Genomic DNA, 54,923 nt, shown 5'->3' on the forward strand with positions numbered 1-54,923 from the left:
CTCGCTCTTTCGAGCGGTCGCTCACTCTCAGAAAACTGACTGACCAGATCCGAAGACCCAGTCACGTTTTGCTGTGCGAGCACTGTATAACTTGTGAAGCAACACTGTCCGAAGACAGCGGCGTCCGCTACCCAGCGCCCACACTTATCGGTTGTTTGTTTGTTAAAGAACTTCGCTTCCCGGCTTTGCCGTTCAGCGCGCTGCGTTGTCTGCAGCAGAGAAACGAGATTATGCAGAGCTTTCTTCGTTTCGTCAACCGTTGCAGCAATCTTTTTTTGCTGCGGCCAGCGCTGCCAACTTCGCTGCGCCAACCTTGCGGTCGACCCCGCAACCCTTGCTGCGTCTGCCTTGCAGCGCCGCGTTGTGTTGCGAGGGGGCGAATATTAGGCCGGTTCCACGGACCTTGCAACATCTTTGTCACAGCGCTCAGCTAGGGGTTCGCGTGATTATGTCGTAACCCTTTGAGCAATAAAGGAAAACCTCAAGATGGCCAGCGCGGCGGCCCTTGAATACCCCCGCGCTGCCGTCAGGTATTCCCCTATCAAGTTTTCAGCGATGCTGGAAATTAGGGGCGCGCTTCTCTACGAAAGCGGCCATGCCTTCCTTCTGGTCTTCACTGGCAAAGGTGGAATGGAACAGCCGGCGCTCGAAGTGCACGCCTTCATTGAGCGTGGTCTCGTAAGCGGCGTTGACCGACTCCTTGATCATCATGACCACCGGCAGCGAGAACCCGGCGATGGTTTCGGCGGCGGCCAGCACTTCGTCCAGCAGCTTGTCGGCCGGCACCACGCGCGACACCAGGCCCGAGCGCTCGGCTTCGGCGGCGTCCATCATGCGCGAGGTCAGGCACAGGTCCATCGCCTTGGCCTTGGACACCGCGCGCGGCAGGCGCTGCGTGCCGCCGGCGCCGGGCATGGTGCCGAGCTTGACTTCCGGCTGGCCGAACTTGGCCGAGTCCGCCGCGATGATGATGTCGCACATCATCGCCAGTTCGCAGCCACCGCCCAGCGCGTACCCCGCCACGCCAGCAATCACCGGCTTACGGATCTTGCGGATGGTTTCCCAGTTGCGGGTGATGTAGTCGCCCTTGTAGACATCCATGAAGGAGTACTTGGCCATCATGCCGATATCGGCGCCGGCGGCGAAGGCGCGGTCGCTGCCGGTAATGACGATGGCGCCGATGCCCTCATCCTGGTCGAACGCCGTCAGCGCGGCACCCAGTTCATCCATCAGCGCGTCGTTGAGCGCGTTCAGCGCCTTGGGGCGGTTCAGCGTAACCAGACCAACGCGGCCGCGCGTCTCGACCAAGATGTTTTCGTACGGCATGTCTTCTCCTATGTATTGGCAATCAAATGGCAGCGTCCGCCACCGGCTGCGGGCTATTCTGCCACCTGTTGCGGCCTGGCGGCGCTGTTCCCTGTTCAGAGCATGTGCGCCAGGAATTCCCGGGTGCGTGCATGGGCGGGAGAGCCGAACACCTCGGCAGGCGCGCCTTCCTCGAGGATCCTGCCCTCGTCCATGAACACGACGTGGTTGGCCACTTCGCGCGCAAACCCCATCTCATGCGTGACAACCAGCATGGTCATATGCTCGTCCGCCAGTTGCCGCATGGTGCGCAGTACTTCCCCGGTCAGTTCCGGATCGAGCGCGGAGGTCGGCTCGTCGAACAGCATGATGTCGGGCTCCATCGCCAGCGCGCGCGCAATCGCCACGCGCTGCTTCTGCCCGCCGGACAGGCGCGCCGGATAGTTGTCCCGCTTGGCCAGCAGCCCGACCTTGCGCAACAGTTCCTCGGCCTTGGGCACCGCCGCGTCGCGCGACAGCCCCTTGACGGTCATCGGTGCCTCGATGATGTTCTGCAGCACCGTCATGTGCGGGAACAGGTTGAACGACTGGAACACCATACCCATCTTGCGGCAGATGCGGCGGACTTCCGCCTCCGGCACATACCTGGAGGCACCGTCGGGGCCAGCGGCCGCCAGCGCTTCGCCTTCGATGTCGATGGTGCCGCGGTCGATCACCTCGAGATGGTTCAGGCAGCGCAGCAAGGTGCTCTTGCCCGAGCCCGACGGCCCGATCACCGCGGTGACATCGCCCTTGCGCAGCGTCAGCGAGACGCCGCGCAGGACCTGCAGCGATCCGAACGACTTGAAGATGTCCCGCGCCGCGATCATGATGCCGGGCGCTTGGTCAGAGGTGGCGCCGCCATTCGGGCTAGTCATCATGTTTGGCATAGCGTTTTTCGAGATTCTGGAAGAACCAGGTCAGAATCAGCGTCATCACCAGATAAAACAGCGCGGCGACCAGGAAAGGCGTGGTCGTGAAATCGCGCTGCACAATGCCGCGCGCGGTGCGCAGGATATCGTTGAGGGCCAGCACGTAGATCAGCGACGTGTCCTTGATCAGCGTGATGGTTTCATTGCTGACCGGCGGCAGGACGCGGCTGACCATCTGCGGCAGCACGACCCGGCGCATGGTCTGGAAGTACGTCATGCCCAGCGCCTTGCTGGCTTCATACTGGCCGCGGTCGACGGACTTGATCCCGGCGCGGAAGATTTCCGCGAAGTACGCGGCGTAGTTGAGCGCGAACGCCACCACCGCCGCGGGAAAATCGGGCAGCCTCACGCCGATGACCGGCACGAACGGCAGCGCGAAATAGATAAACAGCATCTGCAGCATCAGCGGCGTACCGCGCATCAGCCAGATGTAGCCATTGACCGCACCGCTCAGCAGCGGCCATGACGAGATGCGCGCGAGCGCCAGCGCCAGCCCCAGCGGCACCGACAGGGCGAGCGTGATGACGAACAGGGTGAGCGTGACTTTCGCACCCTGCGCCAATGGCCCCAGTAGAGATAAGACGTAATCCATGTTCGCGCGAACAGAAGGAGGAAGGATTCCAGGCAGCGGGCCGTCGCGCGGCCAGCGCCCGAGTCCGGAAGGAAGCCGGCACCCTGCCCGAACCGCGCAGGGCGCCGGCTGGCGCCTGGATTACTTGGTGATATCGGTGCCGAACCACTGGGTGGCGATGCGGGCGGCGGTGCCGTCCTGCTTCATCGATGCCAGGGTCTTGTCGAGCTTGCCGAGCAGATCGGCGTCATCCTTGCGGACGCCGACGCCGTACTCCTCGGTACCGAAGTTCTCTTCGAGCACGCGGTATTCGCCGGCACGCTTGCTGATCAGGTAGCGGCCCACCACTTCATCCACCACGATCGCGTCGAGGCGGCCGGCGGACAGGTCCATCAGTGCTGTCACGTTGTCGCCGAAAGTCTTGAGCTCCTTCAGGCTGGCGGAGACCTGGCCTTCCTTCTTGATGGCGTCCACCGCGCTGCTGCCGTCCTGCGCGCCGACGATGCGGCCGGCCAGGTCCGCCTTGGCCTTCACCGGCGAATTGGTGCCGACGATGACGATCTGGTGGTTGGTCATATAGGGCGCGGTGAAGCTGATGTTCTTCTTGCGCTCGTCGGTGATGGTCAGCCCGTTCCACAGCACGTCCACGCGCTTGCCGTTCAGTTCGGCTTCCTTGGCGCTCCAGTCGATCGGCTTGAATTCGACGGCCATGCCGAGACGGCGGCTGGCCTCTTTCGCCATATCGATATCGAAGCCGGCCAGCTCGTTATTGGTATCGCGGAAGCCCATGGGCGGGAAATTGTCATCCAGGCCGACGATGATCTTGCTGGCGGCGGCGCTGCCCGTGCCGGCGGCCGGTGCGGATTCGTTCTTGCCGCACGCGGCGAACAGCGCCACGGACGAGGCCAAAAGGAGTGCTGCGAACTTCTTCATAAGGAGATCCAGTGCGGAAATGGGGGAATCAGTGAAACAGTCTTGCGTGCCGGCGCGCAACGGGCACCAGCGATGCTGCAATTGTTGTTGGCAGCGCGATTATAGAGCGACACGGGGTGCCGGCATTGCGGTCGCCATCCCGATTGCGGAACGCGATCGCGGGTTAGTACTAATAAGGCACCTCGGTCCGGCGCCCTTACGCTGAGCGAATAGCTCACGCATGCAGTATTTAGTGCTACCATTTGCCGACCGACTGGTCGGTTTATTTTAGCGGCGCCAGCCCCGCGCCGACCGCAAAGAACACCAGGCAGGAGACAAACATGCCCCCGATGTCCACGCCCGCTGGCCAGCCGGTCAGCCTCGATGCCGGCCCCATCCTGCTCCAATGGCAGGGGTCCGTCGCGGTAATCACGCTGAACCGCCCCGACAAGCTCAACAGCTTCACCCGCGAGATGCACAAGGCGCTGCAGCAGGCGCTCGACCATGTCGAGGCCGGCGGCGCGCGGGCGCTGCTGCTGACCGGCGCCGGGCGCGGCTTCTGCGCTGGTCAGGACCTGGCCGACCTGGATTTCACGCCCGGCCGGATGACCGACCTCGGCGAACTGATCGACACCTGGTTCAACCCGCTGATCCGTCGGCTGCAGGCGCTGCCATTGCCGGTGGTAGCCGCAGTCAACGGCACCGCCGCCGGCGCCGGCGCCAACCTGGCGCTGGCCTGCGACATGGTGCTGGCCGCGCGCTCGGCCAACTTTATCCAGGCCTTCGTCAAGATCGGGCTGGTGCCGGATTCCGGCGGCACCTGGCTGCTGCCCAAGCGCATCGGCATGGCGCGCGCGCTCGGGCTGGCGATGACCGGCGAGCGCCTGTCCGCCGAGGAAGCCGAGAAATGGGGCCTGATCTGGGAAGCCATGGACGATCCGCTGCTGCCCGAGCAGGCGCTGGCGCTGGCCACGCACCTGGCCGCGCAGCCGACCCGGGCGCTGGCCTCGATCAAGCGCGCCATGTACGCCAGCGCGACCGCCACCCTCGACACCCAGCTCGACCTGGAACGCGACCTGCAGCGTGACCTCGGCCAGTCGGCGGACTATGCGGAAGGCGTCAATGCCTTCCTGGAAAAGCGCGCGGCCCGATTTACCGGCAAGTAAGCGCTTCAGGGCGCCTGCACGGCGCCACCCCGCCCCCCAAGGAGACCACGTTGCACAAGGACCCCCAGGCCCTCGCCGAAGCGGCCGCGGCCGCCATGTATGAAGCCGACACCTGCAGCCGCTGGCTCGGGATCACCGTTGAAGCGGTCCGCCCCGGCTATGCCCGGCTGACCATGCCGGTACGCAATGAATTCCTGAACGGCCACGGCATCTGCCACGGCGGCCTGATGTTCACGCTGGCCGATTCGACCTTCGCGTTCGCCTGCAACAGCCATAACATCAATACCGTGGCAGCCGGCTGCAGCATCGAGTTCCTCAAACCCGTGCACGGCGGCGACGTGCTGACCGCAGAGGGGATCGAGCAGACCCTGTCGGGCCGCCACGGCATCTACGACATCCGCGTGACCAACGCCGCCGGCGAGGTGGTGGCGTTGTTCCGCGGCAAGTCGGCGCATATCAAGGGCCATGTCGTGCCGCCGGATACCGTCGCCTGAACACCGCAGCCACCAAGATAACCGCCCCCGTGCAGGAGACGACATGAGCACGCGCCTGACCGATCTGCCCCTGGACCCGATCGAGACCGCCAGCCGCGCCGAGCTGCAGGCCCTGCAGCTGGAGCGGCTGAAATGGTCGCTCCACCACGCCTACGCCAATTCGCCGGTGTACCGCCGCAAGTTCGACGAGGCCGGCGTCCATCCCGACCAGCTGCAATCGCTGGCCGACCTGGCGCGCTTTCCGTTCACCAGCAAGCAGGACCTGCGCGACAATTACCCGTTCGGCATGTTCGCCGTGCCGCAGGACCGCGTGGCGCGCGTGCATGCTTCGTCCGGCACCACCGGCAAGCCCACGGTGGTCGGCTACACGCTCCAGGACATTGATAACTGGGCGACGGTGATGGCGCGCTCGATCCGGGCCTCCGGCGCGCGCCGGGGCGACAAGGTACATATCAGCTATGGCTACGGCCTCTTCACCGGCGGGCTGGGCGCGCACTACGGCGTCGAGAAAGCCGGCCTGACGGCAATCCCGTTCGGCGGCGGCCAGACCGAGCGCCAGGTCCAGCTGATCCTGGACTTCAAGCCCGAGATCATCATGGTCACGCCCAGCTACATGCTGGCGATCGCCGACGAGTTCGAGCGCCAGGGCGTCGACCCGGCCACCAGCTCGCTGCGCGTGGGCATCTTCGGCGCCGAGCCGTGGACGCCGGAAATGCGGCTGGCGATCGAGAAGCGCATGGGCATTTCCGCGGTCGATATCTACGGGCTGTCTGAGGTGATGGGCCCGGGCGTGGCCAACGAATGCGCCGAAACCAAGGACGGCCCGACCATCTGGGAAGACCACTTCTACCCGGAAATCATCGACCCGAATACCGGCGAAGTGCTGCCCGATGGCGAATTCGGCGAGCTGGTCTTTACCTCGCTGACCAAGGAAGCGATGCCGGTGGTGCGCTACCGGACCCGCGACCTGACCCGCTTGCTGCCGGGTACGGCGCGGCCGGCCTTCCGCCGCATGGAAAAGGTCACCGGCCGGACCGACGACATGATGATCGTGCGCGGCGTCAACGTGTTCCCGTCACAGATCGAGGAACTAATCCTGAAGCAGGCCGAACTGGCGCCGCACTACCAGTGCGTGCTGGGCAAGGACGGCCATATGGATACGTTGACGGTGCGTGTGGAATGCGCCCATGGCAGCGAGCTGGCGCGTGCGCAGTCTGCGCGCGAGCGGCTGGCGCACGAGATCAAGTCTTATATCGGGGTGACCGCCACCATCGAGGTGCTGCCGGAGGGAGGCATCGAGCGTTCGGTGGGGAAGGCGAAGCGGATCGTGGACCAGCGGCCGCGGTGATGGCCCAGGGCCATTAAGAATTCCGCCGCTTTGCTCCCCTCTCCCGCTTGCGGGAGAGCGGTTGGGGGAGAGGGGAGACAACATTCGCAGTATTAGCCTGATCGGCTGGCCTCAGCTACGCGGCATCAGCACCCACATCCGGCCGCCCTGCTTCATCCGCCCCGCCGTCTCGCCCGCCGCATCGCCGGCGCCCCAGAAGAAATCGGCGCGCACGCCGCCCTTGATGGCGCTGCCCGTATCCTGCGCAAACATCAGCCGCTGGATCGGTTCGGTCGACAGCGGGCGCGTGGTCGACAGGAACACCGGCACGCCCAGCGGAATGGTGGCGGGGTCCACCGCGATCGAGCGCTCGGCGGTCAGCGGCACGCCCAGCGCGCCCACCGGGCCGTCATTGTTCGGCGGCAGCTCGCGGAAGAACACGAAGCGAGGATTGACGTTCAGCATCTCGTCGACGCGCCCCGGGTTGGCCCGCGCCCACGCCTTGATGCCCTGCATGGTGGCCTGCGCCGGCGTGATCTCGCCGCGGTCCAGCAGCCATTTGCCGAACGAGCGGAACGGCTGGTCGTTGGTGCCGCCGAAGCCGACCCGCATCATGGTGCCGTCCGCCATGCGGATCCGGCCCGAGCCCTGGATCTGCAGGAAGGCGGCCTCGACCGCGTCATCCACCCACACCAGCTCGTTGCCGCGCATGGCCGGGTTCTGCAGCAGCTCGGCGCGGCCCGGCAGCGGGCGGTTGCCGAACTGCGCCGGCTTGCGGTAAAGCGGCACCTGGAAGCGCCCCTGCCGCGTGCGCGAGCCGTGCAGGATGGGTTCGTAGTAGCCGGTGATCAGCCCGCTGTCGGTGCCGTCGCCGTTGACCACGCGGAACGGCTGGAAGTTGGTCTCGAAATAGGCGCGCATGGCGTTGAGGTCACCGGCGTCGACCATCATGCCGGCGGCGCAGGCTCGGCTCCACTCGGCGCGCTTCTTCAGCGCCTGGCAGCTGGCCTGCAGCGCGGGCCAGGCCGCGCGCACGTCGTCCTGGGTCCAGCCGCCGATGTCGTTCCAGCTGGCGGCCTGCAGCTGGCCTTTCTGGGTCGACGAAGCGGGCGGCGTGCTGCCGGACGGGCCGGTCTCGATGCGCGGCGGCGGGCCGCTCATGCAGCCGGCCAGCAGCGCGCCGGCGCCGGCGAGCGCCAGCCAGGCGCGGGCACGGGCGCCAGCGCGCGCAGTGAAACCTGGGAGAGAAATCGAAAGCGAATCCGCGTATGCCATCTTGCTTGTTGTTCAGTGTCCCGCGCAGTGTCCCGCGACCGGTGCCGGCCCGGCAGGGATCGCACCGGGCAGTTGCCCTACAATCCCACCGTCATCTGTCATCTGTCATCGCCACCGCCGCATCCGCCATGAGCAAGTTCTTCGAAGCCCATCCCATGCTGCTGTTCGCCCTCGAGGCCGGCGTGGCGCTGTTCCTGCTGATCTTTATCGTGGTCTGGACCATGGGCACGGCCAAAAAGAACCCGCGCCCGACCCGCGCGCCCGACGACCACCCGTCGCGCCAGCCGCAGGAATCCACGCAGGGCCGGCAAACGCCGGCGCAGGAACAGGACAGCGCGAAGCGCCAGTAGGTTCCCGCTTCGAGGCTTCCCGGCTTCCGGCTGGGCGCGCGCTCAGTGCAGCATGCGCGGCAGCACCAGCGCGAATTCGGGGATCGGCACCTCGAAACGGTGGCCGTCCTCGGCCACGCAGAAGTATTCGCCCTTCATCGACCCGACCGGCGTCGAGATGGTGGCCCAGCTGGTGTATTCGAAATGCTCGCCCGGCTTCAGCAGCGGCTGGTGGCCCACCACGCCCAGGCCGGCGACTTCCTGCGTGCCGTTGTCGCTGTCGGTGATGATCCAGTGGCGCGAGATCAGCTGCGCCGCCACCTCGCCAGTGTTGTGGATGGTGATGGTGTAGGCGAAGGCATGGCGCCCGCGCTCGGGATCGGACTGGTCCGGCAGGTACTGGGTGCGCACCGACACGGAGAAGGCGTATTCGCTCATCTTGGGCAGGGCCGGCGGCAGCATCGGCCGGCAGGGGAATGGGGTAGCCGCATTGTGCGGGATGGCCGCGGGACGGGCAAGGGTGCCGGCCGGACGCGATCGCACCGGGCGGGCGTAGAATATCGGTCTTTCAACGCCTTGCCGCCGCCCGCCGAGCGCCCCGGCCGCCCCTGCTGCGGCGGCGCCTTCGGCCCGCCGCAGCGGCGATAACAGCATTCCCTGCATTCACCGCCCGCCAAAATGACCCAGCCCACCTTCCGCATCGCCCCCTCCATCCTGTCCGCCGATTTCGCCCGCCTGGGCGAGGAAGTCCGCCGCGTGACCGAGGCCGGCGCCGACTGGATCCACTTCGACGTGATGGACAACCATTACGTGCCCAACCTGACCGTGGGCCCGCTGGTGTGCGAGGCGATCCGTCCCCACGTGACCGCCCCCATCGACGTGCACCTGATGGTGCGCCCGGTAGACCGGATCATCCCGGACTTTGCCAAGGCCGGCGCCAATATCATCACCTTCCACCCGGAAGCCAGCGAGCACGTCGACCGCTCGCTCGCGCTGATCCGCGATAACGGCTGCCAGGCCGGCCTGGTGTTCAACCCCGCCACCCCGCTGCACCACCTGGACCACGTGATGGACCGCCTGGACGTGATCCTGCTGATGTCGGTCAACCCCGGCTTCGGCGGCCAGTCGTTCATCCCCGAGACGCTGAACAAGCTGCGCGCGGTGCGCCAGCGTATCGACGCATACACTGCCCGCACCGGCCGCACCATCCTGCTGGAAGTGGACGGCGGCGTGAAGGTCGACAATATCGCCGAGATCGCCGCGGCCGGCGCAGACACGTTCGTGGCGGGCTCGGCCGTGTTCGGCAAGCCCGACGGCGACGGCGGCTACCGCGGCATCATCTCGGCGCTGCGCGGCGAACTGGCGAAGGTTGGCCGATGACTGCGGGCGTGGCACTGCGCCGCACCGACTGGAGCGGCATCGAAGGGGTGATCGTCGACCTGGACGGCACCATGGTCGATACGGCGGGCGACTTCCACGCCTCGATCAACGCCATGCTGCTGGCGCTGGGCCGCCAGCACCCCAACCTGGGGCCGGTGGCGCCGATGTCCGAGCAGGAAATCGTCAGCTACGTCGGCAAGGGCTCGGAAAACCTGATCCGGCGCGTGCTCGACGCGCGCTTCTCGCCGCTGCACGCCAACAGCCTCTTTGCCGATGCCTACGCGCTGTACGACCGCGAGTACATCCGCATCAACGGCCAGTTCTCGCAGGTCTACCCGGGCGTTCGCGAAGGCCTGGCGGCAATGAAGACAGCCGGCCTGAGGCTGGCCTGCGTGACCAACAAGCCCTTCGGCTTCACCGAGCCGCTGCTGGCCAAGACCGGGCTGGCGGCATATTTCGAGCTGGTCTACGGCGGCGATGCGTTCCAGCTGCGCAAGCCCGACCCGTTCCCGCTGCTCAAGGTGGCGGAAGTGTTCCGGCTGGATCCGTCGGCGATGGCGGCCCTTGGTGACTCGGAAAACGACGCCCAGGCGGCCCGCGCGGCGGGCATGGGCGTGCTGCTGGTGCCCTATGGCTACAACCATGGCAATCCTGTACAAGCCGTCGAGGCCGATGGTATAGTCGACACCATTGCCCACGCCGCAGCGCTGTTTGCGGCACACCGGGCAGGTCATCGATAGGGTCGCTCTCAACAAGGTCGATCATCAGGTCGATCGCGACTGAAATCCCTGAACATTCAATGTTTCTCAACCGCAAACGCATCTCTTCTGGCAGTGATCGGCAGGCTTGGCCCTGGCGTCGCTGGCGCGCCTTCCAACAGGCGTAAAGTGCGTTCGCGAGTCTGCTGACGCGCCCTCTACCCGAGGGCGTCGTGACAACCGGCTGAGGGTCCAACCCCGTGCCGGGCATCCCACCCAAACCCGCCAAAAGCCAGCGCAGCGGAAATTCTCTGCTACGTTTAGCTCAAGAACGCGCCGCACGCCCTTCCCCGGCCGTGTGCAGTCTTGTCCGCAACTTGCCTGCACCACGGCCCGCCAAACGGGGCGGGTATCCATTCGCTCCAGCCTGATTGCCGAAATGCGGCGCCGCGCCCAACCTCATCGCGCAGCGACGCCGCACAAGAGGACCGCAAGAGGACCGACATGACCGAACTGGAATTCAAATCGCTGGCCGACCAGGGCTACAACCGCATCCCGCTGATCGCCGAGGCCTTTGCCGACCTGGAAACGCCGCTGTCGCTGTACCTGAAGCTGGCCCAGTCGCAGACGCGCGGGGTCAACACCTTCCTGCTGGAGTCGGTGGTCGGCGGCGAGCGCTTCGGGCGCTATTCCTTCATCGGCCTGCATGCGCGCACGCTGCTGCGCGCCTTCGGCAACCGCACCGAGGTGGTGACCGACGGCAAGGTGGTGGAAACGCACGAAGGCAATCCGCTCGACTTCATCGCCGAGTTTGAAGGCCGCTTCAAGGTCGCGCTGCGCCCGGGCCTGCCCCGCTTCTGCGGCGGCCTGGCCGGCTACTTCGGCTACGACGCGGTGCGCTATATCGAGAAGAAACTCGCCAGCACGCAGAAGCCCGACGACCTGAACCTGCCCGATATCCAGCTGCTGCTGTGCGAAGAGCTGGCCGTGATCGACAACCTGTCGGGCAAGCTCTACCTGATCGTCTACGCCGACCCGACCACGCCCGAAGCCTATCCCCGCGCCCGCCAGCGCCTGCGCGAGCTGCGCATGAAGCTGCGCCAGCCGGTGGACGTGCCGGTAACCAGCCCGTCGGTGCAGACCGAGGTCTACCGCGAATTCGCCAAGGCGGACTACCTGAACGCCGTGCACAAGGCCAAGGAATACATCATGGCCGGCGACATGATGCAGGTGCAGATCGGCCAGCGGCTGATGAAGCCCTACCGCGACTCGCCGCTGTCGCTGTACCGCGCTCTGCGTTCGCTGAACCCGTCGCCGTACATGTATTTCTACAACTTCGGCGACTTCCAGGTGGTGGGCGCGTCGCCGGAAATCCTGGTGCGCCAGGAGGAACGCAAGGTCGGCACCAATGGCGACAACGGCGGCGACACCCGCAGCGAACACATCGTCACCATCCGCCCGCTGGCCGGCACCCGTCCGCGCGGCAATACGCCGGAAAAGGACGCCCAGCTTGCCACCGAGCTGCTCAACGATCCCAAGGAAATCGCCGAGCACGTGATGCTGATCGACCTGGCGCGCAACGATATCGGCCGCATCGCCCAGACCGGCTCGGTCAAGGTCACCGACAAGATGGTGATCGAGAAGTACTCGCACGTGCAGCATATCGTCAGCTCGGTCGAAGGCACGCTGCGCGAAGGCATGAGCAACCTCGACGTGCTGCGCGCGACCTTTCCCGCCGGCACGCTGTCGGGCGCGCCCAAGGTGCATGCGATGGAAATCATCGACGAGCTGGAGCCGCGCAAGCGCGGCATCTACGGCGGCGCGGTGGGCTACCTCTCGTTCGGCGGCGAGATGGACCTGGCCATTGCCATCCGCACCGGCATCATCAAGGACGGCAATCTCTACGTGCAGGCCGCCGCCGGCATCGTTGCCGATTCGGACCCCGAGGCCGAATGGAGGGAAACCGAAGCCAAGGCGCGCGCCGTGATCCGCGCCGCCGAGCAGGTCCAGGATGGCCTGGACTCCGATATCTGAGAGAACAGGAGACAGACGCCATGCTGCTGATGATCGACAACTACGATTCGTTCACCTACAACCTGGTCCAATACTTTGGCGAACTGGGGGTGGAGGTGCACACCTACCGCAACGACGAGATCACCATCGAAGAGATCGAGGCGATGAAGCCCGACCATATCTGCGTCTCGCCCGGCCCGTGCAGCCCCAAGGAAGCCGGTATCTCGGTGGCGGCGCTGCAGCATTTTGCCGGCAAGGTGCCGATGCTGGGCGTGTGCCTGGGCCACCAGGCTATCGGCGAGGCGTTCGGCGGCAAGGTGATCCGCGCCAAGCAGGTGATGCACGGCAAGGTCAGCACCATCGAGACCACGCAGCAAGGCGTGTTCAGCGGCCTGCCCAAGCACTTCGACGTGACGCGCTATCATTCACTGGCAATCGAGCGCGAGACCCTGCCCGATTGCCTGGAGATCACCGCCTGGACCCCGGACGGCGAAATCATGGGCGTGCGCCACAAGGCGCTCGCCATCGAAGGCGTGCAGTTCCATCCCGAGTCGATCCTGTCCGAGCATGGCCATGCGATGCTGGCCAACTTCGTCAAGGCGCCGCGATGAGACTGCTCGACGCCGCGCCTTCCAGCACCCAACATGCCATCCAGACTGTCAACGAGAACGCCATGATCACGCCGCAAGAAGCCCTGACGCGCTGCATCGAGCACCGCGAAATCTTCCATGACGAGATGCTGCACCTGATGCGGCAGATCATGCAGGCGCAGATCTCGCCGGTGATGGCCGCCGCCATCCTGACCGGCCTGCGCGTGAAGAAGGAAACCATCGGCGAGATCTCCGCCGCCGCGCAGGTGATGCGCGAGTTCGCCAACAAGGTGCCGGTGAAAGACCGCGAGAATTTCGTCGATATCGTCGGCACCGGCGGCGATGGCTCGCATACGTTCAATATCTCGACTGCTTCGATGTTCGTCGCCGCCGCGGCGGGTGCGAAGATCGCCAAGCACGGCAACCGTGGCGTCAGCTCCAAGTCGGGCAGCGCCGACGTGCTGGAGGCGCTCGGCGTCAACATCATGCTCACGCCCGAGCAGGTCGGCCAGTGCATCGAGCAGACCGGCATCGGCTTCATGTTCGCCCCTACGCACCATCCGGCGATGAAGAACGTCGCGCCGATACGCAAGGAAATGGGCGTGCGCACCATCTTCAATATCCTGGGCCCGCTGACCAACCCGGCCGATGCGCCCAATATCCTGATGGGCGTGTTCCACCCCGACCTGGTCGGCATCCAGGTGCGCGTGATGCAGCGCCTGGGCGCAAAGCACGCGATTGTCGTCTACGGCAAGGATGGCATGGACGAGGTGTCGCTCGGTGCCGCCACGCTGGTCGGCGAGCTGAAGGACGGCGAGGTGCGCGAGTACGAGATCCACCCGGAAGACTTCGGCCTGTCGATGGTCTCCAACCGCGGCCTGAAGGTGGCCGATGCGGGGGAATCGAAGGAGATGTTGCTGGAAGCGCTGTCCGACGTGCCCGGCACGCCGCGCGAGATCGTGTCGCTGAACGCCGGCACCGCGCTGTACGCCGCCAATGTGGCCGACTCGATCGAGGACGGCATCCGCCGCGCGCGCGAGGCCATCGCCAGCGGCGCTGCGCGCGAGAAGCTCGACCAGTTCGTGCGCGCCACGCAGCAATTCAAATAAGAGGCGCTGATATGTCAGATATCCTGGACAAAATCCTGGCCGTGAAGGCCGATGAAGTGGCCGCCGCGCGCAAGAAGCGCGACCTGCCCAGCCTGCGCGCCGAGGCCGAGAGCCTGCGCACCGAGCCCGGCCTGGCACCGCGCGGTTTCGAGCGCGCGCTGCGCGAAAAGATCGCGGCTGGCCATGCCGGCGTGATCGCGGAGGTGAAGAAGGCCTCGCCGTCCAAGGGCGTGCTGCGCGAGAACTTCGTGCCCGAAGCCATCGCCGAGAGCTATGCCACCCACGGCGCGGCCTGCCTGTCGGTGCTGACCGACGTGAATTTCTTCCAGGGCCATGCCGATTACCTGAAGCGCGCGCGCGGCGCGTGCCCGCTGCCTGCGCTGCGCAAGGACTTCATGGTCGACCTGTACCAGGTCTACGAGGCCCGCACCTGGGGCGCCGACTGCATCCTGCTGATCGTCGCCGCGCTGGACCATGGCCTGATGGCCGAGCTGGAAGCCTGTGCGCTGGAACTCGGCATGGACGTGCTGGTGGAAGTGCACGGCGACGATGAGCTCGACGCCGCGCTGCGGCTGAAGACGCCGCTGCTGGGCGTGAATAACCGCAACCTGCGCACGTTCGAGGTGTCGCTGGACAATACGCTGGGCCTGCTGCCGCATATTTCGGCTGACAAGCTGGTGGTGACCGAATCGGGCATCCTCGGCCAGGCGGATGTGAAGCGCATGCGCGATGCCAATGTGCATGCGTTCCTGGTGGGCGAGGCGTTCATGCGGGCGCCGGATCCGGGGGTGGAGCTGGCGCGGTTGTTTGGCTGAGGGTAAAGACCTACCGCTTGTTTGCTCCCCTCTCCCGCAAGCGGGAGAGGGGACCGGCTGGTGGTGATTGGGAAGCCATCGCCATTGCCCACCGTTAAATCCTCGCCATGCCCCAGGAAATCGAACTCAAACTCGCCGTCCCCGACGCCGCCCTCGCCCCGCTGGCCGCCTGGCTCGACGCCAACGGCCAGCCGCAGGGCGAAGCGACCCTGCTCAACGTCTACCTCGACACGCCCGAACACGACCTGGCGCAGGCCCGCGCCGCGCTGCGCCTGCGCCGCAAGGGCGCGCAATGGCTGCAGACGCTGAAGACCGCCGGCAGCAGCCAGGCAGGCTTGGCCACGCGCCATGAATGGGAAACCGGAATCGCCGGGGAGGCCATCGAGCTGCAGACCTTCCCCGCTGAAGCGCAATCCGTGCTCGCGCCACTGGTCAGCAAGCTGGCACCGGTGTTCCGTACCGACTTCATCCGCCGCACCTGGATCGTCACGCAGGACGGCGCGCGTATCGAGGCTGCCCTCGACACCGGCACCATTACCGCGCCGGCCAGCGCCGCGCAGGAACGCATCCAGGAACTCGAACTGGAATGGCTCGACGGCGACGCCGCGCACGCGGCCGATGCCCTGCGCGCCTTCGCCGCACGGCTTGGCGCCGTGGCCACGCTGGCGCCTTCCGATCTCAGCAAAGCCGCGCGCGGCTACCGCCTCGCGGGAATCGCCGAAGGCAAGGCGTCATAATCGCGGTTTTTCCCGCCAGGCATTCCTTACGCATGCAAGCCGATCTCTTCGCCGCCGAAGCGCCCTGTGCCCCCGGCGAGCCCTCCCCCGCCGCCAGCCTGCAGGCCCAGGCCGATGCTCTCCCCGCCGCGTGGCGCGCGCTGCTGGCGCCCTGCATCACCGTGCCGGCATGGCAGGAGCTGGCCGCCTTTGTCGATGGTGAACGCGCCGCCGGCAAACCGGTGTTCCCGCACCACGTCTTCCACGCGCTGCACCTGACGCCGCCGGATGCGGTCAAGGTGGTGATCCTGGGCCAGGATCCATACCACGGCACCGGCACCGTCGGCGGCGTGGAGCTGCCGCAGGCGCACGGCCTGGCCTTCTCAGTGCAGGAAGGCATCAAGGTGCCGCCCAGCCTGCGCAACATCTTCAAGGAAATCGCCGCCGAGTTCGGCGTGGATAGCACCCCGCCGCGCACCTCGGGCAACCTGGAAGGCTGGGCACGCCAGGGCGTGCTGCTGCTCAACACCGTGCTGACGGTCGAGCAGGGCCAGGCCGCCAGCCACGCGCGCCGCGGCTGGGAAGCGGTCACGGACTGCCTGATCCACGCGCTGGCGGCAAGCCGCCCGAACCTGGTGTTCATGCTGTGGGGCAGCCACGCCCAGGCGAAGAAACCCTTGCTCGGCGACGGCCACCGCGTGCTCGAAGCGCCGCATCCTTCGCCGCTGTCGGCGCATCGCGGCTTTCTCGGCTGCGGCCACTTCCGCGAAGCCAACCGCTGGCTCGAAGCGCACGGCCGCACGCCGGTCGACTGGACCGCGGCCTGATCGACTAGATCGTCGGCCGGAACTCGAAGCCGGCGAACTCCCCTTCCCCGCGCCCGACCTCGACAAACGTCACTTGCGCCGCCGGCGGGCCCGTTTCCATCCACGCCTGCAGCGCTTCCAGCTGCTTGACGGTGCCGTGCGCCATCACCTCGACGGTGCCGTCGACCCGGTTGCGCACCCAGCCGCCCAGCCCGAGTTCATCCGCGGCGTCGGCGCAGGCGGCGCGATAGCCGACGCCCTGCACGCGCCCATGCGCGACCAGGCGCCAGGTTGCCTTCTTCATGGCCGTTTCCCCGTGAGCGCACGCGAGGCGTGCGCGTTCTGTGATCGACACCAAGTAAACTAGACCGCCATGCCGGGCGTTACAAAGGGATGCGCGCCGCCCGGGTGAAGCCGGCTGCATGCGCCAGTAAGTCCGATCATCCTGGCCGTGATCCTGATGATCGCGTTCGCTGCGCAGCAGATGAATGCCCCGTTCCACCCCGACCAGCAGCTGGCGGTGCACCTGGACGTGGCCTACCCTGCCCTACTACCTGATGCGCACCAGCATCCGCATGCTGGCGGCACTGGCGGCGTCGCTGCTGTTCTCGCTGGCGTTCGCGGCACTGGCGTCCAAGAGCCGCACCGCCGAGAAGGTGCTGGTGCCGGCGCTGGGGGGCGGTATGGGGAGATCTTTGAGTACAGCTATAACAGCGGGATGCTGACGTTGCCTGAGGATGAGATGCCGGAGGGGCACGGCCTTTAACGCCGCGACAGATTTTCTCCCCTCCCGCAAGCGGGAGAGGGGAGAAAACCCATCGGGACTCGAGCGCGTGATTAAGAACGCGCCCGCATCGCCCGCCCGATCGCCCCGGTACGCAGCGCGATCTTGGCCGCGTCCTCGCGCAGCGCGCGCAGCCGGCGCTCCAGCACTGCGTTGGCGGGACGGCCAGTGGAGCTGGACGTCGGCCCGGCCTGCTCGCTAGACTCGCCCAGAGCGGCAGCCTGTACCAGCGTATCGGTGCGGCGCTTGTCCGCCGAGTCCGCCAGCCGCGCGCGGCGCTCGGCCGCCGCATCCTCCTCGGCTTCAGCGACATCGGCCACGACCGGCCCTGCCGCTACCGCCAGCGGCGCCTGCGCGTCGGCCAACACAGGCGCGCGTTCGCGGCGGATAAAGCCCGCGCCGCGCCCGCCGCCACGCTCGTCGGCATGCAGCCGCTCGCTGGCCAGCTGCAGGCTGTTGCGCGCCGCTTCGGTAGCCTGCTCGATGGCCGCCTCGGCCGCGGGAATATCCAGCTCATCGTAGTGCTGCCGCACCTGGATCCGCGCCGCCGCCACGTGCGCCGCCACCAGGTAGTTCTGCACGATAAAGCGGTTCAGGTTGTCGACCGCGCGATGCCGGCTCCTGGGCTCGTCCAGCATGCGCTGGAACGAAGAGATCAGCGCCGACAGGTTGTCCATGAACTGCTTGCGCTGCACGCGATAGGCAAAGTCGTCCTTGGCCCGGCGCAGCAGCAGGTCGCGCGTTGCGGCGATATAGCGGCGGTTGGCCTGCAGCACGTTCTCCACCAGCTTGGGGATGGCGCGGTATTCCCAGCTCGGCAGCACGAAGCTGAACAACGAGGCGATGATGCCGCCGATCACCGTATCGACCAGCCGCTCACCCGCCACCGTCGGGCTGCCCGGCATCAGCAGGTTGATCTGGATGAGCACCTGGATGCAGGCCGCGATCGCGGTGTAGCGGTACTTGATGGTCACGAACGCGGCGCTGGCCACCAGCGCCAGAAACAGCACGCCCAGCAGTATCAGCGGCTCGTCCACCACCTTCAGGATCCCCACCGCCACCACGCAGCCGATCAGCGTGCCGATCACGCGGTCGTTGTAGCGCTGCTTGGTCATGCTGAAGTTCGGCTTCAGGATGACGATGATGGTCAGCAGGATCCAGTAGCTGTGCGAGGCGTACGGCAGGTGGTTGGTGATCCACAGCCCCAGCGCCGCCGCCATCGACATGCGCAGCGCAAAGCGGAACGCCGGCGAGCGCCAGTGCAGGTTTTCGCGCAGCACGCCCAGCTCGTACTTCTGGCGCGTCAGGAACGGCGTCATGTCGCTGCCCGGCAGCACCTTGGCCGGCTCCACCGGCGTGCGCGAGGCCTCGTGCAGCTGCCCGATCAGCGTGATCGCGCCGCGGATCATGTCCAGCGTCTCGGCCAGCGCCGTCATCGCCGCGGGCTTGATGTGGTGGTGGCGCAGCTGCGCGATCTCGGCCTCGACCGCGCGCAGGCCTTCGCGGTATTCCACCGTCGCGTAAGAGCCGCGCCCGCGCGTGACCTCGTAGGCGATCTCTTCCACGTCCTTGCACATCAGCACTACCAGCCCGCGCAGGTGGTCCAGCACCGGCGTGCCGCCGAAGGTCTGGCGCAGCAGCGGGTAGTCGGTGTTGGTGGACAGCACGTACTCGTACAGGTCGAGCATGCGCAGGTGCACCTGCACCAGCAGCCCGTCATGCGGCGTGCGGTTGCCGCGCAGCACCAGGTCGCGCGCGGCCTGCTGGCGCTCGGCCACCACGATCTGCTGGCGCACCAGCTGGTTGAACTGGGCATCGTAGTCATTGCCGGCGTCGTAGAAGCCGGCCTTGATCTCGAGGTAGCCGGCCAGCTCGTACAGCGACTCGGCCAGTACCTGTTGCCTGGTGCGCCGCTCGGTCAGCCAGCTCACCAGCATCGCGTAGCCGAGGTAGGCCACCGCGCCGGCGCTGAACTGCGCCGCATGGACCAGCGCGCGCTCGACCACGAAGTCCTCGTTGATCGTGAGCGTCATCACGAACAGCGCGGCGAATTGCAGCGGCAAGGTCTTGTTGCCGTACACCGTCATCATGGCGGCGAGGAACGTCACCAGCACCAGCACGAACGGCATCACCCGCGGGAACGGCGTGGTCAGCGCCACCACCAGCGTCACCGCGCTGCACAGCAGCACGCTCGCCAGCATCTCGTTGAATTTGTGGTTCAGCGGGCTGGGCAGGTCCATCAGGCTGGTGCACAGCGCGCCCATCGACACCACCATCGCGGTGGGCAGGTCGGAGAAATGCAGCGCGATCAGCGTGGCGCCGATCACCCCGGTGGCCGAGCGCAGCCCCCGGTATACGTAGTGCGAATACAGGAAGGTGCGGGGGTCGTGCGCGTATTGCATACGGCGATGCGGCCGGGGCGGTGGCTGGGTTGTGGGGGATCGCTGCGCTACGTCACTGGCCCAGCCAGCGCGAGCGCGCCGCATGCCGGCCGTCCGCCAGCTTGACCTTGAACTGCGCCGCGGGCTCGCGCGCCAGCGTGACCGGCAGCACCTGCAGCTCGTCGCGGCGGAAGGCGTGCAGGTCGATGCGGTCGCCGGTGCGGTAGCGTCCCAGCAGCTTGTCGACCTGGCCGGGCGCCACGCGCAGGCCGTCGATGGCCACCAGCAGGTCGCCGGCCGACAGGCCCGCGGCCTGCGCCGCGCCGCCGTCCAGCACCTGCGTGACGCGTACCCAGCCGTCGTCAGTCTTGACCTTGATGCCCAGCGCCGCGGTGCGCGACGGCTTCTGCGCCTCGGCCTTGACGCCGAAGTCCCTGAACAGCGCCGCCAGCGGCAGTTCGCCGGTGCCTTCGGTCAGCGAGCGCAGCAGGCTGCCCAGCTTCAGGCCGGTCACATCGTCGAACAGCGCATACACCTCCGGCTCGGTCACGCCGCGCTGCATCGCGCCGGGCGCATAGAAGCCGCGCCCGTAGCGGCGCCACAGCGCGCGCATGACGTCGTCGAGCGAGCGCCGTCCGCGCGACTTGGCGCGGATGGTCAGGTCCAGCGCCAGCGCCACCAGCGACCCCTTGGTGTAGTAGCTGACGATGGCGTTGGGCGCGTTCTCGTCCTGGCGGTAGTACTTGGTCCAGGCATCGAACGAGCTTTCGGCCACGCTCTGCTTGGTGCGGCCGTTGCCGCGCAGCACGCCGTTCCAGGTCTTGCCCAGCATCTCGACGTACTGCGCCTCGGTCACGCAGCCCGAGCGCACCAGCACCAGGTCGTCGTAGTAGCTGGTGAAGCCCTCGAACAGCCACAGCAGCGGCGTGTAGGCTTCGTCGGCCAGCCGGTACGGCACGAACGCGGCGGGCTTGATGCGCTTGACGTTCCAGGTGTGGAAATACTCGTGGCTGCACAGGCCCAGGAAGGTGCGATAGCCCTCGCTGGTGTCGCTGTCGCCGCGCACCGGCAGGTCATTGCGCGCGCACATCAGCGCGGTGCTGGCGCGGTGCTCGAGGCCGCCGTAGCCGTCGGTGGTGACCATCGTCATGAAGACGTAGCGGCGGTTGCTGTCCAGGAACGGCGCCTCGGCGCTGCGGGGTTCGAACAGGCGGATCTGGTTTTCGCAGATGCGCTTGAGGTCGCGGCACACGCGCTCGAGGTCGAGGTTGGGCACGCGGCCGGTGAAGACCACGTCGTGCTGCGCGCCACAGGCACGGAAGCTGGCGAGCTGGAAGTTGCCCATCTCGACAGGGTGGTCGACCAGTTCGTCGTAGTCGGCAACCTGGTAGCGGCCGAAGCCGTAGCGCTTCGCGCCGTCGCGGCCCGGCGCTTCCGGCATCGCGGTGGCGACACGCCAGCCGCGGTAGGCCTCGCCTTCGGGCGCGTGGATATCGACGGTGCATGGCCGCTCGGCCTGGCCTTCGACGCACAGGAACACCGAGCTGCCGTTGAAGAAGCCATGGGTGGCGTCCAGGTGCGCGGCGCGCACCGACAGGTCCCAGGCATAGACTTCGTAGCTCAGCATCAGCGGGCCGTCCGACAGGCTCACCGGCGCGGCCTGCCAGCTCTGCTTGTCGAGCTTGGTCAGCGGGACTTCGCGGCCGCCGGCATCGGCACGGATGCGCACGATATGGCGGGCGAAGTCGCGGATCATGTAGCTGCCCGGGATCCACGCGGGCAGCGTGAAGCGCTGGCCGGCGGGATCGGGCTCGCTCACCGTGACGGTGACGGCAAACAGGTGCGCCTCAGGCGCAAGCGGGGCGATGGCGTAGCGGATCGGCGTCATGGGCAGGATTGTAACGTCGGCGCACCGCTGGCCTCGCCGACGCTGGTGAAGCAGCCGGTCGCCGCTCAGGCACGATTGACGTCGACCACCACGCGGCCGCGCATGCCGCCTTCCACGATCCTGCGGCCGGCGTCGATCGCCTCGGCCAGCCCGATCTCGCGCGTGATCGCGTTCAGGCGATCCGGCTCCAGGTCGCTCGCCAGCCGCTGCCACGCGCGCTCGCGCAGCGGCATGGCCGCCATCACGCTGTCGATGCCGTGCAGCGTAACGCCGCGCAGGATGAACGGCGCCACCGATGCCGGGAAGTCCATCCCCTGCGCCAGCCCGCACGCCGTCACCACGCCGCCGTAGCGCACCTGCGCGCACGCGTTGACCAGGGTATGCGAGCCGACCGAATCCACCACCGCGGCCCAGCGCTCCTTCTGCAGCGGCTTGCCGGGCGCGCCAAGCTCGGCGCGGTCGATGACATCGGCAGCGCCCAGCGCCTTCAGGAAGTCGGCTTCATTGGTCTTGCCGGTCGACGCCACCACCTTGTAGCCCAGCTTGCTCAGCACCGCGATCGCGACCGAGCCCACGCCGCCGGAAGCGCCGGTCACCAGCACCTCGCCATCGCCAGGCTGCACCGGGCCGTTGACGCCGCCGCGCTCCAGCGCCAGCACCGACAGCATCGCGGTATAGCCGGCGGTGCCGATCGCCATGGCCTGGCGCGTGGTGAAGGCATCGGGCAGGCGCACCAGCCAGTCACCCTTCAGCCGCGCGCGCTGCGCCAGGCAGCCCCAGTGGGTCTCGCCCACGCCGTAGCCGTTCAGCACCACCTTGTCGCCGGCCTGCCAGCGCGCGCTGGACGATTCCAGCACCGTGCCGGCGCCGTCGATGCCCGCCACCATCGGCCACTTGCGCACCACCGGCGAGCGGCCCGTGATCGCCAGGCCGTCCTTGAAGTTGATGGTGGAGTAGTCCACGGCGACCAGCACGTCGCCATCGGCGGGCAACTGCGCTTCGTCTAGCGTGGCCAGATTGGCCTGGGTGGCGCCGTCGGCCTGGGTCAGCAGCAATGCCTGGAACGTCATGGTGTCTCCTAGTCGCCTGGCGGCGATCGCTTGGGAATGAGGGGAATGCGGAAAGCAGAACGGCCGGACAAGTCCGGCCGTCGATCAAGCCGGGACGGGGCCGGCGCGCGCTTATTTCTTGATGCTGGCGAGCTTCTTCTCCAGCGTGGCCACGTCGGCCGCGCCCGGGATGCGGGTGCCATCCATGAAGAACACTGCCGGCGTGCCGGTCACGTTCATGCTATGGCCCAGCGCCAGGTTTTCCTGCAACGGCGTCTGGCAGCTGCCGTTGCCGGTCAGCGCGACCTGCTTGAGCATCCAGTCGCGCCACGCCTTGGTGCGGTCGGCCGCGCACCAGACCTGCTTGGCCTTGGTTTCCGAGTCGGGCGACAGCACCGGGTACAGGAAGGTGTACACGGTGATGTTGTCCATCTGCTGGAAGGTCTGCTCGATGCGCTTGCAGTAGCCGCAGTTCGGGTCGGAGAACACCGCGATCTGGCGGCTGCCATCGCCCTTGGTCCACTTGATCGCGCGCGCCAGCGGCAGGTCCGACCACTTGATGCGGTTGATCTCGGCCATCCGCTCTTCGGTCAGGTTGGTGCCGGTGCGGGTGTCGATCATCTCGCCGTTGAGGATGTAGCGGCCGGTGCTGTCGGTGTAGACCACCTGCCCGCCGATATTGGCCTCGAATAGCCCCGGCACCGGAGTCTTGCTGACACTTTTCACCTCGGCGCGGCCGCCCAGCACCTTCTGCAGCGACTCCTTGATGCGGTCGGTGCCGGGTTCACCCGCCGCCATGGCATGCAGGGCAAAGCCGGCCGCGGCCAGGCCGCCAACGACGGCGGTGACGGTGGCGCTGCGGACAGGGTGGCGGCGCAGGAATTGGAACATGTGGACTCCAGGGGTGTTCGGTGATCGGGTGATCGTTCGGGGCGCGGTGGCGGCGTCAGCCGAGCGCGCGCCCGATCAGGAAACGCTTGAGCAGCGGCTGGCCGCCTACCGCGCGCATGCCGGTGTTGCGCACCACCCGCGCCACGCCGCCGGGCAGCGAGAACAGCCGGTGCAGCCCGTCGGTGGCCGCGGTCAGCGACAGCAGGTCGGTGGCGCGCGCGCGCTCGTAGCGGCGCAGCAGGCGCAGGTCGCCCTCGCTGCGGAAAGGTTCTTTGTCGGCCATCACGCGGCCAAGTTCCGCCACATCGCGCAGGCCCAGGTTCATGCCCTGCCCCGCCAGCGGGTGCACCACGTGGGCGGCGTCGCCGACCAGCGCCACGTGCGGCTGCACGAACTGGTCGGCGCGCTGCAGCACCAGCGGGAAGCCCTGCGCCGGCGTCACGCAGCGCAACGTGCCGAACTGACTGCCGACCGCGCCGGCGGCGCCCTGCATCACGGTGGCGGCAAGCGCCTCGGGCGAGAGCGCGAGCAGGTCGCGCGCGTGCGCTTCGTCTGCCGACCAGACCATCGAGACATGGTTGCCCGGCAGCGGCAGCATCGCCAGTACCTCGCCGTTGGCAGGCTCTTCGTCGGCCATCAGCTTTTCCGGCGCGCCCAGGAACCACTGCCAGGCGGTCTCGTGGTGCGGACGCTCGCAGGCAAAGTTGGCGACCACGCCAAGCTGGCGGTACTTGCGCGTGCTGACGCCGATATGGCACTGCTGGCGCAGCCACGAGCGCGCGCCGTCGGCGCCGATCGCCAGCGCCGTGCGCAGCTTGTTGCCGTTGTCCAGCGTCAGGGTAATGCCCTCCGGATCGCGCTCGCATACGGTGGCGGTGCCGTCATGCCAGGTCACCTGGTGCTGGAAGCCTAGCGCGGTGTCGAGCGCGCGCTCGACATGGCCGGATTCGATGATCCACGCCAGTTGCGGCACCGCCGCGGCGTACGCGGAGAAATGCAGGTCGCCGTCCAGGCTGGGCGAGGTCTCGGCGGCGCTGACGTCGCCAAAGACACGCATGTCGCGCACCGGCTGGATGCGAGCCGGGTCCAGCGCCTCCCACACGCGCATCCGCTCCAGCAGCGCCTGCGAGCTGGCGGAGAAGGCATAGATACGGCTGTCCCAATCCTCGGCTGGCGCGCGGCCGACGCCGCGGGGCGGCTTCGGCGCCACCAGCGCCACGTCCATGCCCTGCTGGGCCAGCAACAAGGCACAGGACTTGCCGACGATGCCGCCGCCGACGACGGCCACCTGGAAAGCGGAAGAATTGCGCGCAGCGGTGCGCGCGGACGCGTGGGATCGGGTCATGGCTGGATTATAGCCACGTCACTCCGGGGCCCTTCGGGCGCGGCCGCTCATTATTTCCTCAGGTCATTAGGCATATGACAAAACTGTCGGTGCGTGGGTCAAAGTTCGGAAACGCACAGCCTATATTGAAACGAATTGTTTCTGACCGGGGACGAACCACCTGAAGGGAGGTGGAGCAATGAAGAGGGCGCTTTGGATTGCCGCGGTTGGTATCGCGGTTGCAGGGGGATCGGCATTCGGAGGCACGACTGGCCCGCGGGACGTTTATACCGACGGCGCCAAGGTCTCCAAGTTCGATGTGTATTCGGATGGAGCACGGTCAATCGACCGGCGGGATGTATTCCTGGATGGTGCAAGGGCAATCGACAGGCGCGACATGTTTACGGACGGCGCCAAGACGACGGATAAGCGGGACCAGTTCACGGACGGCGCATGAACGTCGTGAACCTCGATTGAGCGGAAGCGGCGCTCACGCAACGGCCAGGAAGACTTTCCTGGCCGTCTTGTTTTATATGCGGGTGGAACGGCGACCGGCCAGCAACCCGGAGGCCCGATAGGGTTACAATTGCCGTTTTCCGTGGCAGACCCCGTATAGCCGTCGAGCCCGCGCTCGATGTGACGTGTTTGTCTCGTCCGATGCAGTCCCGCCACTGGCCCCGCCAGGCGCCCGTCGCCAGCCCGCCCGGCACCGGACCGCATCCTGCAAACCCTTGATTTCTAAGACAAGACCATGAGCCTCAAATGCGGCATCGTCGGCCTGCCCAACGTCGGCAAGTCCACGCTGTTCAATGCCCTGACCAAGGCCGGCATCGCCGCCGAAAACTATCCGTTCTGCACGATCGAGCCCAATGTGGGCGTGGTCGAAGTGCCGGATCCGAGGCTCGCCAGCCTGGCCGAGATCGTCAGGCCTGAGCGCATCCTGCCGGCCACGGTCGAGTTCGTCGACATCGCCGGCCTGGTCGCGGGCGCTTCCAAGGGTGAAGGCCTGGGCAACCAGTTCCTGGCCAATATCCGCGAAACCGATGCCATCACCCACGTGGTGCGCTGCTTCGAAGACGACAACGTGATCCACGTGGCCGGCAAGGTCGATCCGCTGTCGGACATCGAGGTCATCAACACCGAACTCGCACTGGCCGACCTGGCCACCGTGGAAAAGGCCCTGGCCCGCTATATCAAGCCGGCCCGCGCCGGCGACAAGGAAGCGCAGCGCCTGGTCGCCGTGCTGGAAAAGGCGCAAGCCGTGCTCGACCAGGCCAAGGCCGTGCGCACCCTCGACCTGGCCCCGGAAGAATGGGACGCCATCCGTCCGTTCTGCCTGATCACCGCCAAGCCGACCATGTATGTCGCCAACGTGCGTGAAGACGGCTTCGAGAACAACCCGCACCTGGACGCAGTGCGCGAGTACGCCAAGCAGACCAATTCGCCGGTGGTAGCCGTGTGCGCCGCCATCGAAGCCGAGATCGCCGACCTGGACGACGCCGACAAGGCCGAATTCCTGGCCGACCTGGGCATGGAAGAGCCGGGCCTGGACCGCGTGATCCGCGCCGGCTTCAAGCTGCTTGGCCTGCAGACCTACTTCACTGCCGGCGTGAAGGAAGTGCGCGCCTGGACCATCCATGTCGGCGACACGGCGCCCAAGGCGGCCGGCGTGATCCATACCGACTTCGAACGCGGCTTTATCCGTGCGCAGACCATTGCCTTCGACGACTACATCTCGTTCAAGGGCGAGACCGGCGCCAAGGAAGCCGGCAAGATGCGGGCGGAAGGCAAGGAATACGTGGTGAAGGATGGGGATGTGCTGAACTTCCTGTTCAACGTCTGAGCCAGCCCCCGACGCCAAAAAACCCGCGATTTCGCGGGTTTTTTGTTTTCTGCCGGGCGCGGGGGAACCGCCCGCCGCTTCACAGCTTTTCCATTTCCTTCCCCCGCAGCCCCACCAGCAGCGCCTGGCCGTCCGCGCCCACGCGGAACTCCCCGTACATGGCCTGGGCAAAGCGCTCGCCCTGCCCCTCCTGGAAGAAATACGCATCGGTCGACACCTGCACCTGCGCCCCGCCCCAGCGCGACCGCGCCGCCTGGAAGCGCAGCAACTGCTCGCCCACGCCCAGCGGCCCGCCGTCATGCAGCCGCACGAAGCTGGCCACGCCCTGCGCGTCGCGCCGGATCACCGCCACGCCGTCGCGCGGCGGGCGCTGCGCCGGCCCCTGCGCCGTGCGGATCTGGTTGCCGATGGCGAAGTTCAGCGCCATGTAGTCGCCCTGCATCAGCGATCGCGGATCGACCGGCGCGAGCCGCAGCAAGACGGTGTCGCCGCGTGCCAGCAGCGTTTCTTTGCCGGCGATGCCGGCGGCGGCCAGCGCCAGGGTCAGCGCCCAGGCGGTCACGATCCAGCGCTTCATGCGAACTCCTTGCCGGTGCGACCGCGCAGCAGCCAGTGGCGCCCGGCCAGCAACAGCACACCCGCCGCTGCCAGCGTGACGGACTTGGCCGGCAGGGTCCAGTGCAGCGCGCTGTAGTACCAGACGAAGCCGACGGCAATGGCGGTGACGCCCAAGCCCATCCAGGCCATGGAAGCCCGGCGCAGGGCCAGTGCCAGCGCCAGCGCGCCGGCCACGACGGCAGGCGCCGCGGCCATCAGTGCGCCAAAGGCGAGCGTGCCGGCGAGCACTGCCGCCTGCATGGCGGAGCCAGTGGCCAGGCGGCGGCACTCGGCCAGGGAAAACCCCGCCAGCACCAGCGTCAGCAGCGCGCCCCCCATCCAGTGCGCGACCGACAGCCGCCCCGCCTCCGGACCGAACAGCCACGTCATCGGATGACTCATCCCGGTCACCACCAGCGCCATGGCGAGCGCGGCCAGCAGCGTGGCATCGGCGAGCGGCTCCAGCAGTGCATGCCGCCCCGCCGCGCACACGCGCGCCTCTGCCAGCGTGAAGGCGGTCACCAGCGCGCAGCCCAGCGGCGCCAGCCAGCCGAGCGTCCACGTCAGCGCGCGCCAGTCATCGGAGGATCCGTGCGGCAGGGCAAGATGCAGTGCGCCCGCCAGCCCGATCCACACGCCAAGCCCGCACAGCAGCCGGTGCAACCGGTTGGGCACCAGCAACACCAGCACGCCTTCGAACAGCGCGATGCCGGCCCAGAATCCGGCGGTCCCGGTCACGCGCGCAAAGCCAAGCGCCTCCACCAGCCCATACACCGCCATCCCCTGCCCGCACAGGCTGACCGCCAGCGCGAACTGGCTCGCCGCGATCCCGCCGCCACGCCAGTACAGCAACGCGGCCAGCGCGATCATGGCCAGCCCGGTCACGGCCATGGCGATGCCGTTCTCGCGCGCGGCCACGAACACCGTCCCAACCAGGAACATCTGGAAAAACAAGGCGCCAAGCCAGCCGGCCGCGCCCATCAGGCAGCGCACCGCCCACGGCGCGTGGCTGTGCTCCGGGCATTCGCCCTGCACCGCGCCGCGCGCGGCCAGTTCCTGCCAGAGCCGTTGCTCGGTCTGCAAGGTGGTGCTCATGCCTGCTCCGGTTGGGCGCGCAGTTGAGCGCGATAAGCGCGCATCAGCCACGCCGCCGCGCCTGCGGCCAGGCCAATGGTGACCAGCCCGAGCAGCAGGAATGCGCCGAAGTCGCCCTTGCCCTCGAACAGCAGCTTGCCGAGTCCGGCCACCACCAGCACGATGCCGGTCAGGCAGGTCAGGCTCAGCACGACGATATCGAAGGCGCGTTGCCGGTACCACCACGCCAGACCTGCCAGCACGGCCAGCGCAACCACGAATGATGCCGCATCGAAGCGGCTGTCGAACAGGCTGGTCAGGCCCAGCGAGCCGGCCTGCACGCAGGCCAGCGCAGCCAGCAGGCGGCTGCCGGTCTGTCCCCGGAAGCCCAGCCCGGACGCGCGGGCGGCCAGCAGGTGCCACAGCGCCAGTTGCAGCAGCACCGCCCCCAGCAACGCCAGCGTGGCGGTGCGCAGGTAGCGGCTGTCGAACAGCAGCGCAAACAGGCCTTCCATGCCGAAACGGATGCTGAAGTAGCGCAGCAGCGCCACGTTGCCGACCACCAGCACCAGCCACCAGTGCGGCGCAGCGCGCGCCGCCAGCGCCCACGGCACCGCCAGCAGCGCCCACAGCGCAAACAGCTGCCAGGCATCGGCGCCGGTCTGGTAGGTCTGGCCGATCACGGCGAGCAGCGCGCCGGACAGCACCTGCACGCCCCCGAGCGCGGCGCGGCCGGCGGCGTCGGCGGCGGGTCGCAGCCACGCGAACGCTGCCAGCACCGTGATGGCGGCGGCGAGCAAGCCAAATTTGGAGAACTTGTGCAGGTCTTGCCAGTTGAAGGCAAAGAAGACGATCACGCCGGCGCATAGCAGGGCGGTGCCCAGCGCCATCAGCGCCTGGTCGAGCCAGCGGCGCCAGTCGGTAGCGGCCGGCTCGGTGCGTGCCCAGGGGGCGGCGATCGCCTCGGCAGCCAGCCGTCCGCGTGCGCGCCAGTCGGCCAGCGCCTGGCGGATGGCGCGCCGTTCGCCGTTTGCCACGGTGGAGGTTTGCATGCTCGCCCTTGCGTGCCCCGATGCGTGGGACTTTAGCAAAGCGCAGCCCGGGCCGCACCTTGCGGCGTGCCGGCGCTATGCCTGCCGCATGGGCGCCGGTATGCTCTGGGTTTCGCCTTCCACTCCGCCTGCCCCATGACCCTGGGAATCCTTGCCGCCATCCACGATGAAGTCGACGGCCTGGTGGCCGCGATGCGCCACGACGACAGCCGCGCCACGGTGCACACCATCGGCATGCGCGACTACTACGTCGGCAACCTGTACGGCCAGCCGTGCGTGCTGGTGCTGGCGCGCATGGGCAAGGTGGCAGCCTCGGCGACCACGGTCACGCTGATCCGGGAGTTCGGCGCCACCCAGGTGGTGTTTACCGGGCTGGCGGGCGGCGTCGGCGCCGACACCAATGTCGGCGACATCGTCATCGCGGACCGGACGATCCAGCACGACCTCGACGCGCGCCCGTTCTTCGGCCGCCATGAAGTGCCGCTGCTGGACCGCGCCGAGTTCCCGGCCGACCCGGCGCTGACCGCCGAACTGGAAGGCGCCGCGGCGGATTTCCTGCGCCTCGACCTGGGCGCCGACGTGCCGCCCGAGGTGCTGGCCCGCTTCGGCGTGGCCACGCCGGGGCTGCACAAGGGCATGATCGCCAGCGGCGACCAGTTTATCGGGGCCCCGGCTGCGGTGGCGGAACTGCGCGAGCGGCTGCCCGGCCTGCTGGCGGTGGAAATGGAAGGCGCCGCGGTGGCGCAGGTGTGCCATGAATACGGCGTCCCGTACGCGGTCATGCGCACGGTGTCGGACCGGGCGGACGATACCGCCCATGTGGATTTCGCGGCATTCCTGAAGGAGGTGGCCAGCCACTATTCCAATGGCGTGCTGCGCCGGCTGCTGGCCGCGCGGGCTGAAGCGGATCCCGTGCGCACCTGACCAGGATCAAGCGGCGCGCAGATTCCAGGCCGCCGCGTCGGTTCTGTCCTTACCGTCCGCGCGGCCGGACGGCTCCCCAGGCGCCGACCAGGATGGCGGCGCCGGCAATCACCGCCAGCCAGCTGCTGAGCTGCCCGTCGACGAACAGGTGCAGCGCGCGGCCACCGTAGAAAGCGGCCGCCGCGCCCGCCGCGCCCAGCACCAGCGCGGCCGGCAGGGTCACGACGCGTCCTGCCGGATGCAGCCGGCGCGCAGCCAGTCCCACCAGCAAACCCACGATCAAAGTGCCCAGCATCCAATTCTCCTGTGTAGCCTGAATCACAGCCGCATCCGGCTGCGTCGTAACGATACTGCAAACCAGACGGCTGCGACGCATACTGGGTATGCGCCTGCAATCTGTGGTGCCGGCGGTATAATGGCAACCGGTCCGGCCACGCTCCGGATCGTACCTGTCCCCAACAAATGCAACTGCTCGCGATCGGCATCAACCACACGACGGCACCAGTCTCGCTGCGCGAGCGGGTGGCGTTTCCGCTCGAGCAGATCAAACCGGCACTGGGAGCGCTGCGCGAGCACCTGTCCGGCCGCAGCGGCACCGAAGCCGCCATCCTTTCCACCTGTAACCGCACCGAGATCTACTGCGCCACCGACGTCCTGAAGCCGGGCCAGGAAGGTTTCGAGCACACCCTGCGGTGGCTGTCGCAGCACCACAACGTGCCGGCCGGCGACCTGGCCCCGCACCTGTACGCGCTGCCGCAGTCCGAAGCCGTGCGCCACGCCTTCCGCGTGGCCAGCGGGCTGGATTCGATGGTGCTGGGCGAGACCCAGATCCTGGGCCAGCTCAAGGACGCGGTGCGCACCGCCGGCGAGGCCGGCTCGCTGGGGACGTACCTGAACCAGCTGTTCCAGCGCACTTTCGCGGTGGCCAAGGAAGTGCGCGGCCAGACCGAGATCGGCGCGCATTCCGTATCGATGGCCGCCGCCGCGGTGCGGCTGGCGCAACGGATTTTTGAAAGCGTCTCGACCCAGCGCGTGCTGTTTATCGGCGCGGGCGAGATGATCGAGCTGTGCGCGACCCACTTCGCCGCGCAGCAGCCGCGCCAGATCGTGGTGGCCAACCGCACCGTCGAGCGCGGCGAGAAACTGGCCGAGCAATTGTCTGGCCAGGGCCTGATCACGCAGGCGATCCGCCTGACCGACCTGGGCGAGCGGCTGCATGAATTCGACATCGTGGTGTCCTGCACCGCCAGCTCGCTGCCGATCATCGGCCTGGGCGCGGTGGAGCGCGCGGTCAAGCGCCGCAAGCACCGCCCGATCATGATGGTCGACCTGGCCGTGCCGCGCGATGTGGAACCGGAGGTCGCGCGCCTGGACGACGTCTTCCTGTACACCGTCGACGACCTCGGCGCGATCGTGCGCGAAGGCAACGCGCTGCGCCAGGCCGCCGTCGCGCAGGCCGAAGCCATCATCGAAAGCCGCGTGCAGAACTTCATGCACTGGCTCGAAACGCGCAGCGTGGTGCCGGTCATCCGCGAGCTGCAGACCAGCGGCGAAGCCATCCGCCAGGCCGAGCTGGAACGCGCGCGCCGCATGCTGGCACGCGGCGACGACCCCGAGGCGGTGCTCGAAGCCCTGTCCGGCGCACTGACCCGCAAGTTCCTGCACGGCCCGACCCACGCGCTGAACCACACCCAGGGCGAAGACCGCGAGGCGCTGCTGCGCCTGGTGCCGGGCCTGTTCCGCCACAGCAGCCACTCCGAGCGCTAGCCGCGCTCCGGTCTTGCCGCACGCCGACCGCGCTGGCACGCCGCCGCCGCATTCCGGCAGCCCCGGCCCACTGGCCTCCCTCCATTCCCCCGCATCCCGATGAAAGCCAGCATGCTTGCCAAGCTCGACCAACTGGCCGAGCGACTCGATGAAGTCAACGCCCTGCTCGCGCGCGAAGACGCGACCGCCAGCATCGACCAGTACCGCAAGCTCAGCCGCGAGCATGCCGAGCTGTCGCCGGTGGCCGAGCAGTACGGGCAATACCGCCAGGCGCAGGACGACCTGGGCACCGCGCAGGCGCTGCTGGACGATCCCGAGATGAAGGACTTCGCCGCCGACGAGATCGCCAGCGCGCGCGAGCGGCTGGAAGCGCTGGAGCAGAGCCTGCAGCGCCTGCTGCTGCCCAAGGATCCCAACGACGACCGCAACCTGCTGCTCGAAATCCGCGCCGGCACCGGCGGCGAAGAAAGCGCGCTGTTCGCCGCAGATCTGCTGCGGATGTACACGCGCTACGCCGAGCGCCAGCGCTGGCAGGTCGAGATCATGAGCGAGTCCGAGTCCGACCTGGGCGGCTTCCGGGAAGTCATCGTGCGGATCGCCGGGGATGCCGCGTTTTCGAAGCTGAAGTTTGAATCCGGCGGCCATCGCGTGCAGCGCGTGCCCGCCACCGAGGCACAAGGGCGCATCCATACCTCGGCCTGCACGGTGGCGGTGATGCCGGAAGCCGATGAGGTCGGCGAGGTCGAGATCAATCCGGCCGACCTGCGCATCGACACTTTCCGCGCCTCGGGCGCCGGCGGCCAGCACGTGAACAAGACCGATTCGGCCGTGCGCCTGACCCACCTGCCGACCGGCATCGTGGTCGAGTGCCAGGACGACCGGTCGCAGCACCGCAACAAGGACAAGGCGATGAAGGTGCTGGCCGCGCGCATCAAGGACATGCAGACCCGCGCCGCCCAGGCGAAGGAAGCCAGCACGCGGCGCAACCTGATCGGCTCGGGCGACCGCAGCGACCGCATCCGCACCTACAACTTCCCGCAGGGCCGCGTGACCGACCACCGCATCAACCTGACGCTCTACAAGATCGACATGATCATGGACGGCGACATGGACGAGCTGCTGTCGTCGCTGGCCGCGGAGCACCAGGCGGACCAGCTGGCCGCGCTCGGCGAGGACGCATAAGCGGCTTAAGCACCGCTCAGGCCCGCTTCGTGCGCGAACAGCGCGTAACGTCCCACAAGACTTTGTATTTCTTGTAAATGCTTGAAACAGCACTGGTAGGGGTAAACGCGCTGTCTATAATCGATTTCGACCGGCAAACGGAGAATGGTGCCGGGTGAGTCTCTCCCAAAACATTTCCTAGGACGAAATCATGAAAAAACTGCTCGCGCTGTTGATGATCACCGCAGCCATGGCCGCTTGCAGCAAGAAGGAAGAAGCCCCCGCAGCTTCCAGCGCCGACAGCGCCATGCAAAGCGCCGCTGAATCCGCCAAGGCCGCTGCCAGCGACGCCGCCGCAGCAGCTGGCAGCGCTGCCGACGCCGCCAGGGCTGCCGCCAGCGATGCCGCTTCGAGCGCGCAGGTTGCCGCCGAGAAGGCCAAGGAAGAAGCCGGCAGCGCCATGGCCAATGCCAAGCAGGCAGCCAAGGACGCCGTCAATGCCGGCGCCGACAAGGCCAAGGACGCCGTCAATAAGTAATCGTGCCGGCGGGGGGCTTTCAGCCGCCCGCCTCCGATGGGCGGTACACTTGGCGAAACGCCGGAGATCCCGCCTCAAAGCCCCGCCAGGCCCTGCGCCGGTGGGGTTTTTTGTGGCCGGCAACAGAACCGTCCCTACCCGATGTCTTCCCCTAACACTGCCGCGCTGCCGGCCACGCCAACGCTGCGCGAAGCCCAGACCCTCGCTGCCATGGTGGGCCTGCCCACGCTGGAAGCGCGCATGCTGCTGACGCACGTGACCGGCCTCACCCGCACGCAGCTGATCACGCGCGATACCGACACGCTCACGCTGGCCCAGCGCGATGCCTTTGCCACGCTGCTGGCGCGGCGCCTCGCTGGCGAGCCGATGGCCTACCTGCTGGGCGAGCGCGAATTCTTCGGCCGCAAGTTCCGCGTCACGCCCGATGTGCTGATCCCGCGCCCCGACACCGAGATCGCCGCCGAAGCCTCGCTGGCCCGGCTGGCCGACGTGCCCCGCCCGCTGGTGCTGGACCTGGGCACCGGCTCGGGCATCCTGGCCGTGACGCTGGCGCGAGAACGCACCGATGCGCAGGTATGGGCGACCGATATCTCGCCCGGCGCGCTGATGGTGGCGCAGGACAACGCCAGCGCGCTTGGCGCCGACCGTATCAACTTCCTGGTATCGGACTGGTACGCCGCGCTGCCGCCCGGGCTGCGCTTCCACCTGGTCGTCAGCAACCCGCCTTATATCGCCGCGGGCGACCCGCACCTGGCCGAAGGCGACCTGCGCTTCGAGCCCATCGATGCGCTGACCGACCACCAGGACGGCCTATCCGACCTGCGCACCATCGTCGACGGCGCGCCGCAACGGCTGCTGCCGGGCGGCTGGCTGCTGATGGAGCACGGCTACGACCAGGCCCAGGCGACGCGCGCGCTCCTGCAGGAGACCGGCTTTACAGACGTTTTCACCGCGCGCGACCTCGCCGGCCAGGAGCGCTGCACCGGCGGACGCTGGTCTGGGGCGCAAGCCTGAAGCCCGCCGGCGATTCCGGTAAAATCGGCGGCAGATTCCCGCCGCGTGGCTTGCCGCGCGGCATCCCTTTTCCCAGGCGGCGCCCGACGGCGGCGCCATCCAACTGAAAAGCAGACCATGAGCGACGTGCAGCAAAAGATTGACCAGATCGTCAAGGGCAACCCGGTAGTCCTGTTCATGAAGGGCACCGCGCAGTTCCCGATGTGCGGCTTCTCGGGCCGCGCCATCCAGATCCTGAAGGCCTGCGGCGTCGACGCGCCGACCACGGTCAACGTGCTGGACGACGACAGCATCCGCCAGGGCATCAAGGAATACGCCAGCTGGCCGACCATCCCGCAGCTCTACGTGAACGGCGAGTTCATCGGCGGCTCGGACATCATGATGGAGATGTACCAGAACGGCGAGCTGCAAACCCTGCTGAAGGGCTGAGCCCGCCATGCCCGTGAGCGCTGCCCCGCCGGCCACGGCGGGGTCTGTACCACCGCGGCGGCTGATCGTCGCGATCACGGGCGCCACCGGCGCCATCTACGGCGTGCGCCTGCTGCAGGTGCTGCGCGCGGCGCCCGCGGTGGAAACCCACCTGCTGATTTCGCCGGCCGGCGTGATGAACCTGCAGCACGAGCTCGACATCGGCCGTGCCGAGGTGGAAGCGCTGGCCAGTGTCGTGCACAACGTGCGCGATATCGGCGCCACCATTGCCAGCGGCTCGTTCCGCGCCCACGCGATGGTGGTGGCGCCCTGCTCCATGCGCACGCTGGCCGCGATCGCGCATGGCCTGTCGGATAACCTGATCGCGCGCGCCGCCGACGTCACGCTGAAGGAGCGGCGCAAGCTGGTCTTGATGGTGCGGGAAACGCCGCTGAACCTTGCGCACCTGCGCAATATGACGGCGGTGACGGAAATGGGCGGGATCGTGTTCCCGCCGGTGCCGGGCTTCTACCAGAAGCCGCAAAGCATTGCCGAGCTGGTCGACCATACGGTCGGCCGGGTGCTGGACCTGGTCGACCTGCCCGAGATCGGCCAGACGCTCACGCCCAGCTGGGGCGGGCTCAACGCCCGGCCCGGTGACGCGGCGGGCGGCAACTGAACGCTGTTGCCGGGCTCCCCGCCGTTGCTTCAATCCTGCCTACCTTGCCGCAACCTCCGGCAATCGCGGCGGTGCTGCTGTCATTCCAGCTGTCATTCCAGCTGTCATTACCAACGACGATAGCCACGGCCGTAGTAGCCGTAGCCGCCGTAGTAATACGGCCGCGGAGCGACCACGACCGGCGCGGGGGCAACATAGACCGGCGCGGGACCCACGGCGGGACCGGCGGGAGTGGGATAGACGGCGCAGCCGCCCAGCAGGGTGACCGATGCCGCCGCGGCAGCCAGTCCAATCGTCAGCAGTTTCATGGTGTTTTCCTAGGGGGCCTCAGGGCCGGAAACGGGCATGTGCCTGCCCTGCTGACGTTATACGGGCAGTTTGCGTAATACGGCGTCAAAGGCATGTAAGGCTTGTTACCGTTCCCTACGGCGCTCGTGATGCCGCCTTCAGATCTCGAACCTGATCCCCTGCGCCAGCGGCAATGAATCGCCGTAGTTGATGGTGTTGGTCGCCCGGCGCATATACCCCTTCCACGCATCCGATCCCGACTCGCGCCCGCCGCCGGTCGCCTTCTCGCCGCCGAAGGCGCCGCCGATCTCCGCCCCGCTGGTGCCGATATTGACGTTGGCGATGCCGCAGTCGCTGCCCGACGACGACAGGAAGCGCTCGGCCTCGCGCATCGACTCGGTGAAGATGCACGACGACAGCCCGTGCGCGGCGGCATTGTTCAGCGCGATCGCCTCGTCGAAGCTGGTGTACGGCATCAGGTACAGGATCGGCGCGAAGGTCTCGGTCAGCATGGTGTCGTGCTGCACGTCGGTCATCACCAGCGCCGGCCGCACGTAGCAGGCATGCGGGAAGCGCGCGGCCAGCAGCCGTTCGCCGCCAGTGACGATATTGCCCTGCGCGCGGCACGCGGCAAGCGCGTTGGCCATGGCGTCGCCCGCGGCGTTGTCGATCAGCGGGCCGATCAGCGTGCCGTCGTCGAGCGGATCGCCGACCGGCAGCCGGTCGAACACCGTGACCAGCCGGCTCGCCATGGTATCCATCAGGTCGGCATGGACGAAGCAGCGGCGAAGCGTGGTGCAGCGCTGGCCCGCCGTGCCCGCCGCTGCAAAGGTGATGGCCCGCACCGCCAGCTCGATATCGGCCGAAGGTGCGACGATGGCGGCGTTGTTGCCGCCCAGCTCGAGAATGCTGCGCTTGAACTGCCCGGCGCAGGCGATGCCGACCTCGCGACCCATGCGGGTAGAGCCGGTCGCGCTGACCAGCCGCACCGCCGCGTGTTGCACCAGGTGGTTGCCAAGCATGCGCCCGCCCGGCAGCACCGCGGTGATGCCGGCATGCTGCGGCGCCGCCGCAGCCAGCACGCGCTCTAGCAGCCCGTGCGCGGCCAGCGCGCACAGCGCCACCTTCTCCGACGGCTTCCACAGCACGCCGTTGCCGCACACCAGCGCCAGCGCCGCGTTCCACGCCCACACCGCCACCGGGAAATTGAAGGCCGAGATCACGCCGCACAGGCCGTACGGATGCCAGGTCTCGCGCATGGCATGCTGCGGACGCTCCGAGGCGATGGTCAGCCCGTGCAGCTGGCGCGACAGGCCCACGGCGAAGTCGCATATGTCGATCATCTCCTGCACCTCGCCCAGCCCTTCCTGCAGGATCTTGCCGGATTCCAGCGACACCAGCCGGCCGAGCGCGGGCTTGTGCTCGCGCAGCACCTCGCCGTAGCGCCGCACGATCTCGCCGCGTGCCGGTGCCGGCAGCAGCGCCCAGGTGCTCTGCGCCGCGTGCGCGCGCGCGATCAGCGCATCGGCCTGCGCCGGCGTGCAGGCCGGCACATGGCCGATGGCCTCGCCGTCTACCGGCGAGCGCACCGTCACCGCGCCGGCAGGCGTGCCGTCCTGCCATGGGCGCGGCAGGCCCAGCGAATCCCAGCAGGCTGCAAACTCTTGCGCTTTCATACGTGGGTCTCCTGCAGCGGATGCTGCGTGTAGTGGCGGCCGAAGCGGTTCTTGAGGAAGGCGTCGAGCGGCATCGTCTCCTGGCGCACGAAGCCGGCCTGCGGCAACGCGCCGGTGGCTACCATGTCCAGCGCGGTGCAGATGCCCGCCGCGGTGGTCAGCTGGATCGCGTTGAGGTGCCCGTCCTTGTTGTCGACCCCGCCGATGCGCGCCGAGAACGAAGCCTGCGTCAGCGGCCCGCGCCCGCGTTCGCCGCCGGCCGGGTAGCCGGTGGCGGTGGCGAACACGATCACCACGTCCTGCTCGGTCACCGGGATGGCGCGGTCGAAGATCTCGCGCAGCCAGTCGCGGCGCTCGCGCAGGCGCAGGTCGTTGAGCAGCAGCTTCATCAGCGCGCAGTGGCCGGGGTAGCGGATGGACTTGTAGTCGACGTGGCGCGCGCGCCCGGCCAGCGTCTCGGGCAGCGTGCCAAGGCCCCCAGATGTATTAAAGGCTTCGTACTCGATACCGTCCAGCGCAAAGCTTTCCAGCCCTTCCAGCGCCGGCAGTTCGACGCGGCGGCCGTCGACGATGGCTTCGCACGGGTTGCAGTATTCGTTGATCAGTCCCTCGGTGCTCCAGGTCAGGTTGTACTTGAGCGCGTTGCTGGGGTAGCGCGGCAGCGCGCCGACCCGCATCTGCAGGTCCAGCAGCTCGCCGCCGCCACGCAGGAAGCGCCGCGCCAGGTCATTCCCGACCACGCCGATAAAGCCCGGCGCCAGCCCGCACTGCGGCATCAGCACAGAGCGCGCGTTCTGCGCCAGCTGGCGGATCGCATGGGTGGCGGCCACGTCCTCGGTCAGGTCGAAGTAATGCACGCCCAGGCGCGCCGCGACCGAGGCCACGGCGATGGCGGCGTGGAAAGGCAGCGCATTGAGCACCGCGTCGGCGCCGGCCAGCAGCGCGGCGCAGGTGCCCGGCTCGGTAGGATCGCCGGCGCGCGCCAGCACGCCCCGCGGCAGGCCGTCGAGGCGGCGCGCGTCATGGTCGACCACGCTGACGCGGTAGTCGCCGGTGTCATGCAGCATGGCGGCAATGGTGCGCCCGATCTTGCCTGCGCCCAGCACCGTCACATGCAGCGGGCGTTTCGCCTTGGGCAGGTCTGGTGGGGCCTGCCGGCCCAGGTTCGAGGGTTGCATGGTGCCTCCGTCCACAAGAAAGGTTGTCCCGTGACTGGAGTATGGATAGCGGCTGCGACGGAATGAAGGCACAAGAACGACGAAAACCCGCCATAATCGAACGAACCGACGAACCTGTCCGACGTTATGACCGAACTCGACGTGACCGACCGCCATTTGCTGTCGTTGCTGCAGGCGAATGCGCGCGAAAGCGCCGCCAACCTCGCACGGCAGCTGGGCATCGCCCGCACCACCGTGGTCGCCCGCATTGCCCGGCTGGAGCGCAGCGGCGTGATCGCAGGCTATGGCGTGCGCCTGGGGCAGAAGATGGAAGACAACGTGATCCTGGCCTATTGCGGGCTCTCGGTGCAGCCCAAGGCCGCGCCGGCGATCCTGCGCGCGCTGCAGCGCCTGCCCGAGATCGAAGAGGTCAACTCGGTCAGCGGGCCGGTCGATTACCTGGTGGCGATCCGTTGCGACACGCACGACCGGTTGGACCGGCTGCTGGACGAGATCGGCATGCTCGACGGCGTGAACCACACCACCACCTCGATCGTGCTGGCGCGCAAGCTGGACCGCCGGCGCGCTGCCGGCTGAAGCGGTATGCTCGCAGACCGAACAAGCCAAAGCGGAGATATCCAATGAGCAATCCGATCCGTGTCGCCGTAGGCGGCGTGACCGGCTGGGCCGGCGGTGAACTGGCGCGCGGCGTGGCGCATGCCTCCGACATGGCGCTGGTGGCAGGCCTGTCGCGCGGCGCCGCCGGGCAGCCGCTGGCGCAGCTGACCGGCCATGCCGACACGCCGGGCGTGGCTGCTGCCAGCATCGAAGCGCTGGGACAGACGCCCTATGACGTCTATGTCGAGTACACCAAGCCGGCCATCGCCAAGCACAACATCCTGCAGGCACTGGCGCACGGCGCGCACGTGGTGGTGGGCACTTCGGGGCTGACCGACGAGGACTACGCGGAGATCGACGCGGCCGCGCGCCAGGCCGAGCGCGGCGTGCTGGCATGCGGCAATTTCGCCATCACCGTGGTGCTGCTGCAGAAGTTTGCCGAGATGGCGGCGCGCCACCTGGAACACTGGGAGATCATCGACTACGCCAAGGCCGGCAAGGTCGACGTGCCGTCGGGCACGGTGCGCGAACTGGCCTACCGGCTCGGCCAGGTCAAGACCGCCGCGCAGGCGGTGCCGGTGGACCAGGTCAACGGCCCGAAGGAAACCCGCGGCGCGACCATGTCGGGCACGCAGGTGCACGCGGTGCGGCTGCCAGGCTACCAGCTCGGCGTGGAGGTGATCTTCGGCGCCGACGGCCAGCGCCTGCACCTCAAGCACGAGGCCGGCGACGGCTCCAAGCCCTATGTCGCCGGCGCGCTGCTGGCGATCCGCAAGGTCCACACCGTGCGCGGCGTGGTGCGGGGGCTGGACAAGGTGATGGAAGGCCTGTGACGGCCGCGGGCCGCCACAGCCTCGCGCTGCTTACCAGCTGCCGGGATTGACCGGCTTGGCAGGCGGCTTGGCGGCCGCCTTTTCGGTCTTTTCAGGCTTGTCAGCCTTGCCTTTCGCCGCGGGCGCCGATGCGGGGTTCAACTTGCCGTCCACCTCTGCATCCTTTTCCGCCATCAGCGCGCGCGCCTGGGGCAGCAGCATCTCGATGGTGCCGGTGGCCGGGTCTTCCGGCATCGCATACAGCTCGACGGTCAGTGGCCTCTTCGTCCACCCGGCATGGATCGTCTTGACGGTCTTGCCGGCCTTGTCGCGCATCTCTTCCTGTTCCTGGCGGAACGGCTTGCCATACAGCGCGTTGATGCTGTCAACGGCGGCCTGCTGCGAATTGGCGCCGGCGGTCGGGACCACCAGGCCAACCAGCGCATTGCGGTCGACAAAGGCCACCAAGTGCGGGCCATCCATGAAGCCCGGGCGCTTGTCGCGCGGCACGCCAACCTGGCGCACCAGGCCGTCGCCCTTCAGTTCCACGCAGAACGCGGTCACGTCGCGGCCATCGGGCGAGCGCTTGTCGGCGCAGTCGGGCAGCGCGGGCAGCGGATTGCCGATCTCGAGCATGCCCAGCAGCGGCGCCAGCGCGCTGTTTTCGGGGCTGCTGGCTGTCTTGGCGGTCTTGGATTCTGCTGCCGCGGCAGCGGGCTTGGCGGCGGGGGCGGCAATGGCGCCGGCGGCGCCCAGCAGGCCGGCGAGCGCCAGCCCGGCAACGGGGAATTTCAAAGTCTGACTCCTGGAAATCGGCTCCGGGTTGGAGCGCGCCCCGGCCGGGATGTTCCACGGGCCGGGGGGCGGCACCGCTCACGCATGGCAGCGGGGCTGCGGCGTACGTGCCGCAAAAGTCACCTGACAGCCTGCGGATCGGGGCGAGCGCTAGCTTAACCGATCGCCCCGGCGGCTCCTGCACATAGCGCCGCGGTGCGACTCTCAGGCTGGCGCCTTGCTTGCCAGCGCCTGCGCCTCGCGCCTGAAGCCGTGGCTCACCTGGTGGTAGAACGGGCGCGGCGAGAACTGCCGCGCGATAAACGACGACAGCAGCGACGCCGCCAGCAGGAACACGGTCAGGTCCTGCGTGCGCGTCATCTCCATCACGATCACGCTGGCGGTGATGGGCGCCTGCGTGGCCGCGGCCAGGAACGCCGCCATCGACACCAGCGCCAGCACGCGCGGCTCGGCCATGCCGGTGACGAACTGCGCCACGTTCTGGCCGATGCCTGCGCCGATCGCCAGCGCGGGGGTGAAGATCCCGCCCGGGATGCCGGCAAAGTAGGACACCACCGTCGCCACCAGCTTGGCGATGCCGAACCACAGCGTGGCGTGGGACTCGCCGTTGATCAGCGCCGCGGCCTGCTCGTAGCCGGTGCCAAAGGTAGCGCCCGAGGTCGCCACGCCGAGCACGGCCACCACCAGCCCGCAGCCGAACGCCACCCACACCGGATGCTGCGTAGCCAGGCCGCCCCAGCGCGCGGGCAGCAGCCCGGAAACGCCGCCGGCCAGCGCCTTGGCAAAGAAGCCGCCCAGCACGCCATTGAGCAGCGCGCACACCAGAACCGGGCCCCACGCATTGCTCAACACCAGCATCGGCACCTTGACCACGAAATACGGGTTGTTGCCCAGCACCGCCAGCGACAGGAAACCGGCGGTCAGCACACCCGACAGCACCAGCCGGTCCCAGCGCACGGCGGTGCCGCGCCCCAGTTCCTCGATGGCGAACACCACGCCGGCCAGCGGTGTATTGAACGCGGCCGCCAGCCCGCCGGCCGCACCCGCGGCGATCAGCGCATTGGGATGGAAGCCGATGCGGAAGCGCAGTTTCTCCTGGCACCAGTGGCCCCACGCCAGCATACCCGCGGCGCCGACCTGCACCGATGGCCCTTCGCGGCCCACCGACGCGCCGGCCAGTAATGCCAGCGTGGTCAGCAACACCTTCCACATCGATTGCCGCAATGACACCAGCGCGGTCTGTGCCGGACCATTCGGCGGCAACGTGAACGCGGCGATCACCTGCGGAATGCCGCTGCCGCGCGCCTGCGGCGCAAAGCGGATCGTCAGCCAGCGCAGCGCTGCCAGCCCGAACGGCAGCATTACAAACGCCAGCCACGGCGTGGCCTGCGTCAGGTGGTGGTTCCAACGCAGCGCCACCTCGGCGATCCATGCGAACACCAGCGAAAACAGGCCAACGCAACCGGCGCCGAACATGAACACCGTGTAGCGCAGCGTGGTGCGCGATATGCGGCTGGCCTGGCGCGACTTGCGCGAGGCGGCAACGCGGGCGCGGCGGGTGAGCTTGTTCAGCAGGCGGGGATCGGGATGCGGTGCGGTGGGGTCAGGCTGGGCCTCGGCGTCTGGACGCTGCCCCGGCTCCGCGGATGACGGATTGGCGGAATCGGGATCTTTAGGATCGGTGGGCTCGCGCTCGGTCATGACACGGGGGGCGTTGCTGGGGCATTCGGCGCGGTGACGGGACTTGCACGGCCGGGATCAGCGAGAACTATACGCCCATCGTTGCGGCGTGGGCCAAGGGTGGCCGGTGATCGGCTCGCGAGCAATTGAGTAAGCTGCCGCCCGTGGTGAACGCTCCCCTCCCGCGAAGTGGGAGAGGGGAGCAAAGCCTCAGTCAGCGAAAGCCAGCGTACTCAGTCCAGCGAAATATTGTTCGCCTTGATCACCTTCCCCCAATGCTCCCGGTCCGCCTCGATATACCGGTCGATCTCCGCCTGCGTGCGCGGCGGCTGCACGATCAGCCCGAGCGCGCTGAAGGTCGCGCGGAACTGCGGGTCCTTCAGCACGTGCGAAGCGGCCGCCTGCAGTTTGGCTACGGCTTCAGGCGGCGTCTGCGCCGGCACCGCCAGCCCGAACCACGTCGCTGCCTGGAAATTGGGATAGCCGCTCTCGGCCACGGTCGGCACGTTGGGCAGCACCTCCAGCCGGGTGCGGCCGGTGACCGCCAGCGCCTTGAGCTTGCCGGCCTTGATATGCGGCAGCGAGGTGCTGACCACATCGACCATCAGTTGCACGTCGTTGGCCAGCAGCGCCGCCAGCGCGGGCGCGCTGCCGTTGTAGGGCACATGCGTGACGTTGATGCCGAGCTCGGTCTTGAGCATCTCGGTGGCCAGCTGCAGCGCGTTGCCCAGCCCCACCGATGCATAGTTGAGCTTGCCGCCGGACGACTTGGCGTAGGCCGCGAATTCCTTGATGTTGCCGGCCGGCACCTGGGTGTTGGTCACCACCACCAGCGGCGCCTCGGCACCAATCGTGAAGATCTTGAAGTCCTTGGGCGGATCGTAGCTGATCTTCTTGTACAGCATGGGGTTCAGCACCATGCTGCCGTTGGTCGCCAGCACCATGGTGTAGCCGTCGGCGGGCGCGCGTGCCACGCTGTTGGTGCCGATCATGGTGGCGGCGCCGGGGCGGTTTTCCACCACCACGGTCTGGCCCAGCTGTCGCGACATGCCGTCGGCGAGCGCGCGTCCGAACTGGTCGGTCGAGCCGCCCGGCGTGTACGGCACCACCAGCTTGAGCGGCCGGTCCGGATAGGCGGCCAGCGCGGCGCCGCCCCACAGAGCCAGTGCGCATCCGGCGCCGGCTGCCATCGCGGCGAGCCAGGCCCGCCGTCCTTTCTTGTCCTTGTGCATCGCGTCTCCTCCTGTGGTTATCTCTGTATCGCCGCGCTGCCCGGTAGACTCAGACGCGCCGCTGGCGGCCTTCCCAGTATCGGTCACGCAGCCGGCGCTTGGCGAGCTTGCCGGTCTCGTCGCGCGGCAGCTGCGGCTCGACCACGATGCTACGCGGCACCTTGAAGCCCGACAGCCGCTGGCGCAGCCATTCGATGACCTCGGCCTCGCGGATTTCCACGCCCGGCATCGGCTGCACCATGCCGAGCAGGCGCTCGCCGTACTCGTCGTCGGGGACGCCGAACACCACGCAGTCGGCCACGCCGGGATAGCGCACCAGCTCGTGCTCGATCTCGGCCGGGTAGATGTTGACGCCGCCGGAGATGACCATGTCGGACGCGCGGTCGCAGATGAACAGGTAGCCGTCGGCGTCGACGTAGCCCATGTCGCCCAGCGTCACCAGCCCGCCGCGGTCGATCGCGCGGCGCGCGGCCTCGTTGTTGCGGTAGCTGAAGTCGGGATAGGCGGGCTGGCGCACGTAGACCAGGCCGATCTCGCCCGGCGCGCACTCGCGGCCGTCTTCATCCAGGATGCGCAGCTGCGCGTCGTCGACCGGGCGGCCGGCGGTGCCGGGACGCGCGGCGGCGTCTGCCGGCGTGGCCACGGTGATCATGCCGGCCTCGCTGGAGGCATAGGTCTCGTGGATGATCGGGCCGAACCAGTCGAGCATGGCGCGCTTGACCTCCGGCGCGCACGGCGAGCCGGTCGAGGCGACGAAGCGCAGCGACGACAGGTCGTACCTGGCGCGCACCTCGGGCGCCAGCTTGAGCAGGCGCACGTACATGATCGGCACCAGGTAGACCACGTCGATGCGGTGCTTTTCGATCAGCGCCAGCACCTGCTCGGCGTCGAAGCGCGGCGTGATCACCAGGCGCTCGGCCATCTGCAGCGCGTTCTGGATAAACGAGCTGGGCGCGCTGTGATACAGCGGCGCCGACATCAGCGCGCGGCAGCCCGGCTCCAGGCCGTAGGTCTGCCGCACCAGCGAGCGCGCGCGCGCCTGCTGCGCTTCGAGCTGGTCCAGCGGGACCGGAGCGCGTATCACGCCCTTGGGCCGGCCGGTGGTGCCGGACGTGTAGGCCATATGGCCGCGCGGCGCCACGCGCGGGCCGTCATAGGCCGGCTGCTGCGCCAGCCAGCCTTCATATTCGGTCGCGCCCTCGGCGCTGCCGCCGACCGACAGCACCGTCATGCCGGCGGGCACGGCGTCACGCACCGCGGCCAGCAGGTCGGACTGAACCAGCAGCACCTTGGCGCCGCTGTCGGCCAGCAGGAAGCGCACCTCTTCGGCGGTGAAGTGCCAGTTGATCGGGCAGTAGTAGCAGCCGGCGGTGCGGCAAGCGTTGACCACGTCGGCGTAGGCGGGATCGTTGCGCAGTAGCACGGCGACCACGTCGCCCTGCTCAACGCCCAGCCGGCGCAGGCCGCCGGCGAGTTGTGCGCCGCGCGCCACCAGTTCGTCGGCGGTGCGGTGCATGTCTTCAAACCAGAGGTCCGTGGCCATCCGTTGTCTCCCTTTCTCGCTTAGCTGACTATCAGCTTGCCACTGTATCGGCACGGTCATTCATCGACAATCACGCGCAGCGGAATCACAATGTTGCGCCAGACTCGACAATCCCACAGGCAATCCCGGATGGACCTCAACCTGATCCAGGCCTTCGTCGATATCGTCGACGCCGGCAATCTTGCCGAAGCGGGCCGGCGGCGCGGCGTCACGCGCTCGCAGGTCAGCCGCCAGTTGCGCGAGCTGGAGCACCAGGCCGGCGCCCAGCTGCTACGCCGGACCACGCGCCGGCTGGAGCTGACCGAGCCCGGCCACGCGCTGTACCAGCACGGCGTGCGCATCTTGCAGGAGGTGACTTCGGCACAGGCGGAGATCGACAGCCTGGGCAAGACCCTGCGCGGCCATGTGCGCGTGAGCGTGCCGACCGGGCTGGGCGACGCCTATATCGCGCCATTGCTGCTGCGTTTCGCCAAGCTGCATCCCGGGATCACGCTGCGGGTGTTCTTCGCCAACCGCGTCAACGACCTGATCGCGGCCGAGATCGACGTGGCGCTGAAGGTCACCTCGGCACCGCCGCTGGACCATGTGGCGCGCGAAATCTGCGATATCCGCTGGCAACTGTATGCATCGCCGGATTACCTCGCGACCATTCCGCCCGTGCGAGTGCCGCCGGACCTGGCGGGGTGCAGCTTTCTTTGCCCGCCCTATACGCCGCGCCAGTTTGCGCTGTCGTTGTACCGCGAGGGCCAGCGTGTCGACGTGGCGCTGACGCCGACGCTGCAATCCGAGCACTTCCTGTTCCTGGCGCGCGCGGTCAGCGAGGGGCATGGCATCGGCCTGCTGCCGGTCTATATCGGTTGGGAGGCGGTGCAAGCCGGCACGCTGGTGCCCGTGCTGCCGGACTGGCGGCCGGAAGGACTGGGCAACCGGCTCTACATCATCACCACGCCGAACCTGCATCCGTCGATGGCCACCCGCGCGCTGATCGGCTTCATGCGGGAAGAGCTGGGCAAGATCGAAGTCTTTGCAGCCTGAAGCTCGACATGGCCGGCAGGTTCAGCCAGCGCCGCCCCGTTGGCGACGGTGGCCGGTAATCGAACAGAATCCCCTGCGGCCCCCTCCCGATGCTGAACGAACTTTCATTCTGCAAGCTATGCTTCATGAAACTTGCAAATTGAAAGCAAGAGACCGACCGAGGCGCCGAGACCATGCCACCCACCCCAACCGATTTCACTTCCATGCCCTGCCCGGTCGCCCGATCCATGGCGGTGCTGGGCGAGCGCTGGGCCATCCTGGTGCTGCGCGAGGCCTTTTACGGCAGCACGCGCTTCGACGAGTTCGAACGCAACCTGGGCATCGCCCCCAATATCCTCAGCGCGCGGCTCAAGACGCTGGTGGCGCACGGCCTGCTGGCCCGCGTCACGCCAGAGGGCGGCGGCCGCCATGTCTACCGGCTGACCGACAAGGGCCGTGACTTTTTTCCGGCCTATGTCGCGCTCAAGGCCTGGGCCGACCGCTGGATGACCGATGAGAAAGGTCCGCTGACGCTGCTGCAGGACCGCCGCACCGGCCAGGAAATCGCCGAGCCCGCACTGGCGCGCGCCGACGGCACGCCGATCACGCTGGACGACGTGCGCGTGCTGCCGGGCCCTGGCGCCGGCCGCTTCCTGCAGCGCCGCTTCGGCGAACCCGACAGCGTGGGCCACGGCGCGGAGCACGGACATGAGTGAAACCGGCGCCTTGCCCGCCGGCACCGTACCGGCCGAGACAGTCCCCGCCACGGAACTCGCCCGCCGCATCGGCCGCCTGGCCGGCCCGACCGCGCTGATTGCGGTGCTGCAGGCGGTGGGCCAGCTGATCGAAACCTGGCTGGCCGCGCGCCAGGGCACCGCCGCGCTGGCGGGTTGGGCGGTGGTGCTGCCGTTTGCGCTGCTGCTGCAGCAGATGTCGGCCGGCGCCATGGGCGGCGGCGTGGTCGCGGCGATCGCGCGGGCGCTGGGCGCCAACAAGCGCGAGGAAGCCTCGGCGCTGGTGATGCATGCGCTGCTGATCGCGGTCACGGCCGGGCTGGCCTTTGCGGTGGTGCTGGCCGGCTTCCCGCGCGGGGTGCTCGGCGCCGTGGCCGGCGGCACCGCTGCCGAAGCTGCCGCCAGCTATGCGATCTGGCTGTTCGGCGCTGGCGCGATCCCGGCGTGGCTGGCCAATACGCTGGCCTCGGTGCTGCGCGGCGGCGGTCGCCATGCGCTGGCGGCGCGCGTGCTGGCGCTGATGTGGGTGGCCTTCCCGGTGCTGGCATGGCTGCTGGCCGAACCCGCCGGCATGGGGCTGGCCGGCATCGGCGCCGCGCTGGCCGCGGTCTCGTGGGCCGCGGCACTGGCGATGGCGATCGTGGTCGCACGCGGCGGCGCCGGCTTCGTGCCGGTGCTGCGGGTGCGGCCGTCGTGGGCGCTGTTCTCGCGCATCCTGTCGGTGGGGCTGGTGGCGTGCGCGCTGGCGTCGGTGGCCAACCTGACCACCATCCTCGTCACAGCGCAGCTGCGCCATCATGGCACCGCGGCGGTGGCGGCCTATGGGATCTCGGCGCGGCTGGAATTCCTGATGATCCCGCTGGCGTTCGGCGTGGGTTCGGCGCTGACGGCGCTGGTCGGGCGCGCGGTCGGTGCGGGCGACTGGCATACGGCGCGCCGCACCGCATGGGTCGGCGCCTTCCTTGCGCTGGCGATCGCGGGTACGGCCGGTGCGGCGGTCGGGCTGGCGCCGGTGCGCTTTGCCGGCCTGTTCACCAACGATGCGGAAGTCATCGCCATCGCGGCGCGCGCGCTGTCATGGGTGGGGCCGGCGTTCGGCGGCTTCGGGCTGGGAATGGCGCTGTACTTTGCCTCGATGGGCGCCGGGCGGATGCGCTGGCCGGTGGCGGCGGGGCTATGCCGGATCGCGCTGGCGGCGGGGGGCGGCTGGGTGCTGGCGAATGTGTTCGGGATGGGGCTGGACGGGCATTTCCTGGGGGTGGCGCTGGGAATTACGGCGTATGGGGTGGTGACCGCGCTGGGGGTCAGGCAGGGGGAGTGGTCGGCGCGGTAGGGATGACTGTCGCATCCCGCCGGTTTGGTCATCTCTCCCGCTGAGGGGAGAGTGAGAACACCTTGCTTGGGCCAGCTCGGGCGGCTTGGAGCACCCAACACCGTCGGCTTCGGCTTCGGCTTCGGTCCTACCTCGCCAGCACCTTCGCATCCCCTTGCATCCCCGCCTCGCGCACGGCCTGCGGCACCGACGGCCAGCCGCCGCCCAGCGACTTGTACAGCGCCGCGGTGCTGGTCAGCACGTCGACCTGGCCCTGGATCGCCGCCAGTTGCGCATCGAACAGCTTCTCGCGCGCATTGGTGACCTCCAGGTAGCTCGAATACCCGCCCTCGTACCGGGCAAAAGCCTGGTCGGCATAGATGAACAGGCTCTGTTCCTGCCGGCGCAGGCTGCCCAGCCGCGTGCGGGTCTCGACGCCGTTGGCCAGCGCGCTGTTCACATCCGCCAGCGCCGCGAGCACCGTGCCCTGGTAAGCGAACATGGCCTGGTTGCGCTGCGCGGACGCGGTCTGCACCTGCCCGCGGATGGCGCCGCCCTGGAAGATCGGCTGGGTCAGCCCCGCGCCGAACGCCCACACCCGCGACGCGCTGTCCCACAGCGCGCCCGGCGACGCCGCCACGGCGCCGAACAGGCCGCTCAGGTTGACCGCCGGCAGGTACAGCGCCTGCGCCGCGCCCAGCTGCGCATTGGCGGCGATGGCGGCCTGCTCGGCCTGCAGCACATCGGGCCGGCGCGAGAGCAAGGCGGCCGGCAGGTCGGCGCCGACTGGCGGCGCCTGCAGCTCGTGGATCGGCTTGCCACGCTCGATCGGGCCCGGCGGCCGGCCCAGCAGCACCGACAGCGCGTTCTCGGTCTGCGCGATGCTGGCACGCAGCGGCGGGATCGAGCCCTCGGCCACGTAGTAGTCATTCTCGGCCTGTGCCAGTTCAAGCTGCGAAATCACGCCGCCTTCATAGCGCTGGCGGAAGATATCCAGCCCGCTCGCGCGCGATGCCAGCGTCTGCTGCGCGACATCGAGCTGCGCATCGAGCCCGCGCAGCGTGGCATACCCCTGCACCACGGAAGCCGCCAGCGCCAGCACCACGCCGCGGCGCGCGTACTCGGCATTCCACAGGCTGGCCTCGGCCGCCTCGGCCTGCCGGCGGATGCGGCCCCACAGGTCGATCTCCCAGTTGGCGTTGGCCAGCAACTGGTAAGTATTGCCGGTGCCGCTGCCAAACTGCGTGCTGTTCAGGCTGCCGATGCTCTGGCGCGCGGCCGACGCGGAAAGATTGAGCTGCGGGAAAAAGCCGGCGCGCGCCACCATCAGCTGGCCACGGAATTCGTCGATGCGTGCGGCGGCGATGCGGATATCGTAGTTGCCTGCCAGCGCCTCATCCACCAGCGCGTTCAGCACCGGGTCGCTGAACTGGTTCCACCAGTCGCTGTCGGCGGCGATCGCCAGCGCGCCGGTGTCGAGCCGGTACTGCGACGCGTCCGGGGTCTCGGGGCGCTGGTAGTTGGGGCCGATCGCGCAGCCGCCCAGCGTTGCCGCCGCACAGGCCGCCAGCATCCACACGCGCGGGCTCATAGCGTTTCTCCGGCCGACGGCGCGGTGGGTGGAGTAGTGGGTGGCTGCTGTGCATCGCCGGCCTTGGCGGGCTTCCTGGGCTTGCCTTCGGACATGCGCTCCAGGCCCCAGAAGAACATCGGGATAAAGAACAGCGCGATCACCGTCGCCCCGAGCATGCCGCCGATCACGCCCGTGCCGAGCGACTGCCGGCTGGCGGCCGAGGCGCCGCTGGCGATGGCCAGCGGCACGCAGCCCAGGATAAAGGCCAGCGAGGTCATGATGATCGGCCGCAGGCGCAGCTTGGACGCGTGGATAGCGGCATCGTAGGCGCTCAGCCCCTCCTTCTCGCGCATTTCCACCGCGAACTCGAAGATCAGGATCGCGTTCTTCGCCGCCAGCGCGATCAGCACGGTCAGGCCGATCTGGAAGTAGACGTCGTTCTCCATGCCGCGCATCAGGATGCCGAGCAGCGCGCCGAACAGCGCGAACGGCACCGCCAGCAGCACGCCCAGCGGCAGCGACCACTTCTCGTACTGCGCCGCCAGGATCAGGAACACCATCAGCAGGGCAAAGGCGAAGACGTAGACCGCGGTGGAGCCGGCGGTCTTTTCTTCATAAGCCTGGCCGCTCCAGGCATAGGCGTAGCCCGGCCCCAGCACCTCCTGCGCCACCTCCTCCATGGCCGAGATAGCCTGCCCCGAGCTGTAGCCCGGCGCGGCGTCGCCCATGACCTTGGCGGCCGGGAAGTTGTTGAAGCGTGTGACGATGTCCGCCCCCGGCACATACTTGGTGGAGGTCACCGCCTTGATCGGCACCATCTCGCCGTTGTGGTTGCGCACGTAGACCTTGTCGAGGTCTTCCGGGCGCGAGCGGAACTCGGGCTCGGCCTGCAGGATCACCTGGAACAAGCGGCTGTTCTTCGGGAACTGGCTCACGTAGAGCGAGCCGAACATGGTCTGCAGCGCAGAATAGACGTTCTCGACCGGCACGCCCTGGGTCTCGGAGCGCTCCCGGTCGACTTCGACCAGGAACTGGCGCGAGCGCGAATTGATGGTGGAGTTCACGCCGGTCAGCTCCGGCCGCTGGCGGGCCTTGGCGATGAACTCGTGGACCTTCTGCTCCAGCTGCTGGTAAGTCCCGTCCGCTGTGCTCTGCAGCCAGAACTCGAAGCCGCCGGTGGTGCCCAGGCCCGGGATCGAAGGCGGATTCAGCGGGATCACGACGCCGTCCTGGTAGCGCGAGAATTCCCGCATCGACTTCTGGATCAGGTCGGCCGCGGACTCGCCCTCGCCACGCTCATGGAAGCCCTTGAGCGTGATGAACAGCGTGCCGGCATTGGCCTTGTTCTGCGAATCGATCAGGCTGTAGCCATCGACCGTGGCCACCGATGACACGCCGGGCTGCCTGGACAGCCAGGATTCGGCCCGGCTCGACAGCGTCTGGGTGCGATCCAGGCTGGCCGCGTCCGGCATGACCACCGCGCCGAACAGGTAGCCCTGGTCCTCCACCGGCAGGAACGAGGTCGGGATGCGCATGAACATGACCACGCTGACCGCCACCATCGCCAGGATGATGGCGATCGACATCACCGTGCGCCGGATCACGATCTGCAGCGACCTGTCATAGCCGGCAATGAGCCGGTCGAAGGAATTGTTGAACCAGGTGAAGAAGCGGTTCTTCTTGTGCTGGCCGGGCTTGAGCAGGATCGCCGCCATCGCCGGCGACAGCGTCAGCGCGACCACGCCGGACAGCACCACCGAGACCGCGATGGTGATGGCGAACTGCTTGTACAGCTGCCCGGTGATGCCCGACAGGAACGCCACCGGGATGAACACCGCCAGCAGCACCAGCACGATCGCGACCACCGGGCCGCTGACCTCGTCCATCGCCTTCTTGGCCGCCTCCTTGGGCGGCAGGTTGAACTCCGTCATGTTGCGCTCGACGTTCTCGATCACCACGATCGCGTCGTCGACCACGATGCCGATGGCCAGCACCATGCCGAACAAGGTCAGCATGTTCACCGAGAAGCCGAACGCGCTCATGCCGACGAAGGCGCCGATGATCGACACGGGCACGGCCAGGATCGGCACCAGCGTGGCGCGCAGGCTCTGCAGGAACAGGAACACCACCAGGATCACCAGGATCACCGCGTCGCGCAGCGTGTGCACCACCTCGTCGATCGACTCCTGCACGAACTCGGTGGTGTCGAGCGCGATCTCGTACTCCAGCCCGGGCGGAAAGCTCTTCTTCAGCTCCGCCAGCGTGGACCGCACCTGCTTGGCCACATCCAGCGCATTGGCTCCCGGCTGCTGGTACACCGCCAGCAGCGTGGCGGTCTTACCGTTGTAGCGGCTGCGCAGCGAGTAGTCCTTGGACCCGAGCTCGGCGCGGCCGATGTCCTTCAGGCGCACCAGCGCGGCGTCGCCGGACTGCGCGCGCAGGATCATGTTGTCGAACTCGGCCGGCTCGGTCATGCGGCCCTTGGTGGCGATCGGGAAGGTCTGCTGCACCGGCCCGGTGGTCGGCGACTGGCCGATGCGCCCCGCGGAGAACTGCTGGTTCTGGTTGGAGACCGCGTTCTTGACGTCCTCGGTGGTGATGCCCAGCGACGCCATGCGGTCGGGCCGCAGCCAGATGCGCATGGCGTAGTCCGGGCTGCCGAAGATCGACGACTGGTTGGCGCCGGGAATGCGCTTGAGCGCATCCAGCACGTAGATGTTGGCGTAGTTGCCGACGAAGGTCTGGTTGTAGCTGTTGTCGGGCGAGTAGATGGCAATCACCATCATGAACGCCGACGACCGCTTCTGCACCGAGACGCCCTGCGCCGTCACGGCATCGGGCAGCGTGGGCAGCGCCAGGTTGACGCGGTTCTGCACGTCCACCTGCGCGAGCTCGGGGTCGGTGCCGATCTCGAAATACGTGGTCAGCGTCAGGTCGCCGGTCGAGGAACTCGTCGAGTTCATGTACATCATGTGGTCGGCGCCGTTGACCTGCTGCTCGATCGGCGCGGCCACGTTCTGCGCCACCACCTCGGCGCTGGCGCCGGGGTACTTGGTCGTGACCGTGATGGACGGGGGCGTGATATCCGGGAACTGGGCGATCGGCAGCTTGGTCAGCGCCACCAGGCCGCCCACCGTGATGATGATGGACAGCACCGATGCGAAGATCGGCCGGTCGATAAAGAAATGGGCAAGCTTCATGGCTTGCCCCCGGTGGAGCCCGCCGCCTGCTGCGCGCCTGCACCGGATGCAGCCGGAGCGGCCGGAGTGGCCGAGCCCGCGGCAGCAGGCTGGGCACCCGTGGGCTGGGCACCGCTGGCCGCGCCATGCGCGGCCAGTTCGGTCGCCGGCACGGCCTTGACCGTCGCGCCCGGCATCAGCCGCACCAGGCCGCTCACCGCCACGCGCTCACCGGCCTTCAGGCCCGAGCGCACCACCCAGTTGGAGCCGGTCCATTCCCCCACGTCGACCACGCGCTGCTGCGCCTTGCTGTCCGGGCCGATCACCCAGACCGTCTGCCCGCGCGGGCCTTGCACGATGGCTTCCTGCGGCACGGCAATGGCCTGCGTGCGCATCGCGCCATGCACCTTGACCCGCACGAACTGGCCCGGCCTCAGCGTGCCCTGCGGATTGGCGACCTCGGCGCGGACCAGGTAGGTGCCGGTTTCCTGGCTGAACGAGGCGTCGGCGAAAGCGATCCTGCCGTGGTGCGGGAACTCCGTCCCGTCGGCCAGCACGATGACGATGTCGAAGGCTTCCTGCGCCGGGTACCGGACCGCCCCCGACTTCTCCGACGAGCGGAACGACAGCACCTCGTTCTCGGACAGGCTGAAGTTGACCCACATCGGATCCAGCTTGGCGACATAGGTCAGCAGGCTGTTGGTGGTATCGATATAGGAGCCCACCTGCCGCTTGGCAAAGCTCGACAGGCCCGCCACCGGCGACTTGATCGTGGTGTAGCTCAGGTTCAGTTTGGCATTGATCACATTGGCGCGTGCCTGCTCCACCGCGGCTGCTGCCTCCTGCTCCTTGCCGGTGGCGTCATCCAGGTCGCGCTGGCTGAGGGCATTGCGCGCCGCCAGCGGGCGCACGCGGTTCAGGTCGGCGCGTGCTGTATTCAGGCGCGCCTGCTGCTGCGCCATTTCGGCCTCGGCCGCCTTCAGCGTGGCCTCGAACGGCTTGGGATCCATCAGGAACAGGGTCTCGCCCGTCTTGACCAGGGCGCCTTCCGTATAGACCCGCTTCTCCAGGAAGCCATTGACGCGCGCACGTATCTCCACCTGCTGCGAACTCTGGGTCTGGCCGACGAAGTCATAGACGAGCGGCACGTCGCGCAGCGCCACGGTGATGACACCCACCTCGGCTGCCGGCGGCGCCACCGCCGCCGGTTTCTCCTTGCTGCAACCCGCCACCAGCAGCAGGGCCAGCAGGCCCGCCACGCCGCACCCGTTAAGCATTGTCCTCACAAAGCCTCCTCCGCCAGCAACCATGGCCGCCCCCGATGCCGGACGCAGCGGCGCCCGCCGCCGATCCTGTGCCTGTTCAGGCAGGTTAAGGCGCGCCCATGGACGCGCCAATTCAATCTTTCTTGTGCCCGTGTTTACTCATTTCGACAGCCGGGACCGGGCTGGCGGCAGTT

53 protein-coding genes and 1 pseudogene are annotated in these 54,923 nt (G+C 68.0%); 27 read left to right on the forward strand and 27 right to left on the reverse strand.

Features of this window, described 5'->3' with window-relative positions:
- The 5 genes from IPF36_RS34405 to IPF36_RS24535 form a co-directional block, all read right to left on the reverse strand.
- Positions 1-311 (reverse strand): hypothetical protein (locus IPF36_RS34405; protein ID WP_218959700.1); only part of this gene is annotated, 311 nt, incomplete at its 3' end.
- Between the two features lie 238 nt (positions 312-549).
- Entirely contained in the window at positions 550-1,326 is a 777-nt protein-coding gene (locus IPF36_RS24520; RefSeq protein ID WP_133093532.1) for an enoyl-CoA hydratase, read from the reverse strand.
- A gap of 95 nt (positions 1,327-1,421) precedes the next feature.
- Positions 1,422-2,174 (reverse strand): amino acid ABC transporter ATP-binding protein, encoded by a 753-nt coding sequence (locus IPF36_RS24525; protein ID WP_135706316.1) that lies wholly within the window; start codon positions 2,172-2,174, stop codon positions 1,422-1,424.
- A 40-nt stretch (positions 2,175-2,214) separates the two neighbouring features.
- Complete coding sequence (locus IPF36_RS24530) at positions 2,215-2,868, reverse strand: amino acid ABC transporter permease (RefSeq protein WP_029048313.1); 654 nt, start codon at positions 2,866-2,868, stop codon at positions 2,215-2,217.
- Between the two features lie 120 nt (positions 2,869-2,988).
- Positions 2,989-3,780, reverse strand: coding sequence for an amino acid ABC transporter substrate-binding protein (locus tag IPF36_RS24535; protein ID WP_135705988.1), 792 nt, complete (start codon positions 3,778-3,780; stop codon positions 2,989-2,991).
- A gap of 320 nt (positions 3,781-4,100) precedes the next feature.
- On the opposite strand from IPF36_RS24535, the gene paaG reads away from it, so the two are divergent.
- Genes paaG through paaK form a run of 3 tightly spaced genes read left to right on the forward strand, consistent with a single transcriptional unit; the run spans position 4,101 to position 6,767 of the window.
- Positions 4,101-4,925, forward strand: coding sequence for a 2-(1,2-epoxy-1,2-dihydrophenyl)acetyl-CoA isomerase PaaG (gene paaG / locus IPF36_RS24540; RefSeq protein WP_133093530.1), 825 nt, complete (start codon positions 4,101-4,103; stop codon positions 4,923-4,925).
- Between the two features lie 50 nt (positions 4,926-4,975).
- The gene (gene paaI / locus IPF36_RS24545; RefSeq protein ID WP_133093529.1) at positions 4,976-5,419 is read left to right on the forward strand and encodes a hydroxyphenylacetyl-CoA thioesterase PaaI; all 444 of its coding nucleotides are present in this window, start codon (positions 4,976-4,978) and stop codon (positions 5,417-5,419) included.
- Positions 5,420-5,462: 43 nt separating this feature from the next.
- Positions 5,463-6,767: a phenylacetate--CoA ligase PaaK gene (gene paaK, locus IPF36_RS24550; RefSeq protein WP_135705989.1), complete on the forward strand. Its 1,305-nt coding sequence runs from the start codon at positions 5,463-5,465 to the stop codon at positions 6,765-6,767.
- Between the two features lie 111 nt (positions 6,768-6,878).
- On the opposite strand, the gene IPF36_RS24555 is transcribed toward paaK, so the two are convergent.
- Positions 6,879-8,021, reverse strand: a complete 1,143-nt coding sequence (locus IPF36_RS24555; RefSeq protein WP_195431006.1) for a murein transglycosylase A — start codon at positions 8,019-8,021, stop codon at positions 6,879-6,881.
- A gap of 128 nt (positions 8,022-8,149) precedes the next feature.
- On the opposite strand from IPF36_RS24555, the gene IPF36_RS24560 reads away from it, so the two are divergent.
- Positions 8,150-8,371, forward strand: a complete 222-nt coding sequence (locus IPF36_RS24560; protein ID WP_133093526.1) for a hypothetical protein — start codon at positions 8,150-8,152, stop codon at positions 8,369-8,371.
- A gap of 42 nt (positions 8,372-8,413) precedes the next feature.
- On the opposite strand, the gene apaG is transcribed toward IPF36_RS24560, so the two are convergent.
- Entirely contained in the window at positions 8,414-8,788 is a 375-nt protein-coding gene (gene apaG, locus IPF36_RS24565) for a Co2+/Mg2+ efflux protein ApaG (protein ID WP_012353991.1), read from the reverse strand.
- 240 nt (positions 8,789-9,028) lie between these two features.
- Between apaG and rpe the strand changes: the two genes are divergently transcribed.
- The 8 genes from rpe to IPF36_RS24605 all read left to right on the forward strand — a co-directional run bounded on the left by rpe (position 9,029) and on the right by IPF36_RS24605 (position 16,498).
- Complete coding sequence (gene rpe, locus IPF36_RS24570) at positions 9,029-9,730, forward strand: ribulose-phosphate 3-epimerase (RefSeq protein ID WP_133093525.1); 702 nt, start codon at positions 9,029-9,031, stop codon at positions 9,728-9,730.
- On the forward strand, positions 9,727-10,470 hold the full coding sequence (gene gph, locus IPF36_RS24575; protein WP_135705991.1) for a phosphoglycolate phosphatase: 744 nt from the start codon (positions 9,727-9,729) through the stop codon (positions 10,468-10,470). The genes rpe and gph overlap by 4 nt, the downstream gene beginning before the upstream one ends.
- A gap of 462 nt (positions 10,471-10,932) precedes the next feature.
- Positions 10,933-12,462, forward strand: coding sequence for an anthranilate synthase component I (trpE, locus tag IPF36_RS24580; protein ID WP_133093523.1), 1,530 nt, complete (start codon positions 10,933-10,935; stop codon positions 12,460-12,462).
- A gap of 20 nt (positions 12,463-12,482) precedes the next feature.
- Positions 12,483-13,052 (forward strand): aminodeoxychorismate/anthranilate synthase component II, encoded by a 570-nt coding sequence (locus tag IPF36_RS24585; RefSeq protein WP_133093522.1) that lies wholly within the window; start codon positions 12,483-12,485, stop codon positions 13,050-13,052.
- 62 nt (positions 13,053-13,114) lie between these two features.
- Positions 13,115-14,140, forward strand: a complete 1,026-nt coding sequence (trpD, locus tag IPF36_RS24590) for an anthranilate phosphoribosyltransferase (RefSeq protein ID WP_133093544.1) — start codon at positions 13,115-13,117, stop codon at positions 14,138-14,140.
- An 11-nt stretch (positions 14,141-14,151) separates the two neighbouring features.
- Positions 14,152-14,955, forward strand: a complete 804-nt coding sequence (gene trpC / locus IPF36_RS24595; protein WP_133093521.1) for an indole-3-glycerol phosphate synthase TrpC — start codon at positions 14,152-14,154, stop codon at positions 14,953-14,955.
- 107 nt (positions 14,956-15,062) lie between these two features.
- Positions 15,063-15,692, forward strand: a complete 630-nt coding sequence (locus tag IPF36_RS24600; protein ID WP_133093520.1) for a CYTH domain-containing protein — start codon at positions 15,063-15,065, stop codon at positions 15,690-15,692.
- Between the two features lie 32 nt (positions 15,693-15,724).
- A complete protein-coding gene (locus tag IPF36_RS24605; RefSeq protein ID WP_135705993.1) occupies positions 15,725-16,498 on the forward strand; it encodes a uracil-DNA glycosylase in 774 nt (257 codons plus the stop codon).
- A gap of 4 nt (positions 16,499-16,502) precedes the next feature.
- Here the strand turns inward: IPF36_RS24605 and IPF36_RS24610 are convergent, their stop codons facing one another.
- Positions 16,503-16,781 (reverse strand): acylphosphatase, encoded by a 279-nt coding sequence (locus IPF36_RS24610; protein ID WP_029048328.1) that lies wholly within the window; start codon positions 16,779-16,781, stop codon positions 16,503-16,505.
- A 126-nt stretch (positions 16,782-16,907) separates the two neighbouring features.
- On the opposite strand from IPF36_RS24610, the pseudogene IPF36_RS24615 reads away from it, so the two are divergent.
- Positions 16,908-17,151: pseudogene (locus tag IPF36_RS24615) on the forward strand (sulfonate ABC transporter permease); the annotation flags it as partial.
- Positions 17,152-17,314: 163 nt separating this feature from the next.
- On the opposite strand, the gene IPF36_RS24620 reads toward IPF36_RS24615, so the two are convergent.
- The 5 genes from IPF36_RS24620 to IPF36_RS24640 form a co-directional block, all read right to left on the reverse strand.
- Positions 17,315-19,663, reverse strand: a complete 2,349-nt coding sequence (locus IPF36_RS24620) for an FUSC family protein (RefSeq protein WP_195431008.1) — start codon at positions 19,661-19,663, stop codon at positions 17,315-17,317.
- A gap of 52 nt (positions 19,664-19,715) precedes the next feature.
- Positions 19,716-21,530 (reverse strand): M61 family metallopeptidase, encoded by a 1,815-nt coding sequence (locus IPF36_RS24625; RefSeq protein ID WP_195431010.1) that lies wholly within the window; start codon positions 21,528-21,530, stop codon positions 19,716-19,718.
- A 65-nt stretch (positions 21,531-21,595) separates the two neighbouring features.
- Positions 21,596-22,600 (reverse strand): MDR family oxidoreductase, encoded by a 1,005-nt coding sequence (locus IPF36_RS24630; protein ID WP_133093515.1) that lies wholly within the window; start codon positions 22,598-22,600, stop codon positions 21,596-21,598.
- Between the two features lie 111 nt (positions 22,601-22,711).
- The gene (locus IPF36_RS24635) at positions 22,712-23,470 is read right to left on the reverse strand and encodes a DsbC family protein (protein WP_135705997.1); all 759 of its coding nucleotides are present in this window, start codon (positions 23,468-23,470) and stop codon (positions 22,712-22,714) included.
- A gap of 55 nt (positions 23,471-23,525) precedes the next feature.
- Complete coding sequence (locus IPF36_RS24640; protein ID WP_135705998.1) at positions 23,526-24,815, reverse strand: UbiH/UbiF family hydroxylase; 1,290 nt, start codon at positions 24,813-24,815, stop codon at positions 23,526-23,528.
- Between the two features lie 178 nt (positions 24,816-24,993).
- Here IPF36_RS24640 and IPF36_RS24645 point away from each other — a divergent pair, with 178 nt between their 5' ends.
- Both IPF36_RS24645 and ychF read left to right on the forward strand, forming a co-directional pair.
- Complete coding sequence (locus IPF36_RS24645) at positions 24,994-25,251, forward strand: hypothetical protein (protein ID WP_135705999.1); 258 nt, start codon at positions 24,994-24,996, stop codon at positions 25,249-25,251.
- A 294-nt stretch (positions 25,252-25,545) separates the two neighbouring features.
- Positions 25,546-26,637: a redox-regulated ATPase YchF gene (gene ychF, locus IPF36_RS24650; protein WP_133093511.1), complete on the forward strand. Its 1,092-nt coding sequence runs from the start codon at positions 25,546-25,548 to the stop codon at positions 26,635-26,637.
- A 79-nt stretch (positions 26,638-26,716) separates the two neighbouring features.
- Here the strand turns inward: ychF and IPF36_RS24655 are convergent, their stop codons facing one another.
- The 3 genes from IPF36_RS24655 to IPF36_RS24665 are packed head-to-tail and all read right to left on the reverse strand — an operon-like array spanning position 26,717 to position 29,360.
- Positions 26,717-27,214 carry a GDYXXLXY domain-containing protein gene (locus IPF36_RS24655; RefSeq protein ID WP_135706000.1) on the reverse strand — a complete coding sequence of 166 codons (498 nt, stop codon included), beginning with the start codon at positions 27,212-27,214 and terminating at the stop codon, positions 26,717-26,719.
- A complete protein-coding gene (locus IPF36_RS24660) occupies positions 27,211-28,329 on the reverse strand; it encodes a DUF4401 domain-containing protein (RefSeq protein ID WP_135706001.1) in 1,119 nt (372 codons plus the stop codon). The genes IPF36_RS24655 and IPF36_RS24660 overlap by 4 nt, the downstream gene beginning before the upstream one ends.
- The gene (locus IPF36_RS24665) at positions 28,326-29,360 is read right to left on the reverse strand and encodes a DUF2157 domain-containing protein (protein WP_195431012.1); all 1,035 of its coding nucleotides are present in this window, start codon (positions 29,358-29,360) and stop codon (positions 28,326-28,328) included. Before IPF36_RS24665 ends, IPF36_RS24660 begins: the two co-directional genes overlap by 4 nt.
- Before the next feature lie 135 nt (positions 29,361-29,495).
- On the opposite strand from IPF36_RS24665, the gene IPF36_RS24670 reads away from it, so the two are divergent.
- The gene (locus tag IPF36_RS24670; RefSeq protein ID WP_133093507.1) at positions 29,496-30,284 is read left to right on the forward strand and encodes a 5'-methylthioadenosine/adenosylhomocysteine nucleosidase; all 789 of its coding nucleotides are present in this window, start codon (positions 29,496-29,498) and stop codon (positions 30,282-30,284) included.
- 49 nt (positions 30,285-30,333) lie between these two features.
- On the opposite strand, the gene IPF36_RS24675 is transcribed toward IPF36_RS24670, so the two are convergent.
- On the reverse strand, positions 30,334-30,579 hold the full coding sequence (locus IPF36_RS24675; protein ID WP_133093506.1) for a hypothetical protein: 246 nt from the start codon (positions 30,577-30,579) through the stop codon (positions 30,334-30,336).
- Between the two features lie 167 nt (positions 30,580-30,746).
- On the opposite strand from IPF36_RS24675, the gene hemA reads away from it, so the two are divergent.
- The 6 genes from hemA to IPF36_RS24705 all read left to right on the forward strand — a co-directional run bounded on the left by hemA (position 30,747) and on the right by IPF36_RS24705 (position 35,851).
- Positions 30,747-32,051: a glutamyl-tRNA reductase gene (gene hemA / locus IPF36_RS24680; RefSeq protein ID WP_195431014.1), complete on the forward strand. Its 1,305-nt coding sequence runs from the start codon at positions 30,747-30,749 to the stop codon at positions 32,049-32,051.
- Positions 32,052-32,150: 99 nt separating this feature from the next.
- Positions 32,151-33,233 (forward strand): peptide chain release factor 1, encoded by a 1,083-nt coding sequence (prfA, locus tag IPF36_RS24685; RefSeq protein WP_135706005.1) that lies wholly within the window; start codon positions 32,151-32,153, stop codon positions 33,231-33,233.
- A gap of 190 nt (positions 33,234-33,423) precedes the next feature.
- Complete coding sequence (locus tag IPF36_RS24690) at positions 33,424-33,750, forward strand: hypothetical protein (RefSeq protein WP_133093503.1); 327 nt, start codon at positions 33,424-33,426, stop codon at positions 33,748-33,750.
- 141 nt (positions 33,751-33,891) lie between these two features.
- On the forward strand, positions 33,892-34,764 hold the full coding sequence (prmC, locus tag IPF36_RS24695; protein ID WP_240745902.1) for a peptide chain release factor N(5)-glutamine methyltransferase: 873 nt from the start codon (positions 33,892-33,894) through the stop codon (positions 34,762-34,764).
- Between the two features lie 117 nt (positions 34,765-34,881).
- A complete protein-coding gene (gene grxD, locus IPF36_RS24700; RefSeq protein WP_029048347.1) occupies positions 34,882-35,193 on the forward strand; it encodes a Grx4 family monothiol glutaredoxin in 312 nt (103 codons plus the stop codon).
- Positions 35,194-35,200: 7 nt separating this feature from the next.
- Positions 35,201-35,851 carry a UbiX family flavin prenyltransferase gene (locus IPF36_RS24705; RefSeq protein ID WP_135706007.1) on the forward strand — a complete coding sequence of 217 codons (651 nt, stop codon included), beginning with the start codon at positions 35,201-35,203 and terminating at the stop codon, positions 35,849-35,851.
- A gap of 107 nt (positions 35,852-35,958) precedes the next feature.
- On the opposite strand, the gene IPF36_RS24710 is transcribed toward IPF36_RS24705, so the two are convergent.
- The 3 genes from IPF36_RS24710 to IPF36_RS24720 form a co-directional block, all read right to left on the reverse strand.
- Positions 35,959-36,159 carry a hypothetical protein gene (locus tag IPF36_RS24710; protein ID WP_174544891.1) on the reverse strand — a complete coding sequence of 67 codons (201 nt, stop codon included), beginning with the start codon at positions 36,157-36,159 and terminating at the stop codon, positions 35,959-35,961.
- Between the two features lie 138 nt (positions 36,160-36,297).
- A complete protein-coding gene (locus IPF36_RS24715) occupies positions 36,298-37,815 on the reverse strand; it encodes an aldehyde dehydrogenase family protein (protein WP_195431017.1) in 1,518 nt (505 codons plus the stop codon).
- A complete protein-coding gene (locus IPF36_RS24720; protein WP_133093499.1) occupies positions 37,812-38,993 on the reverse strand; it encodes a saccharopine dehydrogenase C-terminal domain-containing protein in 1,182 nt (393 codons plus the stop codon). Before IPF36_RS24720 ends, IPF36_RS24715 begins: the two co-directional genes overlap by 4 nt.
- Positions 38,994-39,119: 126 nt before the next feature.
- Here IPF36_RS24720 and IPF36_RS24725 point away from each other — a divergent pair, with 126 nt between their 5' ends.
- Together IPF36_RS24725 and dapB are read left to right on the forward strand one after the other, a co-directional pair.
- Positions 39,120-39,569, forward strand: a complete 450-nt coding sequence (locus IPF36_RS24725) for an Lrp/AsnC family transcriptional regulator (RefSeq protein ID WP_029048352.1) — start codon at positions 39,120-39,122, stop codon at positions 39,567-39,569.
- Positions 39,570-39,613: 44 nt separating this feature from the next.
- Positions 39,614-40,423 (forward strand): 4-hydroxy-tetrahydrodipicolinate reductase, encoded by an 810-nt coding sequence (gene dapB, locus IPF36_RS24730; protein WP_133093498.1) that lies wholly within the window; start codon positions 39,614-39,616, stop codon positions 40,421-40,423.
- Between the two features lie 30 nt (positions 40,424-40,453).
- Here the strand turns inward: dapB and IPF36_RS24735 are convergent, their stop codons facing one another.
- The 4 genes from IPF36_RS24735 to IPF36_RS24750 all read right to left on the reverse strand — a co-directional run bounded on the left by IPF36_RS24735 (position 40,454) and on the right by IPF36_RS24750 (position 45,652).
- A complete protein-coding gene (locus tag IPF36_RS24735; RefSeq protein WP_133093497.1) occupies positions 40,454-41,197 on the reverse strand; it encodes a hypothetical protein in 744 nt (247 codons plus the stop codon).
- A 204-nt stretch (positions 41,198-41,401) separates the two neighbouring features.
- Positions 41,402-42,898, reverse strand: a complete 1,497-nt coding sequence (locus IPF36_RS24740; protein ID WP_195431020.1) for a chloride channel protein — start codon at positions 42,896-42,898, stop codon at positions 41,402-41,404.
- A 212-nt stretch (positions 42,899-43,110) separates the two neighbouring features.
- Positions 43,111-44,109 (reverse strand): tripartite tricarboxylate transporter substrate binding protein, encoded by a 999-nt coding sequence (locus IPF36_RS24745; RefSeq protein ID WP_195431023.1) that lies wholly within the window; start codon positions 44,107-44,109, stop codon positions 43,111-43,113.
- Positions 44,110-44,158: 49 nt separating this feature from the next.
- Positions 44,159-45,652 carry an acyl-CoA synthetase gene (locus IPF36_RS24750; RefSeq protein WP_195431025.1) on the reverse strand — a complete coding sequence of 498 codons (1,494 nt, stop codon included), beginning with the start codon at positions 45,650-45,652 and terminating at the stop codon, positions 44,159-44,161.
- A gap of 129 nt (positions 45,653-45,781) precedes the next feature.
- Between IPF36_RS24750 and IPF36_RS24755 the strand changes: the two genes are divergently transcribed.
- The 3 genes from IPF36_RS24755 (at position 45,782) to IPF36_RS24765 (ending at position 48,733) form a co-directional block, all read left to right on the forward strand.
- Entirely contained in the window at positions 45,782-46,687 is a 906-nt protein-coding gene (locus IPF36_RS24755; protein WP_133093494.1) for a LysR family transcriptional regulator, read from the forward strand.
- 173 nt (positions 46,688-46,860) lie between these two features.
- Complete coding sequence (locus IPF36_RS24760; protein ID WP_135706013.1) at positions 46,861-47,382, forward strand: helix-turn-helix domain-containing protein; 522 nt, start codon at positions 46,861-46,863, stop codon at positions 47,380-47,382.
- Positions 47,375-48,733, forward strand: coding sequence for an MATE family efflux transporter (locus IPF36_RS24765; RefSeq protein WP_135706014.1), 1,359 nt, complete (start codon positions 47,375-47,377; stop codon positions 48,731-48,733). Before IPF36_RS24760 ends, IPF36_RS24765 begins: the two co-directional genes overlap by 8 nt.
- 127 nt (positions 48,734-48,860) lie before the next feature.
- Here the strand turns inward: IPF36_RS24765 and IPF36_RS24770 are convergent, their stop codons facing one another.
- From IPF36_RS24770 to IPF36_RS24780, 3 genes are read right to left on the reverse strand one after another with little or no spacing between them, the layout of a single operon-like run.
- Complete coding sequence (locus IPF36_RS24770) at positions 48,861-50,303, reverse strand: efflux transporter outer membrane subunit (RefSeq protein WP_133093491.1); 1,443 nt, start codon at positions 50,301-50,303, stop codon at positions 48,861-48,863.
- Entirely contained in the window at positions 50,300-53,485 is a 3,186-nt protein-coding gene (locus IPF36_RS24775) for an efflux RND transporter permease subunit (protein ID WP_135706015.1), read from the reverse strand. Before IPF36_RS24775 ends, IPF36_RS24770 begins: the two co-directional genes overlap by 4 nt.
- A complete protein-coding gene (locus IPF36_RS24780) occupies positions 53,482-54,741 on the reverse strand; it encodes an efflux RND transporter periplasmic adaptor subunit (RefSeq protein WP_195431126.1) in 1,260 nt (419 codons plus the stop codon). Before IPF36_RS24780 ends, IPF36_RS24775 begins: the two co-directional genes overlap by 4 nt.
- Positions 54,742-54,923: the final 182 nt, after the last annotated feature.

Source organism: Cupriavidus sp. IK-TO18 (assembly GCF_015549295.1).
Classification (GTDB): Bacteria; Pseudomonadota; Gammaproteobacteria; order Burkholderiales; family Burkholderiaceae; genus Cupriavidus; species Cupriavidus oxalaticus_A.

Excerpts from the sequence above, each read along its gene's own strand:
- IPF36_RS24520 (WP_133093532.1), bottom strand. The coding sequence starts at position 1,326 with ATGCCGTACGAAAACATCTTGGTCGAGACGCGCGGCCGCGTTGGTCTG.
- IPF36_RS24525 (WP_135706316.1), bottom strand. The coding sequence starts at position 2,174 with ATGATCGCGGCGCGGGACATCTTCAAGTCGTTCGGATCGCTGCAGGTC.
- IPF36_RS24530 (WP_029048313.1), bottom strand. The coding sequence starts at position 2,868 with ATGGATTACGTCTTATCTCTACTGGGGCCATTGGCGCAGGGTGCGAAA.
- IPF36_RS24535 (WP_135705988.1), bottom strand. The coding sequence starts at position 3,780 with ATGAAGAAGTTCGCAGCACTCCTTTTGGCCTCGTCCGTGGCGCTGTTC.
- paaG (WP_133093530.1), top strand. The coding sequence starts at position 4,101 with ATGCCCCCGATGTCCACGCCCGCTGGCCAGCCGGTCAGCCTCGATGCC.
- paaK (WP_135705989.1), top strand. The coding sequence starts at position 5,463 with ATGAGCACGCGCCTGACCGATCTGCCCCTGGACCCGATCGAGACCGCC.
- IPF36_RS24555 (WP_195431006.1), bottom strand. The coding sequence starts at position 8,021 with ATGGCATACGCGGATTCGCTTTCGATTTCTCTCCCAGGTTTCACTGCG.
- IPF36_RS24560 (WP_133093526.1), top strand. The coding sequence starts at position 8,150 with ATGAGCAAGTTCTTCGAAGCCCATCCCATGCTGCTGTTCGCCCTCGAG.
- apaG (WP_012353991.1), bottom strand. The coding sequence starts at position 8,788 with ATGAGCGAATACGCCTTCTCCGTGTCGGTGCGCACCCAGTACCTGCCG.
- rpe (WP_133093525.1), top strand. The coding sequence starts at position 9,029 with ATGACCCAGCCCACCTTCCGCATCGCCCCCTCCATCCTGTCCGCCGAT.
- gph (WP_135705991.1), top strand. The coding sequence starts at position 9,727 with ATGACTGCGGGCGTGGCACTGCGCCGCACCGACTGGAGCGGCATCGAA.
- trpE (WP_133093523.1), top strand. The coding sequence starts at position 10,933 with ATGACCGAACTGGAATTCAAATCGCTGGCCGACCAGGGCTACAACCGC.
- IPF36_RS24585 (WP_133093522.1), top strand. The coding sequence starts at position 12,483 with ATGCTGCTGATGATCGACAACTACGATTCGTTCACCTACAACCTGGTC.
- trpD (WP_133093544.1), top strand. The coding sequence starts at position 13,115 with ATGATCACGCCGCAAGAAGCCCTGACGCGCTGCATCGAGCACCGCGAA.
- trpC (WP_133093521.1), top strand. The coding sequence starts at position 14,152 with ATGTCAGATATCCTGGACAAAATCCTGGCCGTGAAGGCCGATGAAGTG.
- IPF36_RS24600 (WP_133093520.1), top strand. The coding sequence starts at position 15,063 with ATGCCCCAGGAAATCGAACTCAAACTCGCCGTCCCCGACGCCGCCCTC.
- IPF36_RS24605 (WP_135705993.1), top strand. The coding sequence starts at position 15,725 with ATGCAAGCCGATCTCTTCGCCGCCGAAGCGCCCTGTGCCCCCGGCGAG.
- IPF36_RS24610 (WP_029048328.1), bottom strand. The coding sequence starts at position 16,781 with ATGAAGAAGGCAACCTGGCGCCTGGTCGCGCATGGGCGCGTGCAGGGC.
- IPF36_RS24620 (WP_195431008.1), bottom strand. The coding sequence starts at position 19,663 with ATGCAATACGCGCACGACCCCCGCACCTTCCTGTATTCGCACTACGTA.
- IPF36_RS24625 (WP_195431010.1), bottom strand. The coding sequence starts at position 21,530 with ATGACGCCGATCCGCTACGCCATCGCCCCGCTTGCGCCTGAGGCGCAC.
- IPF36_RS24630 (WP_133093515.1), bottom strand. The coding sequence starts at position 22,600 with ATGACGTTCCAGGCATTGCTGCTGACCCAGGCCGACGGCGCCACCCAG.
- IPF36_RS24635 (WP_135705997.1), bottom strand. The coding sequence starts at position 23,470 with ATGTTCCAATTCCTGCGCCGCCACCCTGTCCGCAGCGCCACCGTCACC.
- IPF36_RS24640 (WP_135705998.1), bottom strand. The coding sequence starts at position 24,815 with ATGACCCGATCCCACGCGTCCGCGCGCACCGCTGCGCGCAATTCTTCC.
- IPF36_RS24645 (WP_135705999.1), top strand. The coding sequence starts at position 24,994 with ATGAAGAGGGCGCTTTGGATTGCCGCGGTTGGTATCGCGGTTGCAGGG.
- ychF (WP_133093511.1), top strand. The coding sequence starts at position 25,546 with ATGAGCCTCAAATGCGGCATCGTCGGCCTGCCCAACGTCGGCAAGTCC.
- IPF36_RS24655 (WP_135706000.1), bottom strand. The coding sequence starts at position 27,214 with ATGAAGCGCTGGATCGTGACCGCCTGGGCGCTGACCCTGGCGCTGGCC.
- IPF36_RS24660 (WP_135706001.1), bottom strand. The coding sequence starts at position 28,329 with ATGAGCACCACCTTGCAGACCGAGCAACGGCTCTGGCAGGAACTGGCC.
- IPF36_RS24665 (WP_195431012.1), bottom strand. The coding sequence starts at position 29,360 with ATGCAAACCTCCACCGTGGCAAACGGCGAACGGCGCGCCATCCGCCAG.
- IPF36_RS24670 (WP_133093507.1), top strand. The coding sequence starts at position 29,496 with ATGACCCTGGGAATCCTTGCCGCCATCCACGATGAAGTCGACGGCCTG.
- IPF36_RS24675 (WP_133093506.1), bottom strand. The coding sequence starts at position 30,579 with ATGCTGGGCACTTTGATCGTGGGTTTGCTGGTGGGACTGGCTGCGCGC.
- hemA (WP_195431014.1), top strand. The coding sequence starts at position 30,747 with ATGCAACTGCTCGCGATCGGCATCAACCACACGACGGCACCAGTCTCG.
- prfA (WP_135706005.1), top strand. The coding sequence starts at position 32,151 with ATGAAAGCCAGCATGCTTGCCAAGCTCGACCAACTGGCCGAGCGACTC.
- IPF36_RS24690 (WP_133093503.1), top strand. The coding sequence starts at position 33,424 with ATGAAAAAACTGCTCGCGCTGTTGATGATCACCGCAGCCATGGCCGCT.
- prmC (WP_240745902.1), top strand. The coding sequence starts at position 33,892 with ATGTCTTCCCCTAACACTGCCGCGCTGCCGGCCACGCCAACGCTGCGC.
- grxD (WP_029048347.1), top strand. The coding sequence starts at position 34,882 with ATGAGCGACGTGCAGCAAAAGATTGACCAGATCGTCAAGGGCAACCCG.
- IPF36_RS24705 (WP_135706007.1), top strand. The coding sequence starts at position 35,201 with ATGCCCGTGAGCGCTGCCCCGCCGGCCACGGCGGGGTCTGTACCACCG.
- IPF36_RS24710 (WP_174544891.1), bottom strand. The coding sequence starts at position 36,159 with ATGAAACTGCTGACGATTGGACTGGCTGCCGCGGCGGCATCGGTCACC.
- IPF36_RS24715 (WP_195431017.1), bottom strand. The coding sequence starts at position 37,815 with ATGAAAGCGCAAGAGTTTGCAGCCTGCTGGGATTCGCTGGGCCTGCCG.
- IPF36_RS24720 (WP_133093499.1), bottom strand. The coding sequence starts at position 38,993 with ATGCAACCCTCGAACCTGGGCCGGCAGGCCCCACCAGACCTGCCCAAG.
- IPF36_RS24725 (WP_029048352.1), top strand. The coding sequence starts at position 39,120 with ATGACCGAACTCGACGTGACCGACCGCCATTTGCTGTCGTTGCTGCAG.
- dapB (WP_133093498.1), top strand. The coding sequence starts at position 39,614 with ATGAGCAATCCGATCCGTGTCGCCGTAGGCGGCGTGACCGGCTGGGCC.
- IPF36_RS24740 (WP_195431020.1), bottom strand. The coding sequence starts at position 42,898 with ATGACCGAGCGCGAGCCCACCGATCCTAAAGATCCCGATTCCGCCAAT.
- IPF36_RS24745 (WP_195431023.1), bottom strand. The coding sequence starts at position 44,109 with ATGCACAAGGACAAGAAAGGACGGCGGGCCTGGCTCGCCGCGATGGCA.
- IPF36_RS24750 (WP_195431025.1), bottom strand. The coding sequence starts at position 45,652 with ATGGCCACGGACCTCTGGTTTGAAGACATGCACCGCACCGCCGACGAA.
- IPF36_RS24755 (WP_133093494.1), top strand. The coding sequence starts at position 45,782 with ATGGACCTCAACCTGATCCAGGCCTTCGTCGATATCGTCGACGCCGGC.
- IPF36_RS24760 (WP_135706013.1), top strand. The coding sequence starts at position 46,861 with ATGCCACCCACCCCAACCGATTTCACTTCCATGCCCTGCCCGGTCGCC.
- IPF36_RS24765 (WP_135706014.1), top strand. The coding sequence starts at position 47,375 with ATGAGTGAAACCGGCGCCTTGCCCGCCGGCACCGTACCGGCCGAGACA.
- IPF36_RS24770 (WP_133093491.1), bottom strand. The coding sequence starts at position 50,303 with ATGAGCCCGCGCGTGTGGATGCTGGCGGCCTGTGCGGCGGCAACGCTG.
- IPF36_RS24775 (WP_135706015.1), bottom strand. The coding sequence starts at position 53,485 with ATGAAGCTTGCCCATTTCTTTATCGACCGGCCGATCTTCGCATCGGTG.
- IPF36_RS24780 (WP_195431126.1), bottom strand. The coding sequence starts at position 54,741 with ATGCTTAACGGGTGCGGCGTGGCGGGCCTGCTGGCCCTGCTGCTGGTG.